This is a genomic window from Endozoicomonas sp. G2_1, from assembly GCF_017744155.1.
In the GTDB taxonomy this organism is placed as follows: domain Bacteria; phylum Pseudomonadota; class Gammaproteobacteria; order Enterobacterales; family Alteromonadaceae; genus JAGHQT01.
Genome location: NZ_JAGHQT010000001.1, coordinates 576,472 through 634,142, shown reverse-complemented (window position 1 = coordinate 634,142; position 57,671 = coordinate 576,472). Strand labels below are relative to the sequence as shown.

General features: G+C 43.0%; 48 protein-coding genes and 3 tRNA genes (2 of these 51 only partly in view). 28 read left to right on the top strand and 23 right to left on the bottom strand.

Annotated elements, in window-relative coordinates; genetic code table 11:
- Positions 1–1,577, top strand: the 3' portion of a protein-coding gene (gene parC, locus J7384_RS02875) for a DNA topoisomerase IV subunit A (protein ID WP_209111159.1). 712 nt of this gene lie to the left of the window's left edge; the window shows 1,577 of its 2,289 coding nt (coding positions 713–2,289); the start codon falls outside the window, past its left edge; it ends in the stop codon at positions 1,575–1,577.
- A gap of 132 nt (positions 1,578–1,709) precedes the next feature.
- On the opposite strand, the gene J7384_RS02870 is transcribed toward parC, so the two are convergent.
- The 3 genes from J7384_RS02870 to J7384_RS02860 form a co-directional block, all read right to left on the bottom strand.
- A complete protein-coding gene (locus tag J7384_RS02870; RefSeq protein ID WP_209111157.1) occupies positions 1,710–2,435 on the bottom strand; it encodes a YebC/PmpR family DNA-binding transcriptional regulator in 726 nt (241 codons plus the stop codon).
- 171 nt (positions 2,436–2,606) lie between these two features.
- Entirely contained in the window at positions 2,607–3,119 is a 513-nt protein-coding gene (locus tag J7384_RS02865) for a hypothetical protein (protein WP_209111155.1), read from the bottom strand.
- A 142-nt stretch (positions 3,120–3,261) separates the two neighbouring features.
- On the bottom strand, positions 3,262–4,146 hold the full coding sequence (locus J7384_RS02860; RefSeq protein ID WP_209111153.1) for a LysR family transcriptional regulator: 885 nt from the start codon (positions 4,144–4,146) through the stop codon (positions 3,262–3,264).
- A gap of 447 nt (positions 4,147–4,593) precedes the next feature.
- On the opposite strand from J7384_RS02860, the gene J7384_RS02855 reads away from it, so the two are divergent.
- Complete coding sequence (locus J7384_RS02855; protein ID WP_209111151.1) at positions 4,594–5,307, top strand: hypothetical protein; 714 nt, start codon at positions 4,594–4,596, stop codon at positions 5,305–5,307.
- Here the strand turns inward: J7384_RS02855 and J7384_RS02850 are convergent.
- Complete coding sequence (locus J7384_RS02850; protein WP_209111150.1) at positions 5,304–7,220, bottom strand: methyl-accepting chemotaxis protein; 1,917 nt, start codon at positions 7,218–7,220, stop codon at positions 5,304–5,306. The two genes, J7384_RS02855 and J7384_RS02850, sit on opposite strands and share 4 nt — an antisense overlap.
- A 335-nt stretch (positions 7,221–7,555) precedes the next feature.
- Here J7384_RS02850 and J7384_RS02845 point away from each other — a divergent pair, with 335 nt between their 5' ends.
- Together J7384_RS02845 and J7384_RS02840 are read left to right on the top strand one after the other, a co-directional pair.
- Positions 7,556–9,556 (top strand): methyl-accepting chemotaxis protein, encoded by a 2,001-nt coding sequence (locus J7384_RS02845; protein WP_209111148.1) that lies wholly within the window; start codon positions 7,556–7,558, stop codon positions 9,554–9,556.
- Positions 9,557–9,834: 278 nt separating this feature from the next.
- Positions 9,835–10,698: a THxN family PEP-CTERM protein gene (locus J7384_RS02840; RefSeq protein ID WP_209111146.1), complete on the top strand. Its 864-nt coding sequence runs from the start codon at positions 9,835–9,837 to the stop codon at positions 10,696–10,698.
- 60 nt (positions 10,699–10,758) lie between these two features.
- Here J7384_RS02840 and J7384_RS02835 read toward each other — a convergent pair whose 3' ends face one another.
- Positions 10,759–12,441, bottom strand: a complete 1,683-nt coding sequence (locus tag J7384_RS02835) for a methyl-accepting chemotaxis protein (protein WP_209111144.1) — start codon at positions 12,439–12,441, stop codon at positions 10,759–10,761.
- A 169-nt stretch (positions 12,442–12,610) separates the two neighbouring features.
- Complete coding sequence (locus J7384_RS02830; protein WP_209111138.1) at positions 12,611–13,045, bottom strand: MarR family transcriptional regulator; 435 nt, start codon at positions 13,043–13,045, stop codon at positions 12,611–12,613.
- Positions 13,046–13,198: 153 nt separating this feature from the next.
- Between J7384_RS02830 and J7384_RS02825 the strand changes: the two genes are divergently transcribed.
- Positions 13,199–13,627: an organic hydroperoxide resistance protein gene (locus J7384_RS02825; RefSeq protein ID WP_209111136.1), complete on the top strand. Its 429-nt coding sequence runs from the start codon at positions 13,199–13,201 to the stop codon at positions 13,625–13,627.
- A gap of 169 nt (positions 13,628–13,796) precedes the next feature.
- On the opposite strand, the gene J7384_RS02820 is transcribed toward J7384_RS02825, so the two are convergent.
- The 4 genes from J7384_RS02820 to mutY all read right to left on the bottom strand — a co-directional run bounded on the left by J7384_RS02820 (position 13,797) and on the right by mutY (position 15,561).
- Positions 13,797–13,872, bottom strand: a tRNA-Thr gene (locus J7384_RS02820).
- Positions 13,873–13,947: 75 nt separating this feature from the next.
- Positions 13,948–14,023 (bottom strand) — tRNA-Phe (locus tag J7384_RS02815).
- A 172-nt stretch (positions 14,024–14,195) separates the two neighbouring features.
- A complete protein-coding gene (locus J7384_RS02810) occupies positions 14,196–14,468 on the bottom strand; it encodes an oxidative damage protection protein (protein ID WP_209111134.1) in 273 nt (90 codons plus the stop codon).
- A 10-nt stretch (positions 14,469–14,478) separates the two neighbouring features.
- Positions 14,479–15,561: an A/G-specific adenine glycosylase gene (gene mutY, locus J7384_RS02805; protein WP_209111132.1), complete on the bottom strand. Its 1,083-nt coding sequence runs from the start codon at positions 15,559–15,561 to the stop codon at positions 14,479–14,481.
- A 298-nt stretch (positions 15,562–15,859) separates the two neighbouring features.
- Here mutY and J7384_RS02800 point away from each other — a divergent pair, with 298 nt between their 5' ends.
- On the top strand, positions 15,860–16,201 hold the full coding sequence (locus J7384_RS02800; protein WP_209111126.1) for a YggL family protein: 342 nt from the start codon (positions 15,860–15,862) through the stop codon (positions 16,199–16,201).
- A gap of 119 nt (positions 16,202–16,320) precedes the next feature.
- Positions 16,321–17,046 carry a tRNA (guanosine(46)-N7)-methyltransferase TrmB gene (gene trmB / locus J7384_RS02795; RefSeq protein WP_209111124.1) on the top strand — a complete coding sequence of 242 codons (726 nt, stop codon included), beginning with the start codon at positions 16,321–16,323 and terminating at the stop codon, positions 17,044–17,046.
- Between the two features lie 220 nt (positions 17,047–17,266).
- On the opposite strand, the gene J7384_RS02790 is transcribed toward trmB, so the two are convergent.
- Positions 17,267–17,662, bottom strand: coding sequence for a hypothetical protein (locus J7384_RS02790; RefSeq protein WP_209111122.1), 396 nt, complete (start codon positions 17,660–17,662; stop codon positions 17,267–17,269).
- A gap of 161 nt (positions 17,663–17,823) precedes the next feature.
- Between J7384_RS02790 and J7384_RS02785 the strand changes: the two genes are divergently transcribed.
- Positions 17,824–18,150: a hypothetical protein gene (locus tag J7384_RS02785; RefSeq protein WP_209111120.1), complete on the top strand. Its 327-nt coding sequence runs from the start codon at positions 17,824–17,826 to the stop codon at positions 18,148–18,150.
- 37 nt (positions 18,151–18,187) lie between these two features.
- On the opposite strand, the gene J7384_RS02780 is transcribed toward J7384_RS02785, so the two are convergent.
- Together J7384_RS02780 and J7384_RS02775 are read right to left on the bottom strand one after the other, a co-directional pair.
- Positions 18,188–18,667 carry a methylated-DNA--[protein]-cysteine S-methyltransferase gene (locus J7384_RS02780; RefSeq protein WP_209111118.1) on the bottom strand — a complete coding sequence of 160 codons (480 nt, stop codon included), beginning with the start codon at positions 18,665–18,667 and terminating at the stop codon, positions 18,188–18,190.
- 303 nt (positions 18,668–18,970) lie between these two features.
- On the bottom strand, positions 18,971–20,590 hold the full coding sequence (locus J7384_RS02775) for an AlkA N-terminal domain-containing protein (RefSeq protein ID WP_348523833.1): 1,620 nt from the start codon (positions 20,588–20,590) through the stop codon (positions 18,971–18,973).
- Positions 20,591–20,823: 233 nt separating this feature from the next.
- On the opposite strand from J7384_RS02775, the gene J7384_RS02770 reads away from it, so the two are divergent.
- From J7384_RS02770 to J7384_RS02745, 6 genes are all read left to right on the top strand, one after another.
- A complete protein-coding gene (locus tag J7384_RS02770) occupies positions 20,824–22,377 on the top strand; it encodes an ATP-binding protein (protein WP_209111109.1) in 1,554 nt (517 codons plus the stop codon).
- A 20-nt stretch (positions 22,378–22,397) separates the two neighbouring features.
- Positions 22,398–23,057, top strand: coding sequence for a GntR family transcriptional regulator (locus tag J7384_RS02765; RefSeq protein ID WP_209111107.1), 660 nt, complete (start codon positions 22,398–22,400; stop codon positions 23,055–23,057).
- Between the two features lie 143 nt (positions 23,058–23,200).
- On the top strand, positions 23,201–24,757 hold the full coding sequence (locus J7384_RS02760; protein ID WP_209111105.1) for a SulP family inorganic anion transporter: 1,557 nt from the start codon (positions 23,201–23,203) through the stop codon (positions 24,755–24,757).
- A 174-nt stretch (positions 24,758–24,931) separates the two neighbouring features.
- Complete coding sequence (locus tag J7384_RS19500) at positions 24,932–25,474, top strand: DUF1289 domain-containing protein (RefSeq protein WP_280636292.1); 543 nt, start codon at positions 24,932–24,934, stop codon at positions 25,472–25,474.
- Between the two features lie 134 nt (positions 25,475–25,608).
- The gene (locus tag J7384_RS02750; protein WP_209111103.1) at positions 25,609–26,103 is read left to right on the top strand and encodes a (2Fe-2S)-binding protein; all 495 of its coding nucleotides are present in this window, start codon (positions 25,609–25,611) and stop codon (positions 26,101–26,103) included.
- Positions 26,103–28,301: a molybdopterin cofactor-binding domain-containing protein gene (locus tag J7384_RS02745; RefSeq protein WP_209111101.1), complete on the top strand. Its 2,199-nt coding sequence runs from the start codon at positions 26,103–26,105 to the stop codon at positions 28,299–28,301. The genes J7384_RS02750 and J7384_RS02745 overlap by 1 nt, the downstream gene beginning before the upstream one ends.
- A gap of 104 nt (positions 28,302–28,405) precedes the next feature.
- Here the strand turns inward: J7384_RS02745 and J7384_RS02740 are convergent, their stop codons facing one another.
- Complete coding sequence (locus tag J7384_RS02740) at positions 28,406–28,966, bottom strand: YceI family protein (RefSeq protein ID WP_209111095.1); 561 nt, start codon at positions 28,964–28,966, stop codon at positions 28,406–28,408.
- A gap of 20 nt (positions 28,967–28,986) precedes the next feature.
- Complete coding sequence (locus J7384_RS02735; protein WP_209111093.1) at positions 28,987–29,526, bottom strand: cytochrome b; 540 nt, start codon at positions 29,524–29,526, stop codon at positions 28,987–28,989.
- A gap of 470 nt (positions 29,527–29,996) precedes the next feature.
- Here J7384_RS02735 and J7384_RS02730 point away from each other — a divergent pair.
- A tRNA-Phe gene (locus J7384_RS02730) sits at positions 29,997–30,072 on the top strand.
- A 71-nt stretch (positions 30,073–30,143) separates the two neighbouring features.
- Here J7384_RS02730 and J7384_RS02725 read toward each other — a convergent pair.
- Together J7384_RS02725 and J7384_RS02720 are read right to left on the bottom strand one after the other, a co-directional pair.
- Positions 30,144–31,202, bottom strand: a complete 1,059-nt coding sequence (locus J7384_RS02725; protein ID WP_209111091.1) for a phospholipase A — start codon at positions 31,200–31,202, stop codon at positions 30,144–30,146.
- 74 nt (positions 31,203–31,276) lie between these two features.
- Positions 31,277–31,825 carry a hypothetical protein gene (locus J7384_RS02720; RefSeq protein WP_209111089.1) on the bottom strand — a complete coding sequence of 183 codons (549 nt, stop codon included), beginning with the start codon at positions 31,823–31,825 and terminating at the stop codon, positions 31,277–31,279.
- A 244-nt stretch (positions 31,826–32,069) separates the two neighbouring features.
- Here J7384_RS02720 and J7384_RS02715 point away from each other — a divergent pair, with 244 nt between their 5' ends.
- Genes J7384_RS02715 through J7384_RS02705 form a run of 3 tightly spaced genes read left to right on the top strand, consistent with a single transcriptional unit; the run spans position 32,070 to position 36,846 of the window.
- Entirely contained in the window at positions 32,070–34,460 is a 2,391-nt protein-coding gene (locus tag J7384_RS02715; RefSeq protein ID WP_209111087.1) for a TonB-dependent receptor, read from the top strand.
- An 18-nt stretch (positions 34,461–34,478) separates the two neighbouring features.
- On the top strand, positions 34,479–35,762 hold the full coding sequence (locus J7384_RS02710; RefSeq protein ID WP_209111085.1) for an alkaline phosphatase family protein: 1,284 nt from the start codon (positions 34,479–34,481) through the stop codon (positions 35,760–35,762).
- Between the two features lies 1 nt (position 35,763).
- Positions 35,764–36,846 (top strand): alkaline phosphatase D family protein, encoded by a 1,083-nt coding sequence (locus tag J7384_RS02705; RefSeq protein WP_247741572.1) that lies wholly within the window; start codon positions 35,764–35,766, stop codon positions 36,844–36,846.
- A 102-nt stretch (positions 36,847–36,948) separates the two neighbouring features.
- Here the strand turns inward: J7384_RS02705 and J7384_RS02700 are convergent, their stop codons facing one another.
- A complete protein-coding gene (locus J7384_RS02700; RefSeq protein WP_209111083.1) occupies positions 36,949–37,611 on the bottom strand; it encodes a DUF642 domain-containing protein in 663 nt (220 codons plus the stop codon).
- A gap of 388 nt (positions 37,612–37,999) precedes the next feature.
- Between J7384_RS02700 and J7384_RS02695 the strand changes: the two genes are divergently transcribed.
- Positions 38,000–42,286: a LamG domain-containing protein gene (locus J7384_RS02695; protein ID WP_209111082.1), complete on the top strand. Its 4,287-nt coding sequence runs from the start codon at positions 38,000–38,002 to the stop codon at positions 42,284–42,286.
- A gap of 184 nt (positions 42,287–42,470) precedes the next feature.
- Positions 42,471–43,592 carry a methyl-accepting chemotaxis protein gene (locus J7384_RS02690; protein WP_209111080.1) on the top strand — a complete coding sequence of 374 codons (1,122 nt, stop codon included), beginning with the start codon at positions 42,471–42,473 and terminating at the stop codon, positions 43,590–43,592.
- A 68-nt stretch (positions 43,593–43,660) separates the two neighbouring features.
- Here J7384_RS02690 and J7384_RS02685 read toward each other — a convergent pair whose 3' ends face one another.
- Positions 43,661–45,184, bottom strand: coding sequence for a PAS domain-containing methyl-accepting chemotaxis protein (locus tag J7384_RS02685; protein ID WP_209111078.1), 1,524 nt, complete (start codon positions 45,182–45,184; stop codon positions 43,661–43,663).
- Positions 45,185–45,444: 260 nt separating this feature from the next.
- Positions 45,445–45,663: an EF-hand domain-containing protein gene (locus tag J7384_RS02680; protein ID WP_209111298.1), complete on the bottom strand. Its 219-nt coding sequence runs from the start codon at positions 45,661–45,663 to the stop codon at positions 45,445–45,447.
- Between the two features lie 451 nt (positions 45,664–46,114).
- Here J7384_RS02680 and glyA point away from each other — a divergent pair, with 451 nt between their 5' ends.
- The 6 genes from glyA to J7384_RS02650 all read left to right on the top strand — a co-directional run bounded on the left by glyA (position 46,115) and on the right by J7384_RS02650 (position 53,413).
- A complete protein-coding gene (glyA, locus tag J7384_RS02675; protein WP_209111072.1) occupies positions 46,115–47,371 on the top strand; it encodes a serine hydroxymethyltransferase in 1,257 nt (418 codons plus the stop codon).
- Between the two features lie 163 nt (positions 47,372–47,534).
- Positions 47,535–47,996, top strand: a complete 462-nt coding sequence (nrdR, locus tag J7384_RS02670; protein WP_209111070.1) for a transcriptional regulator NrdR — start codon at positions 47,535–47,537, stop codon at positions 47,994–47,996.
- 91 nt (positions 47,997–48,087) lie between these two features.
- The gene (gene ribD, locus J7384_RS02665; protein WP_209111060.1) at positions 48,088–49,236 is read left to right on the top strand and encodes a bifunctional diaminohydroxyphosphoribosylaminopyrimidine deaminase/5-amino-6-(5-phosphoribosylamino)uracil reductase RibD; all 1,149 of its coding nucleotides are present in this window, start codon (positions 48,088–48,090) and stop codon (positions 49,234–49,236) included.
- Positions 49,237–49,336: 100 nt separating this feature from the next.
- Positions 49,337–50,005 (top strand): riboflavin synthase, encoded by a 669-nt coding sequence (locus tag J7384_RS02660; RefSeq protein WP_209111058.1) that lies wholly within the window; start codon positions 49,337–49,339, stop codon positions 50,003–50,005.
- Positions 50,006–50,068: 63 nt separating this feature from the next.
- Complete coding sequence (gene ribBA / locus J7384_RS02655) at positions 50,069–51,178, top strand: bifunctional 3,4-dihydroxy-2-butanone-4-phosphate synthase/GTP cyclohydrolase II (RefSeq protein WP_209111056.1); 1,110 nt, start codon at positions 50,069–50,071, stop codon at positions 51,176–51,178.
- A 204-nt stretch (positions 51,179–51,382) separates the two neighbouring features.
- Complete coding sequence (locus J7384_RS02650) at positions 51,383–53,413, top strand: methyl-accepting chemotaxis protein (protein WP_209111049.1); 2,031 nt, start codon at positions 51,383–51,385, stop codon at positions 53,411–53,413.
- 89 nt (positions 53,414–53,502) lie between these two features.
- Here the strand turns inward: J7384_RS02650 and dxs are convergent, their stop codons facing one another.
- The 3 genes from dxs to xseB are packed head-to-tail and all read right to left on the bottom strand — an operon-like array spanning position 53,503 to position 56,580.
- Positions 53,503–55,377 (bottom strand): 1-deoxy-D-xylulose-5-phosphate synthase, encoded by a 1,875-nt coding sequence (dxs, locus tag J7384_RS02645; protein WP_209111047.1) that lies wholly within the window; start codon positions 55,375–55,377, stop codon positions 53,503–53,505.
- A 24-nt stretch (positions 55,378–55,401) separates the two neighbouring features.
- Entirely contained in the window at positions 55,402–56,292 is an 891-nt protein-coding gene (gene ispA, locus J7384_RS02640) for a (2E,6E)-farnesyl diphosphate synthase (RefSeq protein ID WP_209111045.1), read from the bottom strand.
- 21 nt (positions 56,293–56,313) lie between these two features.
- Positions 56,314–56,580 (bottom strand): exodeoxyribonuclease VII small subunit, encoded by a 267-nt coding sequence (gene xseB / locus J7384_RS02635; RefSeq protein ID WP_209111043.1) that lies wholly within the window; start codon positions 56,578–56,580, stop codon positions 56,314–56,316.
- Between the two features lie 199 nt (positions 56,581–56,779).
- Here xseB and pomA point away from each other — a divergent pair, with 199 nt between their 5' ends.
- Positions 56,780–57,544: a flagellar motor protein PomA gene (gene pomA / locus J7384_RS02630; protein ID WP_209111041.1), complete on the top strand. Its 765-nt coding sequence runs from the start codon at positions 56,780–56,782 to the stop codon at positions 57,542–57,544.
- A gap of 21 nt (positions 57,545–57,565) precedes the next feature.
- A protein-coding gene (locus J7384_RS02625) for a flagellar motor protein MotB (protein ID WP_209111039.1) crosses the window boundary here: on the top strand, positions 57,566–57,671 show its 5' end (the start). It continues 833 nt past the right edge of the window; 106 of the gene's 939 nt are visible here — the first part of the coding sequence; its start codon is at positions 57,566–57,568; its stop codon lies beyond the right edge, outside the window.

The following is a 57,671-nucleotide window of genomic DNA, read 5'->3' as shown; positions in this document are numbered from 1 at the left end:
TTTATCAAACCGGCCGGGGTAGTATAAAAATGCGTGCGGTTTACGAGCAAGAGCACGGTGAAATCGTAATTACTGCTCTGCCACACCAAGCGTCTGGCGCAAAAATTCTCGAGCAAATTGCCAGTCAAATGCAGGCGAAAAAGCTCCCTATGGTGGTCGATTTACGCGATGAATCTGACCACGAAAACCCAATACGCATTGTCGTCGTGCCAAGGTCAAATCGCGTTGATGTCGAACAGTTAATGCAGCATTTATTTGCGACCACAGATCTAGAGAAGAACTTCCGGGTTAATCTCAACATGATTGGCCTTGATAATCGCCCAGCGGTTAAAAATCTCAAAGACATTTTAAGCGAGTGGCTGGTATTCCGCCGAGCAACCGTGACTCGCCGTTTACAGTACCGACTCGACAAGGTACTGGCTCGACTGCACATTTTAGACGGTTTGCTAATTGCCTATTTAAATATCGACGAAGTTATTGAAATTATTCGCAACTACGACGATCCAAAAGCGGAGTTAATGTCAAGGTTTTCACTGTCTGAGCGACAAGCGGAAGCGATTTTGGAGATCAAACTTCGCCAACTTGCCAAACTTGAAGAAATCAAAATTCGCGGCGAACAAGACGAGCTCAACAAAGAGCGCGAAACACTTGAGAAAACGCTGAATTCAAAAGCGCGCATGAATACGCTTTTGAAAAAAGAGATATTGGCAGCAGCTGAGCAATACGGTGACGATCGCCGATCCAAACTGGTTGAACGCGGTGAAGCCAAAGCATTGTCAGAGAAAGACTTAGTACCAAGCGAAGCGGTGACAGTAGTTGTCTCTGAAAAAGGTTGGGCGCGTTGTGCCAAAGGCCACGATATTGATCCACAAGCGATGAACTACAAGGCTGGCGACAGTTATTTGTGTTCGGCAAAAGGTCGCAGTAATCGACCTGTGGTCTTGATTGATTCATCAGGTCGAGCCTTTGCCACCGACGCGCACAGCTTGCCAACCGCCCGCAGTCAAGGGGAGCCTCTGACAGGTCGATTCAATCTCGTTGCCGGCGAAACCTTTGAGCAAGCACTAATGGCAGATGACGAAACCAAGTACTTGCTAAGCTCTGATGCTGGCTATGGCTTTGTTGGTAACTTTGCCGATATGGTCAGCCGCAATAAAAATGGTAAAGCACTACTGAGCTTGCCAGCTAATGCCAAAGTGATGTCGCCGATTGCGGTAAACGATTTAGCTAAGGACTTAGTATTATCGATAACCACAGAAGGGCGAATGCTGGTCTTTCCTTTGCAAGACTTGCCTGTGCTGAGCAAAGGTAAGGGCAATAAGATGATCAATATTCCTGCCGCTCGTGCCAAAGCCCGTGAAGAATACGTTAAGTTGATTGCGGTGATTTCAGGCCAAGACGCTGTTACCTTGCATGCAGGTAAACGCAAATTAACCTTAAAAGCGAGTGATATCGAACACTATCGAGGTGAACGTGGCCGACGTGGCAACAAGCTACCTAGAGGCTTACAACGCGTTGACCGAATTGAAGTTGAACAGGCTGAATCAGTAGTAGCCGAGCAAACTGATAAAGAGTAAGCGCATTTTACTCAATAAAAAACGCCACTTAAGATTAAGTGGCGTTTTTGTTTTAGCCTTTTATATCGGTGGTATAGTAGAAACTATGTCATACCGAGACTAGTTTAATTTTACCTGGACGTTTGATGTGTTTTATCTAAGAACGTCAGCGTTGTGGTAAACGTTTTGAACGTCTTCGCAGTCTTCCAACATGGCGATAAACTTGTCGAAGTTTGCTACGTCATCTTCACCGCTTACTTCAGTGTAAGTTTGTGGTACCCAGGTAATTTCTTCTACTTCTAAATCAAACTCAGGCATGCTGTTGGCAAATTCGGTTTTAATTTTGAAGAACTCAGTATGTGGCGCGTACACGGTAATAATGCCGTCTTCTAGTTCAACGTCAGTTACGTCAATGTCAGCCATCATCAGGTTTTCTAATACGGTTTCATCGTCTTCACCTTTAAAAGCGAATACTGCTTGGTGATCAAACATGTGTGAAACAGTACCCGTTGAACCAATTTTTGAGTTGGTTTTGGTAAAACATTGACGGACATCTTTGATGGTGCGGTTACCGTTGTCGGTTAAACAGTCGATGATTACCATACAGTTGCCCGGGCCAAAGCCTTCGTAACGCGCTTCTGCGTAATCTTCACCACCGGTACCTTTAGCTTTATCAATCGCTTTATCGATAACGTGAGTAGGCACTTGATCTTTTTTCGCTTTGTCGATGAGGCTGCGCAGCGCTAAGTTACCGTCTGGATCAACACCACCACTTTTAGCAACTGCGTATATTGCTTTGCCGTATTTTGAATAAACTTTGGTTTTTTGGCCGGCGGTTTTGGCCATTGATTCTTTTCGGTTTTGGAAAGCTCTGCCCATAGGAAAATCTCTTTTATTTAATTCGTACTTGAATATGTAAAACGGCTAGATTTTAACGTTAATGGCGGAGCTTGACTAGTGGCAATTTGCTGAGTGAACAGAAAGGGGATGGCCACTCTATTTTTGCCGTTGACCAAGCTAAAAATAGAGTGAGGAGTGCCAACTTTATTATTATTCAGCAACGGATAAATTATCAGTTTCAGTTGTACTTAGTTCACTGTGTTCACGAACCAATTTAGAGAGGTTTTTGTTGATGATTTTGTTGTGCTCAAACGAAAGTGCACTATTAAAGTCGTTATAAGCGCCTTGGTGATCGCTAGCTAATACTTTAGCAATCGCTAAGTTGTTGTATGTATAGGCGATTAGCTCATCGCGTGCCTCAACGTGCTTAGATAACTCAATGGCCTCGCTACAAGTTTGTTTAGCAGCATCAAGGGCTTTGACCTTAATATTTACCGCGCATAAGCTCATATACTGTTCAAACAATTTGTTAGGCTCAGCGCTTAAAGTATCAAGCTGTTTTACATTTGCTTGAAGTTGGCCTGATTTAATCAGTTTACTACCTGCTGAGCCTTCAATAACGGCAATGGTAAATTTGTCTGTAGGTGCTGCGATTGCGGTTCCTGATGTAATTAACAAAAATGTCGCGATTAGTTTTTTTGTTAATGTCGATGTCGTTGGCATAAGTGTCTCCTAAAGTAATTCAGTTGGTAATTAAGTTTCTGGACTTACTTTATTCGTCAGGGCTATTTGCGACAAACGATAAAAAAGCAGCCGATAAGTGAATTTTTGTCACTTGTCGGCTACCAGAGGAGATGTGCTTTGGTTATCTCAAGTCGGAGAACTTATTGTTGACCCAGTTGGCAAACTTTGTCAGTTCGTCGGCACCGTCGATATTTTGGTGTTGAATGAGGTAATAGCGGTCCTTGGTGATGAGTTCGTCGTCAAATAGTTTGACTAGCAGCTCTTCGCTAAACCAAGCTTTACTTATCGGCATTGGCACTAACGCAATGCCCATGCCTTGCTGAGCGGCTCTGGCAACGCCAAACATACTATCGAATTGAATTATTTGTTTGGGGTCAAAATTTGGTACGTCACATTGGTCAGCCCACTTGTGCCAAGACCAAGGGCGCGATTGGTGCAAGATTAACGGTACCGATTTCAAGGCGTCGTAACCACTACTTGCCCACTTTTTGTAGATACGTTTATTACATGCAGGGATGTATCTGACCGGAAATAATTCATGAACGATGGAGTTATTGGGCTTACCACTGGCCAACACAATCGACAAATCTGGATTGGTGGTGGTTTGATTACTACTTTTTACGGTATCGAGTTGCAAGTTGATATCAGGGTTAAGTTCAGCCCATTCGCTCAGTTGCGGCACGAATATTTCACTGGCAAAGAACTCCGGCAGGCTGACTGTGATGGTTTTGTTTTGTTGGCTATTAGTAAAGTCGGCAATGGTGTTTTCAAGCTCTGTGACAATAGGGTAAACAGCTTGGTAAAAGTTCTTGCCCGCCGTCGTTAGCTCAATTGCTCGGGTATTGCGTTTGAATAAGGCGGTGCCGAGTTGTTGTTCAAGTTGTTTGATTTGATGACTAACGGCAGAAGGGGTTAAAAAGAGCTGGCTAGCAGCGTGTTTAAAACTTAAGCATTTTGCTGCAATGCAGAACGAGCGCAGGCCTCGGATAGGTGTTTGAATTGCCATAATTAAATCGAATAAAAATACTGGTGACTATTGAGTTATCTCAGCAATTGCCAAACCAAGTTTTAGGTTGGTTTTAAGATATTGTTTTTTATTGTTTTTGTTTTATTTGGTCAGTTGCTTACTACGAGAGAAGTGCTTGGTAATTTAACACTTGCACCTATTTGGTGCGTTTGGCTAAGGTGTGGTTTTGTGCAAAGCCAACAATTAGCGGGCAAAAAAAAGGGCACTAAAAGTTAGTGCCCAGACAACAATAAAGAGTCGAGATACAATTCAAAATCGGGGGAGATTTCGAAAACAAAACCAGGATATCGTTAACTGCCCTAGTCGACAAACGAGAAGAAATCAGCCGATAGGTGAATTTAATTAACGCATCGTTTAAACATCACCAAACTATGGTCTAAAAACTGCTATGTCACAGCAAGTGTCAATTATTTGTAAGTGACTGAAGTGGTTAACAGTATTAATGGGTACGGCAACTTCTCAGCCAGTAATACCGGCGTTAGTTCGAAAGTGCAAAATATCATCGATGAGCACAATGAAAACAAAGTGAAAAAAGAAGGCAAAGCACCGGAGATAAAAAACAGCAATGTATTTTTATCGTCTCGTGCTCAGCGAATTAGCCTGCTAAATATTGAATTTTTTCGCGGCGGTAGCTTAACCAATACCGATGTTAACAAGTTGGTAGAGCGCGTCTATGAGTTTGGCTTGATATCAAAAGAAGACTATTCGAGGTTGTCGGGCAAGTCACTTGACCAGCAGCCGTCAGCTAAAACCGAAACCACTAAACTAGTCGACTTTATCGATGATTTTAGTGCTCGTCTGAAAAAATCAGAAAAAGACGATAAAGGTAAAGATAACGACAAGCAAGACAAGGCGGGCAGCAAAACAGTTGAAAAGTTAACTGAGGCTTTGCAGCAAGCAAAAGTTATTTTGGCGGATGTTGAGCAAGCTAAAAAGCAAGACAACTTTAAAAATTTGATTAATCAATCAATTACTACACTCAGAGAAGTGATTGACAGCAGTGCGTTTAACAAAATCCCTATTGATGATCGTGCCAGCTTAACCAATCTTGGACGCTCGCTAGAAGTGATAGACAAACTATCACCTCAGCGTTTGACCAATGCAAAAGTTAACCGTTATTTAGACATATCGCTCAGCTAACTTCCTTTAAACTGAATGACTAAGTGCTCTAAGTTTTCGGCCAACTGATTGAGATTGTCGGCATTATCAGCGATCGCTTGAACATTGCGCATGTTGATTTGAGCACTGGCGCTGATATCCGACATACTAGTATTAATTTCACCAATCGTTAGTGCTTGCTCTTCAGTTGCCGTTGCGACTAGTCGGTTAGAGTCTGAAATTTGGTTAGTCAGCGTTTCACTTGTTGTCAGAATTTGTTCTGCTTTACTGATAGAGGCTGTCGTTTCTTGTGACTGAGCAATAATTTGAGCGATTTCATCACTAGCGGCCGCCGATGTTGATTTTAGCGTTGTCATTATCGCTTGAATTTCTGTTGTTGATTGCGCTGTTTGGCTGGCCAATGAGCGAACTTCGTCAGCAACAACTGAGAAGCCTCTTCCGTGTTCACCAGCTCTAGCTGCTTCAATTGCCGCGTTTAGTGCGAGTAAGTTAGTTTGATCAGAAATCGATTGAATAACCCCTAATGCTGTTGCAATGGTTTCACTGTTCGTTGCTAGTGAACTGATTACTTGAGAGACGTCGTCTATTTTTGTCACTAAGTGCTCAACATCGACTTGTGCAGTATGAATAACTTGGCTAATTGAACTGCCGTTATCTTTTATATTTAGCGCAATATCTGACGCTTGAATAGCATTTTGGGCAACGTCAGACACAGTTTCACTGATTTGACTAAGCGCGTTAGAAATATGGTGAGTGCTTTCGTCGTTGTGTTCTGAGCTAACCATGGTTTCATCGGCTTTAGTGCGCAACTGTTCAGCGGTTCGACGCAGTGTTAACGTTGTCTGCACCACCTGTTTAAAGATATCTTCAAGCTTATCAATAAACTGATTGTAGCCATGAGCAACACTAATTAACTCTTTTTGGCCGGTTTCCGGAATGCGGTACGATATGTCCGCGTTACCTTGCCCGAGCTGTTGGAATAAATCGGCTAGTGAGTTGATTGGTTTGGTAATAGATTGAGCAATAAATAATGCGACAACTACTGCGATCAGCGTGACAACTAACGACCAAATAATCATATTAGTAGTGGTTTTATTGAGAGATGCAAAGACTTCTCTCTCAGGCACTTGAGCAATAACATACCAATTGGCACTGTTGATGTAGCTGGCAGCAACAAACATTTCGGTTTGTTCAACGCTAGCTTTTGCTAAGCTAAATTGTTGCTTAGTGAGTAGATTGTTGGCGACGCTATTAGCATAAATATCGTTAATCGAACGACCAATCAACGCTTTGTTTTTATGTAGTTGAATCACACCTTGTTGATCAACCAAATAGACAAAGCCGGATTGTTCAAGCTTAAAACTGTTAAGTAAGTTAACGATGTCTTCAAATGATTTAGCAGTACCAGCCAAGCCATTACCTTGGGGTTGCTGGTAGTTAACAAACAAATCTATTTTGTCGGAATTGGGGTAGGCGTAAATGCTGACCGAGCTTTGTTTACCGCTGTCGCGATAAGCATAAAACCAGCCGTCGATATCGTTGTTTTGCAATTGACGCAAGTAACCATCTTGATTCCAATAGTGCCCTGACTGACGATCTGCAAACGATGTTGCGCTCAGGCCATAACGTTGAGCTGTAGTGCGTAACTTTTCTACTAATATGGTTTCACCTTGTTGAGATCTACCATTGGCAAACCATTGAAGGATAAACGGGTCATAGGCAATTTGCTGAGCTATGGTGCTCATCTCGGTGATTTCTTTGTCTATTCTCAAATTGATTTGTTTAACGGTGTTTGGCAACTCTTGGTTAAGCATGCGATCTTGGATAATTGTGCGGGCACTCCATTGGCCGATAACTCCTAGCAGGCTTGCAGTGAGTAAAACAAATAGAATTAAGGCGAGAGTAACTTTTTGCTTAATAGATAGGTTTGGCATCTTTGTTTGATCGTCATCCGATTGAAGCGCAATTATAAGCGCAATGGTTTGTGCTGGCTAGTAACTGGTGGATCACCTGTTATTTTAAACTTTTATGACAATTGCACGATAGAGGGTTAAAGCCAATGTAACGGGGTTGCAATTGTATTTTTAGCAAGATAATTTGTTTACAGCTACTGTCAAATTTTGACCAAAAATATTTGTGATCTAATAAATCTAAGCACGCGTTTATTTAAAAACGCCGTTAGTTTATTTGCGATATATGTATTTAAGCTAATCACTTGATAGAGGGAAACTATTTACCGAGATGAAACTTAACAATTAAGGTTGTATGTATGCTGAAGAAAACAATAATAAAAACGGTTTCCAGTCATTTAACTCTTCTTGTCCTCCTCCCGTGTTTTTTGCTTTTTGGTATTGTTATTTATGATGTCAACGATGCTTTTGACAAAAAAGTTAACGCCCAACAATCAGGTGCTAACGTCGAGTTGAGTCATGCAATTTTAACACTTGTTCATCAAGTACAAAAAGAACGCGGTATGACCGCAGGATTTATCGGCTCAAATGGTAATAAGTTTGCGTCTGAATTAATCAGTCAGCGACAACAAGTTGATCAAGCATTGGCGGCATTGCGACAAAGTAGCCAGCAAATTAGCTTATCTGAACAAATGTCACGACAGCTCTCACAGTTTTTAGTGGAGTTTAGTGATTTAACACAAGTGCGAGCGCGCGTTGACGGGATGCAAATAGCCTTGCCGCAAGCGTTGAGCTTCTATACTGGTATTAACGAGTTTGGCCTACACACGGTAATGAGTGCGTCGAAGTTAAGCGTTAACGATATGATCACAAAGCAGTTATCAGCACTGTATAATTTTTCTAGTGTTAAAGAGTCTGCTGGTATCGAGCGGGCTGTTTTAGCCAATGTTATTGCCGCCGATGTATTTAATACCGCGCTTAGAACTAAGCATACCGAATTATTGACCAAGCAAGCTGTATACCTAGATGAAGCCCTCACCATTGCTCCAGCGAGTGTTAAAACAATTTTCGAGCAAGTAGCCACTAGTAGCATTATTGATGAAGTGCAAATGTACCGTGACAATGTTGCCAGTAAAGAACAAAACTTTGGTTTAGATGCTAGCAGTTGGTTTGCCACAGCAACTAAGCGTATTGACTTGCTTAAACAAGCTGAAGAACGCGTGTTAGCAAAATCAACGGAAACCGCCAACGAAATTATTGGCCAAACTAACCTATTGCTGGTCATTGAACTATTGGTTTTACTTGTTGGTATTGTCACTACGATTGCCGTTTATACAGCCATTAAAATCAGGCAGAGACAATCGGCAAAAATAGGTGAGGGCATTCGCATAGCGATTGATGAGAGCAACCTCGGTCATGAAATCGACATTGTTAGCGCAGACGATCTGGGCGTGGCCGCGCAGGATATTAATGCCCTTACAAGAAAGTTTGAGATGGACCTGATTGAATTTTCAGAAAACTCTAAGCGCATTACTGCATCTACACATGAAACTACCGTTGCCATTGAACAAAATCAACATAATTTGTTGCAACAGAAGAAAGGCGTTGAGACGATTGCGGCAGCGACAGAGTCGATGACGGTTAATGTTAAAGATATTGCACAAGCAATGAATGAAAATTCACAATCAGTGACTTCTGTTGCTGAAGAAACTCGACACGGTAAGCAAGTGGTAACTGATGCCGTTGATGTAATTAAAGCTGCGGCGAATGATATGGAACAGTCGGCCGCAACTGTCGCCCAGTTGAACGATGGTGTTGCTGGTATTACTTCAATGGTCGATATGATCAAAAGTATTGCCGAGCAAACTAACTTATTGGCATTAAATGCAGCCATTGAAGCAGCACGCGCTGGTGAACAAGGGCGAGGTTTTGCGGTTGTTGCCGATGAAGTGCGCAGCTTGGCAAGTCGAACTCAGCAATCGACAGAGGATATTGCCTCGCTAATCGAGAAGCTTCAACGAGATTCACAACAAGCGTTTTCGGTGATTGAGCACGGTAGAAACAACGCGATTGAAGCATCGACGCAAGCTGAAGCGATTCAACAAACACTCGATAGAATTGTCGAGCAAATTGATACGATTAAAGCAGGCTCAGATACTGTTTCTCAGAGCACTATGCAGCAATCAGAAGTGATTGAAGAGGTTAATCACAGTGTTAACAACATATACACACAAGCAACGGAAAACGTTGCCGGTTCAGAACAAATAGCAATGGCGGCATCTCATATTGCTGAGTCGGCTAATGATATGGATACCAGTATCGATAAATATAAATTTGCCACATTTAACACTGCAATGTGAACCCTAGAATAAAGCTTACTCGATGGCTAGAACTTTGCAGCGATAAATATAGTCAGTTTTTTTTACAACTACTACTTAGTGAAATAAGGTATTAAATATTAATCACACTAAATCATTGACTTAGATTTCTGGAACATAATTTGCTCATTTGTCGAACAGTAGCGTAATGCTTCTATTGAGAAATTAACATCGAGCTGTGTTACTTAAACTGGTCTGCTGTAACAAGATTAGCAAGGTAGCTCTTAACTATCACGGTATGTGATTTAGGTAGGCACACAATGAAAAGTAAATTATCACTATGTAAAAAAGCGCTAATTGCTGCAGTGATGATGGGAACGTCAGCAGTAGCAAATGCAACTTTAGTAACTGAGTGGAGTTTTAACCTAGTTTCAGAGTTTGGTACGGGGGATAACGGGCCAACTTTTACTGGCGGTGGCGGTGCTCAAAATATTCAAACTGACGAAATATCATGGGGCGGCGGTGGCGGCTTCTTGCCTGGTTCGCCAACAATTAATCGCAGTGCGTTAACAATCGGCAACTCAGATGCGTTAACTGGTGGTAACCCTGCCACAGGTACTGTAATGACAAATACGGGCTTTGGCGTTGGTACTAACTTTACCCACTGGAATAACCCAATAGCAGCCGGCTTTGCAACGTTAACAGGCGGTCAACTATTTAATACGTTGACTTTGACACCAAGTATGCCATTTGTTGGACCAAATTTACCTCCAGTATCAGCAAATTTTGGCTTTAGTTTCTTTGAAACGCCAAACGCTGGTACGTGTCTAGCTGGCGACCCTAACACAGGAAATTGTGGTGACTTGTGGGGCGTAGTAAATGCTTCAGACTTACAAGTGTTTTTCAGTTTTATGGGTGAAAACTATATCGCAAATATCTTAACGGTTGGGTTAGACGACCAAGGTGATCCTATTGCGAGTCCTATTGCAACATTGAGTGATGCGCAGTGTGGTGGCTTGGGTCTAGATAGTGGTTGTCAGGGCTTCTTAACAGCAGAGAGTCAACCAACTACGGTTCAGTTTGGTTTTACTGTGACAGCAGTACCAGAGCCACATGTACTTGCACTATTTGGTTTAACTGCATTGGGTATTGCAGTATCTCGACGCAGAAAATTCAACAAATAATCTAGTTGAGTAGCTAAGTCGATAGAAAAGCCAAGAGTGAACTCTTGGCTTTTTTTGTTTTTACACTTTAAATTGATCGATAATCGTGTCTAGCTCTTTCGCTTTTTGATCCAAGAGTTTTGAGGTTTGGTCATTTTCGGTAGCAATAGTTGCTAGAGTTGCCGTTTGATCTGAAATATGGACAATTCTTTGGCTAATATCACTGCCCACTAAACTTTGTTGTTCAGCGGCTGTTGCAATATGGGTGTTCATATCGTTGATGGTGCGAATCGATACAGCAATCTCTTGCAAAGAATCTGAAGCGTGGGCGAAGCCCGACTCGGTGACTTGGCTGCGCTCCTTACTTTGGTTCATCACTTGTGACGCAGACTCTGAGCCTTTTTGCAGTTTTGAGATCATTTCTTGAATTTGCTCAGTGCTGAGTTGAGTCTTAGAGGCTAAGTTTCGCACTTCATCAGCAACAACTGAAAAACCGCGGCCTTGCTCACCGGCTCTTGCTGCCTCTATCGCGGCGTTTAATGCCAAGAGGTTAGTTTGTTCGGCAATGGTTTCGATAACGTCGAGTACTCCGGTAATTTCGCTGACGTTGCTACCCACTTGGCTAACTACATCATCTGCCTGTTCAATTTCCATTTTGAGTGATTTCATATCTTGGCAGCTTTTATCTATCAATTGTGTGATTTCATTGCTACTGCTATCTGCTTGATTTGCGGCATCTGCCGCACTTTCTGCATTACTTGAAACAGCCTTAGAGCTCTCTGACATTTGCGTAGTTGCTGCGGCGATTTGTTCAACTTCACTACTTTGCTGTTGGCAAATAGCACTCAACTGATCCGACTTACTAAGCAGCAAGCTAGTTGATTGCTTAACTTCATTAGATACTTGTTTTAGCGTGGTAATGATGGTGCTGAGTGAATCGAGTAGTACGTTTACATTAGTGGCAAGTTGGCCCATTTCGAATTTGTCTGGTACTTCAATACGCTTGGTTAAATCGCCATTGCCCATAGACAAGGCTTTGATCGAGCTTGATACTTGGTTTAGCGGTACCAAAATTGAGCGGTTGGTGATAACCGCAACTACCGCTAATAAAGCCAATAAAATAAGCGCAGTAACAAGTAGCGAGGTCAGTAAGTTAGTTTTTGCTGAGTTTAAGTGCTGCTCTAAAATACCGACTTGTTCATCAATTTGATAGATGTAGACCCCGGTGCCAATCATCATGTCCCATCGCTCTAAGTAGATAGCGTAAGAGAGCTTGTCTAATGGCGTCGTTTCACCCAGCTTTGGAAAAGCATAGCTAACGTACTGGTTACCTGTGCCAAGGCCATTACTTTTTGCTGCTTTTAATAAATCTTGAATAAGGTAAACACCATTGGCATCTTGCAGTTGAAAATAGTTGGTGCCAACACCTGCTGGGTTATTGCCGTTGAATATTCTTGTCCCTTGGCCGTCGTAACCAAAAATATAACCGGTTTCGCCAAAGCGAATGGCGCTGAGCTGCTCAATTGCCAACGCTTTACTGCCCCCAGCTTGATACAAAGCTTCAATAGCTGAATATGCCGCTTGCACCATATTTTTAACTTCTTCTTTCTCTTGATTGAGAAAAATTTCTTGAGCACTGTTGACCTGAGTTTTGCTCAAAGACTTCACCTGATTGAGGATAACAAGTGAAATAATCAGCGAAAAAATTAACAGGGGAATGAGAGATACAACGAGTAACTTGTGTTTAATGGACAATTTAATCATGTCTACGCTCTGCTGCATGTTAGGTAGATTTACCAATTATTATAGACAGTAATGACAATGCCACTATTAGACTTTGTGCTATATCAAAGAATTAAAACAAACTCCGTAAGTTCGTGTGTATTTTATTAAGAGTAGATCAGAGATGGTTTGGTGATACTCATTAAGGCTTCTAGTTTTGCCCGAAGCAAGCGCTAAGTTTATCTAGGAATTGAATGTGCTCTCTGAGCTCTTCTACGCCAACACCATCAAATCGGCAAAGCATTTGCGCTGGAATTTCTTCTGCTTGCGCTTGCAACTTTGAACCCGTATCTGTCAAACAGACATGCTTTACTCGTTTATCTTGCTCATCTTTTGTGATTGATATAACGCTTTTTGTGACGAGTTTCTTCAAGATTAAGGTCATTGCACCTGGATCAATGCCTGTTTTGCTTATCAGTGAAGCAATTGTCACATTGTCTTCTTCCCACAATGCCATCAACACAAGATATTGAGGGTAAGTAATATCGAGTTTTTCTAACAACGGCCTGTAAGCTCTCGTAAATGCATTAGAAAGCAAATAAAAGCGATGACAAAGTTGATTCTCTAATTTGAGCGAATCTGACATGACAAAATCTATTGATGAATTTTCCCGTATTCTGCACGTAACAATCGTTGCCATCAATTACTAAATTAAAAATTTTGCATGCAAATTATTTGATTTGATCTGGATTTTAAAATATATTTTGTATGCAAACTATATTTTTTTCTGGAGGATTTCATGCATACATTACAACAAACAATTTATACCGGTGTAGCAACGGCTAATGGTGGCCGAGAGGGTAGTGCGCACTCTGATGACAACAAGTTAAATCTAAAACTATCAACACCAGCTGAACTCGGCGGTGCAGGTGGCGAGGGCACTAACCCTGAGCAGTTATTTGCGGCGGGTTATTCTGCGTGTTTTATTGGCGCGCTCAAGCATGTTGCTGCCGTGGAAAAAGTATCGTTAGGCGAGAATATTGCTGTAACTGGCGAAGTGGCAATAGGCCCGATTGAAGTTGGTTTTGCGATCGCAGTTAAACTAACGGTTGCGCTTAGTGACGTTGAAAAAACGCTAGCGCAAAGCTTAGTGGAAAAAGCACATCAAGTTTGCCCATACTCAAATGCGACTCGCGGCAACATTGAAGTATCGATTGAGCTTGCATAATAATTTGATAGTGTTTTGATGGCTTAGCTCATTTACGATAGTTAAGTCGTGGGTCAAAAGTTTATAAGCCCAGTACGTGTTGGGCTTATCCTCTAAAGAGGACAAACTGCGTAAATCATTTTTGCTGTCAATACAAAAAAGCCTCAACCGAAGTTGAGGCTTGAATGAATGGTGCCGACTGCCGGAGTCGAACTGGCGACCTACTGATTACAAGTCAGTTGCTCTACCAACTGAGCTAAGTCGGCACACAAAACTGTGTGCAGTAGTAAATACTACTTTGGCACCAACTAATCGAAAATTATCAATTAGTTAAAATCTGATGGTGCCCAGAGGCGGAATCGAACCACCGACACGGGGATTTTCAATCCCCTGCTCTACCGACTGAGCTATCTGGGCAATTTGCAAATCATTGATTAAATCGAATGTTTTTGCTTGTCTTTAGCTGTTGCCTTAAGACGGGGCGTATTAAACTGTTTTTCGTTTTCGAGGTCAACACTTTTTTTATAATTTATTTTTGTTTGCTGTTTTTTTCACCCGCTCGTTGTGTTTTAAGACAATTGTTGGCGAATTATTGAGAAGGTGGCACATATCCTTCGATTTCTGGCTCTTTACCTTCAAACAAATAGTCAACCATCGCTTTCTCTAAAAACGCACGATCGTCAGGGTTCATCATGTTCATTTTCTTTTCATTAATTAACATGGTTTGTTTTTTTTGCCAGTTGCCCCAGGCTTCTTGAGAAATATTGTCAAAAATACGTTTGCCAATATCACCCGGGTACAATTGAAACTGCAAACCTTCGGCTTCTTTTTGTAAATGCTGGCAAAAAACAGTGCGACTCATAGTGATACTCTTATCTCGGGTTATAAATTAGTTGCTTGATCAGTTTTTCTGTCGAGGCTGCGAGGCCAACTGATGCTTGTTGTTGCAAATCATACCATTGTTGATTGGTATTTTGTTGAATTTCTGACGCAGGTAAGTGTTCGCAATCAATGACAATCGGAGATATGTCTAAGTGAAAGTGGCTAAAAGTATGGCGAAAACCTTCGAGCTTTTTCTGCTCAATGGCCTGTAAGCCCAATTGCTTTAATTTTTTTGTAATTTCTACTTCGTCAGTGATTTCATAAAAACACCACAAACCACCCCAAATACCTGAGGGCGGACGCTTTTCCATTAGCACGCGATCAGCGACTCTAGGTATCAGCATAATCGTTTGTTTTTCAGGGATTTTTTTCTTGGGCTTTTTTTGTGGGAATAAATGTTGTTGGTCACTGGCATTGGCGAGACAACTTTCAGTCAACGGGCAACTTGTGCAACTGGGCTTGGTTCGCGTACAAACCATAGCGCCCAAGTCCATCATTGCTTGGTTAAAAGAAGCGACATCTTGTTTAGGTGTTAATACTTCGGTAATTGGCCACAGTTTTTTTTCATAACTGGCTTGCCCATTGTGACCCGTCACGGTATAGCAGCGCGCCAGTACGCGTTTTACGTTGCCGTCTAAAATGGGGTAGTGCTTATTCAAAGCTAAACTCAAAATAGCGCCTGCAGTTGAACGGCCAATGCCGGGCAGGGCAACCACTTGCTCTAGCGTTTGTGGAAATTCACCTTGATATTGCTCAGCGACAATTTTAGCGGTTTTGTGGAGGTTGCGCGCTCGGGCATAGTAGCCTAGGCCGGTCCAATGATGTAGTACGTTGTCTTCGTCAGCTTCTGCTAAATCAGCAATGGTTGGGAAGCTGGTCATAAACCTTTCGTAATAGGGAATGACGGTTGCTACTTGGGTTTGTTGGAGCATAATTTCAGAAACCCAAACGCGATAAGGTGTCTTATTTTTCTGCCACGGCAAATGTTTACGGCCTTGCTGATGAAACCAATTGAGGACTTTTTGGCTGAATTGCTGGGCGGATTTCTTAGAAATAGAGATATGTTCTGTCATGATCGGCAGTGTAACCGAAAGCATTTTTTTATCAAATAATGCTTTGATTTTTTATATAATTGAAAATTGTCCATTACTTAACTTTAGGTTGGGATAAAAAATAGTGAACAACAATAAAGTTAAACGCTTTATATGTTTTTATATCTTCTAGTGAGAAATTTTTGCTGAAATCAAGGCGAATTTGCGCGTCAATAGCTAGTCTATTGCAAGTAAATTCAACGCTGGTAGCAGTAAAAATAGCCAGTAGAAGCACATTAGTTATCCCAAGCTACAGTTACTTACTTTAAGTGAAATAAAAATGATCAAATTAGATGCTAAGAATCGCAAAACTCGTTTGCGCAAAAAATTGCGTGTAGCTGAATTTCAAGAGTTGGGTTTTGACGTTGCATGGCAATTGCCCAAAGAGATGAATGACAATGACGTTGACGAGTTTCTCACTAAGTTCTTCGTTGAAGTTATTGAGCCGAACGGCTTAGGTTTTGGCGGTGAAGGTGATTTACTTTGGCACGGCTTAATTTGTACGCAAAAGCTTGGCAAATGTACCGAGCAAGATCGTCAAACAGTGGAATCTTGGTTGAAAGACAATGGCGCGACTGCCGTTTCTGTTAGCGACTTGTACGATGTGTGGTGGGCTGAGTAAATATTCTCCCCGATTATTTTAAACCAAATAGCTTGAACACGCGTATTTAGCTCGTTGTTTAAGCGCTGGTTTGATATACTCCTGCGCTTGATTTTTAAGGTTGGCAAAAGTTAGACGAGATGACAAAAAGAACACATAAAACTGTTGAGCAAGCCGAGCAAGAAGGCAAATACATTCGCAAGGTACGCAGCTTTGTAAAACGCGAGGGGCGTTTAACTAAAGGCCAGGCACGCGCGTTAGACGATCATTGGCAAACAATGGGATTAGATCATGAAAATGGTATGATCGACCCTGCAACACTATTTGCTAAGGCACAGCCGTTAGTACTGGAAATAGGTTTCGGCATGGGCACCTCATTAGTTGAAATGGCGAAAAATGGCGACCATGAAAACTACATTGGTGTTGAAGTACATCGCCCGGGTGTTGGCGCGTGTATCGCGTTGGCGCAAGAATCAGGTGTTGAAAACCTAAAAGTTTATCAGCACGATGCCATTGAAGTACTGGCAGACTGTATTCCCGATGGCAGTTTAGCCAAAGTTCAGTTGTTTTTCCCTGATCCATGGCACAAGAAAAAGCATCACAAACGACGTATCGTTCAACCAGAGTTTGTCGAAACCATTCGCCAAAAACTGCAAATTGGTGGTGTGTTTCATATGGCAACGGATTGGGAGAATTATGCAGAGTGTATGCTTGAAGACATGAACAGTGCACCAGGCTTTGTAAACTTGTCAGAGTCAGATGATTATGTTCCACGTCCAGACTCTCGCCCACTAACTAAGTTTGAGCAGCGTGGTCACCGTCTTGGTCACGGCGTTTGGGATTTACAATTTAAACGCATTGACTAACGTTAAATAGATAGTTTTTGCTGCTGATAAGCAGCACAAATGCTAAAACGGCTTGAGTTACTATACTCAGGCCGTTTTTTTATCGTTAAATATAATTGTCGCTTGCACACAGTTGTAAGTGGACTTATTTACTTATCTAGCATTTGTTCAACGCTTGCTAAATACTTTTTTCGTTATCCTTACCTTGTGCGCTGTCAGCTTGGCCAGAATGTTCTTGAACTTACAGCTCTTGATCCGACAGTTCTTGATCCGACCACAAGGGCAGCTTAAATTCGGCTTTAAACTGATGTTGTACGTGGTACAAATGTTGGCATGGACGAATGTTACCCGTTTGTTCTAGCCATGACTGGTCAATGACCTTTTGAGCGAAAGCTAATTGGACGATCCTCACTGGGTATTGACTCCAATAAGCTATGCTCGCTTCGATATGGCTGTCAGTATTTGGGTAGATCTCGCAGCGCTGTTGTTCAAGTTGTGCTCGTAAGTGAGCAATAACTTTAGGCTTAAGTTCTTCATTGACTTGCTTTTTGAATCGTGTAAAGCGTTTTGCTTGGAACAATTGCCAACTAAACCAGAGAAGAATGACAATGGCTAAGGTAGCGAAAAAAACAGTCATATATCTTGCGCATGAGCTAACGGAATGGCGCCATATTATTGAATTGGCCAGAGCAATGCTACTAGTTAAGGAAACTATCGTTAAAGTTTTTTAGCCAGTTGTCGATAAATTGTTCAATTGAGCCTTTGTAAGCTTATAATTTTGGTTAACGCGGAGTAGCAATGGATATTTACAATGAACTTGTTGCAGATACTCGCTGGGTTAAGTTTGAACAAGCGATGAAAGACAAACGTCAGCGCCAACAGCAGCAGCAAGCCGAGCAAGAAGCTCAGCAACAAGATTTGCCAGAACAAACAGCAGAGCACAGCGTCGCCCGTGGTTCATTTGTTGCGCCGCAAAATCAAGCGAGTAATGAAGATATTTTCGTTGAACGCCGCTCAGGTATCGACCGCAGGCAACAGCGCAATAGTCGCGGCCGTTTTATTGACTCACGCTTAACTAATGATCGTCGCCAAAGCCAAATTGAGCGCATAGTCGTACAGATTTAACTTTTAACATGGCCCGACCGAGAATTTCCTGTGCGCATTAAACCTTAAAGTGCGCTCCCTCGAGCATGAGCAGCTTGGCTTTTAGCCCGATACCTCCCGCATAACCCGACAGTTTGCCGTTACTGGCTATTACACGATGACAAGGAATAATAATCGCAATTGGGTTGGCACCATTGGCAGTACCGACCGCGCGCACGGCACTTGGCTTGCCAATATTACTGGCAAGTTGCTGGTAACTGCGGGTAGCTCCATGTGGTATCGCCATTAGTTCACGCCAAACAGCTTGTTGAAACGCTGTACCGCGTGGTGCTAGTTTGAGATCAAAATCATTTCTTGTGCCGGCAAAGTACTGGTCGAGCTGCGCAATAGCTTCTGTAAAGCAGTGTGTCGACTGTTGCCAGTCAGCTTGAATAGCTAATGGCGCTTTACCGTCGACAAAGGCCAAAGCAGTTAAGCCATTTTCATCTCCTGCCATCGCAATTTCCCCCATTGGGGATAAGTAGTAACAATAGAACATTGATTGAATCTCTTTGGTTATTTTTAAAAAGTATAATTAGGGCGTGTTGATCGTTCGAAATTGAATTTTGTTCTATCTAAACGCTTTCTGATCGCGGCGCTCGGGCTGTAGCATAGTCGTTCTATGTAAAAACCGAGCAACAATGAGCAGGAAGCGTTTAGATGAACCCGCAGGGCAGCGCCCGTTTGGCTTTGCTACCGCGTTGTCGCAGGATTTATGTAGAACAACTACACTACATCTGCTCCGCCTTGTATAAAAACCAAACAGGCTGCTGCAAAAACAATTCTGAAAGTTCAACACGCCCTATAGGCTTTGCCACAAGTACAAAGTTGCGTATGCTCGCCACGGTTGCCAAGCTTGAGCTTGGCTTAATATGGCTTTATTAGTTGGCTTTTTACCCTTGATGGTTAGCGCCTTAATTACGCCTAAGTCAGCACTGGGGAAGGCATCTGGGTAGCTCAAACCGCGCATTGCGATATAATTTATCGTCCATGGGCCAATGCCTTTGAGTGCTGACAATTTTTCATTGAGTTCAGATAACGGTGTGGTTTGCGATAACAATTGCTGGTTGTCTTGATAAAACCGACACCAAGTTTGTAAGGTTGTTACTCTTGTCTGAGTTAAACCGATATTACTAAAATCAACCACTGAATATGATTTGTCGGTCGACGAAACACTTTTTACTGATGAAGGCTGTTTTAGTACTGAAGACTGTTTTTGTGCTGAGGGCTCTTTGACAGCTAAAGGCTCTTTTTCTTCTGAGGGCTCTTGTACTTCCGTGAGTTTTGCATTTATTAAAAGTTCACTAATTGTTGGAAATAAGTGAGTCAGGCCAAATGGGTTTTCTGGGGCAGTTTGGCCATAACGCTGAGCTATTCTTTCAGCTAATGTGGTTGCAGCATTTACCGATACTTGTTGCCCTAAAATAGCACGCACTGAAAATTCAAAAATATCCCAACTACCGGGTAGTCTTAACCCCGGCACTTGTTTGATCACTTTTGCCAGCAATGGAGTTTGGCCTAAGGTACTGTGAATATGACGCATGTCGGCATCGAGATCGAACATTACTCGCACGCGTCGAATAATGTCGGGCACGGTAAGTGGCTTTAGCAATGTCTGTTGATCAGCTGATATTTCTAATAATAGCTTGTCTTGGCCCACTATCTGGCTAACCTTAAACCAGCCACGGGCCTCGTTTAAATCGAATACTCGTGCGTAATACTGCTCGGTTATTTGCTCTACTGAAGGTAACGCACGTAACTTGAAAAACGATAACATTAATGGCCAGTCAAACGGCGGCCGATAACTAAGCTCTATTGCAATCGTATTAAGTGCTGGTGTTTGATTTATTTTTAATTGCTTAGGTGGTTGATGATACGTTTGCTTGATAACCTCATTAAATCGCCGAACGCTGTGAAAGCCGGAGATATAGCAGATTTGGGTAATAGATAAATTTGAACTACGCAGCAATTTTAACGCGGTTAACACGCGATGTTTTTGCCAGTATTGATTAGGACTAACGCCAAAGGCTGAAATGAACTGGCGACGGTATTGACGTTCACTCAAGTTGTGATGTGCTGCAGCTAGTTGTATTTGTCCTTGTGCATTTGCCAAGGCTTCAAATAGCGAATGTTGATGATTTTGTAATCTTTGTTCTGGGGCAAGTTCAGGAAAGCAACGCTTGCATGGCGCAAAACCTTGTTCCAATGCTTCAACGGCTGTTTTTAAGTAACGAACATTTTCTTCGTTGGGTGGTTTAGCCGGGCAAATAGGCCGACAAAAAATACCAGTTGTGATCACTGCGGTAAAAAACTGGCCATCAAATCGAGCATCTTTGCTCATTCGCGCTTTGTGACAGGTAGCGCGAACGAGTGGTTGAGCTTGGCTATCGATTGCTGAGTTGGAAGTTGAGCTATTAGTCACAGTATTTTTAGTTCGCGTTTTAAATTGTCGATGTCGTTTAATAGTAGAAGATATCGCGGTAGTGGACTAGCGAAAATCGGACGCGGAATTTCAAATAATGACCGTCTCGTCATGTTAATAGGTCTATCTAATTTAAGAATTTTTTATTGAATAGTTGACTTTAATATAGGTGCAGCATTTAATGGGGCATTCTGGATCTTCTACGCTGTGCGGACGGACGTTAATTAAAACATATGGCTGGTGTGTTCTCATTTAATAACAAATTAGCGCGTCGAGTATTGATTTACATTATTTTGTGTAGCTCAGTGGTCTCGGTGATCGCGGTAGCAACGCGCTTGTACGTTGATTTTACCGACAAAGTAGCACAGCTTGAACAGCGCTTCGACAATATCGAAACCTCTTACATTGAGTCGATCTCAACCAGTTTGTGGGATTTCAACGAGGCATTGGTGCAGCAGCAAATTCAAGGGATTGTTAACTTACCCGATATTGAATTTGCTCGGGTCACAACCGAGTTTGGCAACAGTTACCAAGTGGGTGACAGCGCGGTAATCGCGGAAAAAGTTCGCAATTACCCAATTGTTTACGGCGAGAATGAAATTGGTTTGCTCACCGTTTACGCTAGCTATAACGATATTTATCAGCAACTCAAACAGCGCGGCGGCTTTATCGTTGTCACAGAAATCGTAAAAACCTTTTTGGTTGCCTTGTGTATTATTGTTGTTGTCCACTGGCTCATTACTCGCCATATCTATCGCATTACCAATTACTCACAACGCCTATCGAGTGAAACACTCACCGAAGAGTTAGTACTCGACGGCAGACCAGTACAAAAAGATGAACTTGATCAATTAGTTGATGCCATTAACGCGATGCGCTTAGCACTTAAAAATGACATTGTTAAGCTAGAAGAAGCCGAAAACGCGTTAATTCAACTCAATGGTGATTTAGAAATCAAAGTTTATCAACGCACGGCTGAGCTTGAAGATAGCAACAAGCAGTTACAGCGCTCGTTAGATGATTTAACCCTCGCCAAAGATCAGTTAGTGCAGTCAGAAAAAATGGCTTCGCTTGGCCAATTGGTGGCGGGTGTCGCCCATGAGGTCAATACGCCATTGGGCATTTGCGTGACCTCAATTACCGCACTAAAAGAAAAAGTCGACCATTTAACTCATTTAGTCGACAGTGAAAAACTAACCAAAAAAGAGCTTACCAATACCTTATCCCTGTTGGTTGAATATGAGCAAATTATTGAACGCAGCTTAAACAAAGCAGTTGAGTTAATTCGCGGCTTTAAGTCGGTGGCAGTTGAACAACACACCGACCCAGAACTAGAAATCAATTTGGCTCGTCACGTTTACGATGTTGTAAATACCGTTAAAACCTTGTTTAAGCGCAAAAACTATCAGCTCGACATTGAGGTTGATGAAGATCTCAACTTGGTGACTTTCCCAAGTGCTTGGAACCAAATATTGACCAATTTCTTGATGAACTCCCATATTCATGGCTTTGATGGCAGAGAAGGCGGCAATATTAAAATTGCCTTTAGCCAACAAGAACATCATTTGGTACTTGATTACCAAGACGACGGCAAAGGGATTAGCGCTGAGATTAAAAAGCATATCTTTGATCCCTTTGTTACCACAAAACGCGGGCAAGGTGGTTCAGGACTTGGCTTAAATATCGTTTTCAACTTAGTCAGCAGTAAGCTTGGCGGCACGATAAAATGCCTTGATGTTGAGCACGGCTGTGCCTTTAAAGTCATTGTACCGCTTGCCAAGTCTTAATTGGCTCTGGAACTCGTGTTGTGACGGTTGAACACAGAACCCTGACAGAGTTTGTTGTTGATAGCATTCGTGAAAAAATCCTCACTGGTGAGATAAAGGCCGGGCAACCATTGCGCCAAACCGCACTTGCTCGCGCCCACAACGTTAGCCGTATTCCGGTGCGCGAAGCGTTACTGCAATTAGAGTCTGAAGGTTTAGTGACCTTTGAAGCACATAAAGGAGCGACCGCGACTAAACTCGACGCTCACCAAGTGGATGAGCTATTTGAGCTAAGGGCGTTGTTAGAGTCGAAGTTGCTCGCCGCTTCAATTCCTCACATGACCGAAGCGAGCTTTAAGCAAGCTGAGTTATTACTGGGGCAATTAGACAATGCGCTGGGTAAGGAAAACGCCGCTAATACTTGGAGTGAGCTCAATTACAATTATCACAATTGCTTGTATTCAGGTGCTAATTTGCCGCAAACACAAGATTTGGTTAATCGCTTAAATCGCAGTGCTGATCGCTATATTCGCATTCATTTGTTATGGGCTGGCGGCATTTCAAAAGCTGATTCTGAACACACACAATTACTCAACTTGTGTAAAGCTAGGCGTGTTGCCGATGCCGTGGACGTGCTAAAGCGTCATATTCTTAATAGCCGCGATCAAATTAAATTGTTCTTACTTGGCCGTCAGTCTTAATTTATTGCTATTTTTCATTGTCTTATCTCATTTCTAGCGTTTTTCACTAGCAGTGCTCAATTGACTTTTTTGTTGAATATCTGTACTATCGCGCGCTGCTTTTCCCTCTCGCCCGTTGTGGGCATACGATACGTGAGACACTAATGTTTGAATTACATGCGAGTAAAGTCGCAAGCCTGAAAAACGATGTTTTATCGGGTTTAACTGTGGCCTTGGCCTTGGTACCAGAAGCGGTTGCTTTCGCTTTTGTTGCTGGTGTTGAGCCATTAGTCGGTTTATACGCCGCCTTTATGGTTGGTTTAATTACTGCTGCCTTTGGTGGTCGCCCAGGTATGATTTCTGGTGCAACGGGCGCAATGGCGGTGGTGATGGTCAGTTTAGTTGCGCTGCACGGGGTGCAATACTTATTTGCTACCGTCGTGTTAACCGGGATACTACAAATACTGGCGGGTATTTTTAAACTTGGTAAATTTATCCGGCTGGTGCCACACCCGGTCATGTTAGGTTTTGTTAATGGCTTGGCCATTGTTATTTTCCTAGCCCAACTAGGCCAATTTAAAGTTACAAACGACGCTGGTGAGCTGGTTTGGATGCAGGGCAATCAACTGTTTACCATGTTGGGGTTAATCGCCTTAACAATGGCAATTATTCACTTTTTACCTAAATTAACTAAAGCGGTACCATCGTCATTGGTCGCGATTGTTGTCGTTACAGTACTGGTACAGAGCTTAGGTCTAGATGCGCGCACGGTTGTTGATTTTGTTCGCGATATGACCAACGACCCGGCCGCATCGATTGCTGGTGGCTTACCTCAGTTTGCTATCCCTGCCGTACCGTTTAACTTAGAAACACTGAAAATTATTTTCCCATTTGCCATAGTCTTAGCGGCGATTGGTTTAATTGAGTCGTTGTTAACACTGACCTTGATTGATGAGTTAACCGGTACTCGCGGCCGAGGTAATAAAGAGTGTATCGCGCAAGGTGCCGCTAATACAGTTAACGGTTTCTTTGGTGGTATGGGTGGTTGTGCCATGATTGGTCAATCGATGATCAACGTAAATTCTGGTGGTCGCGGTCGCTTATCGGGTATCACGGCAGCGGTTGCATTACTAGGCTTTATCCTATTCGCCTCTGGCTTGATTGAACAAATTCCATTAGCGGCGCTTGTTGGTGTGATGTTTATTGTTGTCATCGGCACTTTTGAATGGTCGAGCTTCCGCATTATGCGCAAAGTACCAAAAGCTGATGCCTTTGTTATCGCCTTAGTATCAGGTGTTACGGTTGCGACTGACCTTGCGGTTGCAGTTGTTGTTGGCGTGATTGTTTCTGCGTTAGTATTTGCATGGGAACACGCCAAGCACGTTGTCGTTAGTCGCTCAACAGATGCAAATGGCTCAACGGTTTACGATGTCAGCGGCCCATTGTTTTTCGGTTCAGTATCACACTTTTTAGAGCAGTTTGATATGGACAATGACAGCGATGATGTCATCGTTGAATTTAGAAATTCTCGCGTTGCAGATCACTCGGCGATTGAAGCCATTGATACTTTGGCTGAGCGTTATTTAACTCGCGGTAAAACCTTGCATTTAAAACACTTGAGCAATGAATGCCGTCAGTTGTTATCAAAAGCGGGTGACTTAGTTGAAGTGAATGTGATTGAAGATCCTGATTATCACATTGCAACGGATAAGCTAGGTTAATAAAAGTAGCGCAAATTTTTTGGCGTTAACGCTGAATGATAAAGGGCATTAGTCAGGTTATACTGAATAATGCCTTTTTTTATGGCGCTATAAATTGTAGTTGCCAACAAATGTTAGTAACGTAGAGAAAATTATCACGACCTAGAATAAAACGATTCGAGTAAGCGTATTGCGATGCAGTTAGAGTTTTTTGATGTACCAAGCCCTTGTGTTGGCATTTGTCAGTCAGACGATAAAGGTTATTGTTTGGGCTGTATGCGTACGCGTGAAGAGCGTCAAACTTGGCTACAGTATTCTAGCGATGATAAACAGAAAGTTATTAAACGCTGTCAGCAGCGTTTTCGCCGTAAAAAAGGGCTGATAAAAACCAAAGTTGAATCAGTTGAAACTGCACACCAGCAAGGCTCGTTATTTGAGTCAAAGTTTGAACCAAAGCTAGAGCCAAAGTTTGAACCAAAGCTAGAGCCAAAGTTTGAACCAAAGCTAGAGCCAAAGTTTGAACCAAACCAAGCTCCAGAACACCCTAAAAACATCAGTAATAGCCCAAATAAAAGCCAAGAAAACAATACAATAAATAGTGCGAAATCGAATACAACTGACGCTTCGAATAATCATTCAGACCGCCAACTAACAACCGATGCTGCGAGCAGTCAAAGTGTTTCACAACCTTCCCTCGACAATAATCAGACATTAGACTTTAGCGATTTTGAACTCTAATTAGTTCACACGACCGAACTCATTCTATTAGTCAGTTTACTTGCCACTGTATTACTCTATACTTGAACTATTATTCAAACGGGTGTTTGAACGCTAGTTGTTTATAACGACCTGCTCTTGTCTGGAAAATAAATATGATTAAGTTTTGGCTTAACCAACAACCAGTTGAACTCGATGTTAGCCCTGATGCGCCATTGTTGTGGGTAGTGCGGGAAATGCTGCAATTAACTGGTAGTAAATTTGGTTGTGGTATGGGGCTTTGCGGAGCTTGCACCATGCACTTAGATGGCGCTGCGGTTAGAACCTGTGTTTTGCCGGTTAGCGCCGCACAAGGTCGACAAGTGACCACGATTGAAGGGTTGTCGTCGGGGCAACAGTTACACCCAGTACAGCAGGCATGGCTCGACGAGAATGTACCGCAATGCGGTTACTGTCAGCCGGGGCAAATTATGTCGGCGACCGCTTTATTGGCAAATAATACAAAGCCAAACGATCAAGAAATTGACGCGGCAATGCAGGGGAATATTTGTCGATGCGGCACTTATCCTCGAATCAAACGAGCGATTAAACGCGCTGCCAGCAGCCAGCAAACCGTGTCTTTTTATGATCCTGAGCAGGAGCAAAGCTAATGGCAAGGTCAAGACGCGATTTTTTGAAAATTACCGCAAGTACTGCTTCGTGTTTTGTGATGTCAGTTCCTCTTGCTAGTTGTGCGGCGAGTAACCCAGCATTAGCAAACATTGGCGATGAACATTATGTTCACGATGGCTTTGTTCAAGTGACCAGTCAAAGCGAGATTCACTTTATTTTGCCGCGCGACGAAATGGGGCAAGGTGTCCATCACGGTTTAGCCACTTTGATTGCAGAAGAACTCGATATCAAGGTTGACAAAATTAAGGTTTATTTTGCCCCGGTTCACAAAACCTATAACAACTTGAGCTACGGCGCGCAGGGTACTTGGGGCAGTAGTAGTATTCGAGATCACTATTTACCACTGCGCCAAGCTGCGGCTGACACCCGAGCGACATTATTAAAAGCGGCAGCGCAGCAACTGGCAATCGCCCCGCAGCAGCTAACGTGTCGAGATGGTTTTATTTGGCACGGTACTAAGGCGTATCCTCTGGGCGATTTTGTTGCCACCGCGGCTAAGATTGAATCAGTAAAAGGTGCTCCTTTAGTTACTGATAGCCAATTTAAATATATTGGTAAAGACAGTCAGCGCAACGATGCCTTAGCTAAAGTTACTGGTACAGCGCGTTTTAGCATTGATGCGAAATTGACAAAGGCCAAACGAGCAGTAGTTATTCACGCGCCAGTGATCAATGGCAAGGTAAAAGATTTCGATGCAACCCGTGCAAAGCAGCAAGCAGGTATTGTTGATATTTTTGCAATTTCTTCGGGTATCGCAGTCGTTGCCGAGCATTTATGGCAGGCAAAAAAAGCTGCGGCTTTGGTTGTGACTAATTGGCAAACCAGTGAACTAGCAGCGTTTAATTCAGCCGAACTACCCGATATTCTAGCCAGTAAAATTGCCACCGAATCAGGCATTAAAGCCCATAAGTCAGGGCGAGGCCGTAAAGCGTTGGCAACGGCCAGCAAACGTCACAGTGCCACTTACTATGCGCCGTATTTAGCACATGCAACCATGGAACCGATGAATTGCAGCGCCGAAGTTACCGCCTCTGGTTGCCAAGTTTGGGTTGGCAGCCAATCACCCGAGTTCGCGCGCAACGGTGTCGCTCAGTTACTCGATATCGATCGCGAGCGAGTTCAGTTTCACAACCACTTTATTGGCGGTGGCTTTGGTCGTCGAGTCGGTATTGATTTTATTTTAGAAGCGGTTGAAATTGCCAAACAAGTTGAAGGGCCAGTGCAGTTAGTTTGGTCTCGTGAAGACGATATTCGCAACGACTACTATCGACCGCCGTCGATGGTAAAATTTGAGGCTGGTGTCGACGAAAACGGTCAGCTCAGTTGTTATAGCGTTAAACGCTCAGGTCCTAATATTTTTCCATATCAGCTAAAAGAAGCTGTCCCGGCAATGTTACCTGAGCTGTTTCCATCTGGTGTTTCAAGCTGGTTAGCAGGGGTTGGTGGTAAAGTTGTTAACGATTGGTACGCAGAAAGCTCAAGTGTTGAAGGACTTTTTGAAGACTACCAAGTGGCGCACAAAGAGGTTAGGCAAATTACCTATGACCCCGGTGTTCGCAATGGTTATTGGCGAGCAGTTGGCCACTCCCACAGCGGCTTTTTTAAAGAGAGCTTTATCGATGAAATTGCTCAGCTAACCGAGCGAGATCCCTTTGATTTTCGCCTTGCCCATTTAGCCGAAGAGCGTTTGCAAAACACCTTAAAACTGGCCACCCAAAAAGCTGGCTGGGGGCAAAAGCTACCCGCTGGTCACGTTCACGGTGTTGCGGTACACAAATCGCTTAAAACGTATGTTGCTCAAGTGGTTGAGTTATCTGTTGAGCAAGGGCAAATTCGCATTCACAAAGTTACCTGTGCCGTTGATTGCGGTATCGTCGTGAATCCAAATATTGTTAAAGCACAAATGGAAGGTGGCATATTGTTTGGTATTACTGCCGCTTTATACGGCAGTATAGATATTGTTGAAGGGCGTGTTAGTCAATCAAATTTTCACGATTATCAAATGCTGAGAATTAACCAAAGTCCTGATATTGATGTCCATTTAGTGGAGTCGAAAGTAGCGCCAACCGGTGTTGGTGAGCCGGGATTACCACCGATTGCTGCTGCGATTGGCAATGCTGTATTTGCGGCAACGGGTCAACGTTTGCGGCAGTTGCCATTTAACTTGTCAGCTTAACTTTAGCGAATGCTGGGGTTATCCAGTGATAGGGGATTGATGAACCAACAGCGCTTTACAGAGCGCTGTTGGCAAATTTTGGCGGGTAAAGTGCTGTTGACAAATTACTTGCGAACGCCTTCTACGTGTAAATCAAACAAGACTTCACCAAAGTCCATTTTGTAGCCAAAGTCAGCCATCTTGATTGAGGTTGTGCCAGAAAAGCCAGCGCGATAGCCGCCCCATGGATCTTTACCTTCGCCAATTTTGACTGCGTCGATAACGATCTCTTTGGTCATACCTTGCAAAGTTAAATCACCAGTGACTTTAAGTTTGCCATTACCCATATCTTGTACTTTTTTACTGACAAATTTCGCTGTTGAAAATTTATCTACATGTAAAAAGTCGTCATTGCGCAAATGCTTGTCGCGCTCAGCGTGGTTTGAATCAACACTAGTAGTATCAATATTGATATTGATTTTGCTGGCGGCAATATTGTTGTCATCGTAGCTGAAATTACCGTCAAAATTGTTAAAGCGGCCTGTTAACCAGCTATAGCCTAAGTGTTTCACTTTAAAGTTAATTGATGCATGTGCACCTTTGGTGTCAACTACGTAGTCAGCAGCCATAGATGGCATGCTCAAAACCGATGTCGCTAGCGCAGCCGCGCATAGTAATTTTTTCATGGAAATTCCTTAAGTTGTCGTTATTTAATCATTCTCATTAGGGTGTTGTCTTTGTCGACAACGTGATGTTTTATCGCGGCAATTGCGTGTAGTGTTGCAATTGCCAAAATGCTATAAGCACCGTATTCGTGAATAGCGCCAGCAATATCGGCCTGATTGGCAAATAACTCGCCGAAAGATGGCACACTAAACCAGTTAAATACCTCAATTGCCCTTTCATCGGCGGTTGAAATCAAATATCCGGTGATCATAATGATGAGCATTAACGCGTAGAGTAACCAGTGCACAAATGCTGAAAGCGTTTTAACTAGTTTTGAGTGATTGGCTATTGGCTCAGGGCTAGTTGTTAAGATGCGCCAAGCAAGACGTAATACCGTGGCGAGTAACAGCAATATACCAACGCTTTTGTGCCAATGAGGTGCGGTTTTATACCACTGGCTGTAATAAGTTAAGTCAACCATCCAGTAGCCAGCTGCAAACAAGCCGATGATGGTGATGGCTGATAACCAATGCAAACTTTTACTGATGATGCCGTAATTTTGTTTTGAATCTTTCCACATAGTGTTACTTTGTTAAATGTTAGCGGCGTTATTTATTTGCTAGTGTAATCTTATTTTATAGAATTTAAATCGCATAATTTAGCTATAAAAATTCGATATTATCGAATCGTTATTGCTTTTATGATAATGATTGTTATTTTTATCATTAAATATTCAATATAAAAAGTATTGTAAGATTCCTTGAGAGAATTATTTGTATCATTATGTGAATATGATTTGGTTGATGTTTGTACGCTTTTGTGTTGCTTTTTGTTCAATTGAGTTAAAGCGTTTGATAATCTTAATAATTCGTTAAAAAAGGGGTTGTCAGTGTAAAGAAAGCACTATATGATACGCGCTCTTTCAAGTTAAACCATTTAACTTGTTAGTTGTAAAATTATCGCTAGATAAGCCCGATTGTTCTGTTGATAGAGCTTTTGGGAATTTTATTGAAAATCCCTAGATTACAGATTTTTAATACACTCAGATAAGCCCAGATAGCTCAGTCGGTAGAGCAGGGGATTGAAAATCCCCGTGTCGGTGGTTCGATTCCGCCTCTGGGCACCACTTCGTGCTCCCCCTCAACGCATCAAACTTAGATTACTTCATACATCCTTGTATTGGCTGCATAGGTTCGTTTACAAAATATTATTGAGTGCTACACCGATACCGATACGGGTTTGTTTGTGGTTGTAGTCAATTAAGCTCTCGCCGTAGCCGTTGAACGCTGTTGCATAGCCAATAAACTTACCCCAAAGTGGAAAAGTAAAGCCGAGTTCAATTGCGCCATGGTGGCGGGCGAAATTTTCTCGCGCTTTAACACTTAGCTCATATTCGTCCCATTTATAAGCAGCAAATAACTCGAAGTGGCCCATGAAATCGAGGATGTCTGGGTTGTCATCACCTTTGGGGTCGCCGACAAAACGCTTTTCGTCTTCTGGCAAACGCCACCAGGGTTTAAAGGATAAGGCGAAGTTGTCCTTTTCAAACAAGAAGCTGGCGTACACTCGGTTCCAACTGCGCGATAAGGCTTGGCTTCGACCATTGGATTCGTGCTCTAAACCAACCGTAAAGCCTGTATTTCCCTCGAGAGGATGCCAATTCAACGGTGCTAGATAAAATACTTCAGGCTTGTAGTTGGTTTCTCTAAACGGCTTTGAAATATTGTCTGAGTATATTTGCCACCAGGCTTTTAACGTGAAAGCGAAGTAAAACTTATCACCCGGAATAAAAATATTGTCGGTTAATGGCACCTTAATGCTGAGCTGAAACTTACTCTCGACATCTTCAAAGTTGTCTTGAAACTCAGGAAAGCTCTGGTAGGCATTGGTATTGATATCGTTGGTTGTTAACGCCGGTAAAATGTAATTCATTAGGTGTGGGGTGAGCACAAATAATTCATTTTCAGTTTTGCTTTCGCTAGATATGCGTTTTGAGATCAGTCCTTGTCGCGTTTTTGTCAGGTTATTTGAAGCAACAGTTGTTTTTGCAACCTGTTCAATTACTTTCGATTCATTACTATCGTCTTGTTGATTACACTGTGCGTTCAGCTCGGCAACCGTTTGAGTTTGGTCTGCCTGTTTGATGGCGTCGAGTAAACAAGAATCTAGCGCCGATAACTGAGCCCCGTTCACAGAAAAACAAGTGGCACTAATACCAGCAATTATTGGCAAAAATGTGAAAGTTGTTTTGAGCACGCAATTCGCTCCTGCTGTTTGCAATATCTCCCCGTATTATATGTTATCTGTACTTCTTACGTATTGCTTTAATATTAATTTTTATCGATTTGAGTTCTTAGTTCATTGAGCGCACTCACTGAAAACCCACGGTCGTAAAAATAAACAATATTGTTGTCACGGTTGAGTAATACTACTCGAGCGTTGTTAGGGTTTTGGTTGCCCGTTAAGCGCTGAATTTTATCACCGTCCTGATAAATAGTGATGACACCTTGCCACAACTCTTTAGGAATACCTTTGCGCATGCCGTTGTTAATGGTTGTCTCGAACATACGTGGCAACATACCTTTAATAGTGGGAAGCTCAAATACTGGTGTTGTCACTTCAGTCATATCCAGAGCAATAAGCCATCGATCAATATCGAACTGACTGTCTTGAACATAGCCGATAAGTAATATGGTGGTTTGGTTATTGAAATGTTGTGGTAATACGACCTTTTGCTTGGTCAGTGTTTCACCATTTACTTGTGGGAATGTCTGTCCAACAAGCGTTTGGTTCGGGTATTGGCTGCTGCAAGCACTCAGTACAAGCAGTGTGACGATCAAAGTGATAACTTGGGTTATGGTTACTCTAAGCTTTGTCATTAACATCCCATTCGTTTTGTATTCTACTATTTATGTTTAACAGTTACGTTAGCTTTTAGCATAGCGATTTGTTTTACTGAGTTTTTGTTGAAAATATCTACGATATTAATATTACTGTGATTCTTCTTTCACAGTGACGTCATGTTATCTTCAACGTTCGTTAATTTAGGTGTAACTGAACTGTCACAATGCACTCCTACAATGCGCGGCAGTAAAACTTATAAATAAATCATTGGGATAAAACATGAAAACTCCATCACCTAAAAGTGCGATTGCATTGGCAGTGTTATCTGCTTTATCAATGCAAGCTTTTGCTGAAGACGACAAAGTTAAAACCGAAGATCAAATCATTGAAGAAATTACCGTTGTCGGTAAAAGTGTTTCATACGCAAATAACGAAACACCAGAAGAAATGTTTAAGCAGCAAACGGCGATGACGAGTGCTTTAGCTGTTATTGATAATCTGCCTGGCGTATTGATCAATGAAGGTGATACCTTTGGCGCTGACGATTGGTCAACTACTGTGTCTGTTCGCGGCTTTCAATTGAGCTTAGATGAGCAACAAATTGGTATTACCATTGATGGCATTGCCAATGGTAACTCTAACTACGGCGGCGGCGCAAAAGCCAATCGTTACATCGATACTGAAAACTTGGGCACGGTACAGGTGTCGCAAGGTACAGCCGATATTGCTTCGCGTTCACATGAAGCGCTAGGTGGTACACTTAATTTCACCACTACAGATCCAGAATCAGAAGAAAAAGCAACAGTCAGCCTAACGCTTGCTGAATTTGATGGTCAAAAATTCTTTGCTCGTTACGATACGGGTGAAATTTTTAAAGACACTTATGCCTGGTTCAGTCTTTCAAGCACTGAAAGCAGTGATTTTATTCAACAAGCTGCCGAAAATACTCGCGACCATTATGCTGCTAAAGTAATTAGCATTATTGATGATATCGAGTTTACTGGTTACTTTTCTTACGATGATACTCATGAAGACAATTATCAACGTGTTAGCCTTGCTCAATTTAATGCAAACCCAGAATGGGACCGACTAACTGAAGATTGGGCCGGTATTCCATTTGTCGACCAAACGTATCGCCGTGGTTGGTCTACCTTACGCGAAAATATTTTTGCTTACCTAAAAGCAGAATATGTGGGTGGGACTTATGAAGTGTCAGGTAACGTTTATTATCACGACAACTCAGGACGCGGTGACTGGGTTCCTCCTTATGTGGTAGATGTTACAGATGATGGCGCTAACCAACCTCACTCTGAACTTGTTTCTGGGAATACTGTTTTTGGCGGTACACCACTAGGTCAAATCGGTTATGTCACTCGTGACGGTGTTGGTTTAACACCAGTATCTTTGAGCTGTTCATCTTTAACTGCCCCATACGGCGGTACCCGTAATGACGATCCAAGTACGCCTAACGTAAATGAAGCGAGTAACTTACACTTAGATCCAAACTGTTTCCCAGCTGGCTCGGTGCCTGTTGGTTCATATCGTCATACTCATTATGGTAAAGAGCGTTTTGGCTTTAATGCAGATTTTGCGTTGTACACTGACTTTAATGATATGACTAACACCCTACGCGGTGGTATTTGGTATGAAGATTACGAGCGTGACGAGTATCGTGATTGGCACAAAATCATCGATTCACGTACAAGCTTTGAGTTTGACAACACACCTTACTGGGTGCAATACGATCGCAGCTTTACTGTAGACACCAAAATGTTCTACTTAGAAGACGAACTCGATATGGGCTGGGGTAAAGTTCGCTTAGGTGCTAAGAAGTTCTTAGTAGATTTAGATCGCACAGATAATCTCAATTCTAGTGCGCAGGTGCTAAACGTTGACTCTGATTCAGATGTTTTGTTCTCTGGTGGTGTTGTATTTAACACGGGTGTTGAAGGGTTAGAATTTTTTGCTGGTTATGCAGAAAACTTTGCAGCTATCAAAGATTCTGTACTAGAACGCGACGCTTCACAGTTGACTAATATTGAGCCTGAAACAGCAGACAATATTGATGTTGGTTTGCGTTATAGCTCTGATGCAATTGAAGCAAGTGTGACTTACTACGACATTAGTTTTGAAAATCGTCTTGTATTTATTGCCCCGGATTCACCTGATGCGGGTATCGACTTCCTAGTTGGAACAAATGGTTCTTTTATCAACGCAGGTGGTATTGAGTCAACAGGTGTAGAAGCTGCGCTAACATGGTACATCTCAGATGAATTGACTTTGTATAGTTCATTCACATCAAACGACTCTGAATACGCTGATGGGCCATCAGCATTCCCTACAGGCAATACCGTTTTCGGTTCAGCTGAAGACTTAGCTGTATTGTCACTTGATTGGCAACGAGATAGCAAATTTGCTGGTGTTTCTAGCAAGTGGGTTGGTGAGCGTTGGTTGGATGCAGCGAATACTCAACGTTTAGATGACTACATTGTTACTGACGTTTACGCTGGTGTTAGTGTTGAAAGCCCATTCGAAGGTCTACAATCACTAGAAATTCGCTTTACTATCAACAACCTTACTGACGAAAGTTATTTAGGTGGTGTTGCTGGTCAAGCGGCATGGATTGGTGCTCCGCGCACTGCAGCATTGAATATTAAGGCTGCTTTCTAAGCTTTAGTATTCCCTTTCATGACTCATAAAATCCGGTTGCTGTATGGCGACCGGATTTTATGTACAGGATGTATGGTATGGCGCGGTTACACGGAGGTAAAAGAGCGCATGCCCAAGACCTATCAAGTTGTGCTGTTTCAAGGATGTAAAAGCGCACATATTCCGAGAAATCTGATGCGTATTTTTTTAGTCTTTTGCCTGTTGCTATTTACCAGCATTAGTAAGGCAGAAAGAAACTTAATTGTAGTTACCCTCGATGGTCTGAGGTGGCAAGAGGTCTTTCGAGGCGCCGACGAAAACCTGATTGCTCATCAAGATTTTGTTAAAAAACCTGAAGCGTTAAAACAGGCTTTTTGGCATCAAGAACACAAGCAGCGACGTCAACGGTTAATGCCATTCTTTTGGCAAACCATTGTAGAGCAAGGCACCGTGATTGGTAATCGTGACATAGGCTCTAAGATGTCGGTCGCCAACCCTTGGTACTTTTCATATCCCGGATACAGTGAAATTTTTACCGGCGTTGTTGATGAAAGTATCGATAGCAATAGAAAAATTCCAAACCCTCAAATTTCTTTTTTGGAATGGTTAAACAAGCAAGATAAATTTGAAGGGAAATTGGCTGCTTTTGGCAGTTGGGACGTTTTTCCTTATATTTTTAACGTTGAGCGCAGCAAACTTTATGTAAATGCGGGCTTTGACAGTGCTGGCGGCTATCCGTTGTCAGCAGAAGTCAAACTGTTGAATGAGCTGCAAAAAGAAATTCCAAGCCCGTGGCACAGTGTTCGACTTGATGCCTTTACCCACAGATTCGCTAAAGACTATTTGTTGACGGTAAAACCTAAAGTGATGGCAATTGCCTACGGTGAGACTGATGACTTTGCCCATGACGGTGCCTACGATCAGTATTTACACGCAGCTAAACGAACCGACCAGTTTATTGCTGACTTGTGGCGCACCATACAAACAACACCTGGTTATAAAAATAACACTAATGTCTTGATTGTTACCGATCACGGTCGTGGTAGTTATCCAGAAGATTGGCAACATCACGCCTCGAAAAGATCGCTAGCCGGTTATATGAAAGGGTTGAGCCATTTCCCCGAGGGAATTATTGGTTCAGAGCATATTTGGTTTGCCGCCATCGGTCCTGATATTCCCGCGCGTGGTGTGGTGAAGACCAAGGTTGAGGTAAAACAATCGCAAGTTGCCGCGACTGCGATGAAACTTCTGGGTTATCAACCTCAAACGTTTAACCCCGATATTGCGCCGGCAATCGCCGAATTGTTTAATCAGGAGAATTAATATGATGTTGAGTAAATTAGTTGGTCAGTTGGCGCTGCCGCTTGCCTTGTTAAGTGCTAGCGCGGTCGCAGACAGTCTAAAGTTTAATGCGCTCACTGAAGCACCGAGTAAAATTCTGTTTGGCTCTTGTAGCCATCAGGACAAAGCAATGCCGATACTCGATGCGATTAATCAGCAACAACCTGATTTATTTGTTTTTCTTGGTGACAATGTCTATGGCGATACCGAAAATATGGCTGATTTAGCGGCTAAGTATCAGCGCTTGGGCAACAAAGAGGGTTTTAAAAAACTAAGAGCTCAAACACCAGTGATTGCGATTTGGGATGACCATGATTACGGAGAAAATGACGCTGGCGCTGAATATCCAGAAAAGGAAGCCTCTCGACAAATCATGCTCGACTTCTGGCAAGAGCCACAAGCGTCAAAAAGGCGAATGCGTGCCGATGGTATTTATACTTCGTATATGTATGGTCAAGGGCAACAAAGTCTACAAGTGATTATGCCTGATTTACGCTGGAACCGACCTGCTCTCAATGCGGTCAGTGAAGCTGAATACTATCAGAGTAAAGCACCGAAAAAAATGGGGCCTTATTTACCTGCTCAAGGCAAAAACCTTAGTATGCTTGGCGAAGCCCAGTGGCACTGGCTTGAAGCGGAACTCAAAAAGCCTGCTCGAATTAAAATTATCGCTTCTAGCTTGCAGTTGTTACCGGAGTTTACTGGCTGGGAATCATGGGCGAATTTTCCCTACGATCGCAATCGTTTAATAAATTTTATCAAACGTGAAAAGATCAATGGCGTTGTTATTATCAGTGGTGACACACACTGGGGAGAGATATCGAAACTCAGTGATAGCTTAGATTATCCGCTGTGGGAAGTGACGAGTTCGGGATTAACGGAAGAGTGGAAAGATGTCAGCCCTAATCAGCATCGGGTTAGTGGTTATACTCACAAAGCCAATTACGGTGAGTTACTGATTGATTGGCAGCAAGTTGATCCTAGACTAACGTTTGGTTTAAAAAACGCAAAAGGTGAAGTTGTGATGCAAGAGAAATTTCGCCTGTCCAGTATTAGTCCTTATTGAGCTGAAGCCAACCAAGATCTTAGTTGTATAAGTACGAAAACGCCCGCTAGACACTATATCTAGCGGGCGTTTTTATGCAGTAATTGGCTTTTTTTGAGTCTTTTAAGCTTTGTTGCGTTTTGCGTTACGTACAACAAGTGCAATCAGTGGCAAAGCGAAAAACAATAAAGTATTTGGTGTTGGCACTTGGGTTGCGCTCAAACGAGCAAACGATTGAGCTTGAATGTTAACATCGTCGAGTAAATTACCAACTGAGCGTCTTGTTCCGCGCGTCGCTGTAAACAATAGTTGTGTTTCATTACTAGCGGCTTGGAATCGCAAGCTTGCTTGTGACCATTGACCAACAATGTGATCATCGAAATTAGCATTCAAAATACCGCTGTTAGTGGTGTTATCAATTAAATCAACCATAAACACTTCATTCACACTTGCTCTAGCGCGGTAAGCAAACGTAAGGTGATACCACTGACCAGCCAAGGTCGTAAAGTTTTGGTATAAGGTTGCGTTAGTGGTCGAGTTTAGTTCTAGTAAGTTTTGACCATCATCAGGTCTAACACCTAAAAACGGGCTACGCCATAATTCGATGCGGTTTGGGCTTTGCCAACCAAGTACATCGTCTTCGTTAAATAGACGCCAAGTATTGTCAGCAAATGTATTGCCTTCAAAACTACCGTTAACGATTAGGTTTGCGTGGGCACTATTCGCCAATAAAGAAAGGGTTACAATCAAAAATAACTGATTAATCGTTTGTTTAAAGTACTTCATAAATCACCTACTACTACGTATTTACAACTTTTATACCGAGGTTTTTATCTCTTTCATCTAAGGTTTAGCAATATTTATACCCATGTTTTATCTTATTGAATTTAATGTTTTTTTAATTGCTTGCAACTATTACTAACTAAAAAACGTAAAATTATTAGACAGCTGTACAATGAATGAAATGTTTGTATAAATATTGTTCAGTTGTTGTAAGCTTATCACAGTTTCATTGGTCTGGCTTAGTTAAGTTTGTACTTTTTGGTTTAACATTAATACTTTAAGCCAACAAATGTGTGATATCTTTGTTGAGCAAAAGTGGTTTGAGCATTAACGTTGTAGGATAAATTATATGCGTGTATTTAGATTTATTGTTCCTTTGCTGGTAGGGATAATGCTATTACTCACACAGAATGCTTGGGCCGCTCAATGCTCCGCGGTGTTTCCAGATGTGCTCTCTACGCATGGTAACGGCGTCGGTAACAGTCAAATAAATTTTGGTTTTAATGCCAGGCTTCTCAATAATCCCGACACCGTACTAAACACTCGTCAAGTAAACACTAACGCAGGTTCAACTGTTTCTTCCTGTCAAGGAACTAATTGCACTGCGTCCGGTACTTCAGGTGAAACTGCCTCGTTTAATTTTAGACGTGGTAATGGCAATGTTAGCTTCACTCCTAGCTCAGGCTCTACGATTACTTTTGGTACGACTGCCGTTAACAATTACAACCGTGTCGGAGAGGCAAGCAATGTTGCATTTAACTTTAGTGACAATCACGATGTTTACTTTTTCGAAAGACTGGCACTTGGTTTTAACAGCACGCTTAACCTAAGTGCGGGGAAAACCTACTACATTCGCGATTTATCAGTGGCATCAAATGTCACGATTAATGTTGTTGGGAGTGGAACCGCTCAGCTTTTTATTGATAGCAATACGACTTTTGGCTCGTCAGCGATAATTAACTCAAATGGGTTTAATAGCATCGGTGATGTTAGCAAGCTCGTTGTCCACATTGATGGTAACTTCAGCTTAAATAGCCAGTCGACATTTTCAGGCGCCTTATACGCAGAAAATATTACTTTAGTCTCTGCAAGCCATCTTTTTGGTGTCGCGTCAGGTCGAGTCATTAATCTAAATGCCAATTCAACCGCAACTTACGATAATACAGTGTTTAATGCAGATTTTGGCGAGGTTTGTGAATTGCCGCCACCAGAGCCTTTTGCAAGTTATCGAATGGATGAGTTCTCGTGGGCCGGTAGCAGCGGGGAAGTGGTGGATCAAACCGGTAATTTTAATGCGACAGCGGTTAACGGCGCCAATACCGCGAATGTAACACCTGCACTTTCAGGTAGCCCTGGTACTTGTCACTACGGTGACTTTGACGGCAGTAATGACTATGTGGCTTTGCCTAGCAATTTTGAAAATTTGCAAGGCGATTTTACGATTGCAGCATGGGTTTTTCCAACAGCAAGAGATCGAGGTAATCGTATCTTTGCTGACGATGAGAATAACACTCGAGGTTATGCGTTTAGCTTAGGAGATCCCGGACCTGGCAGATTGAGGTTCTACTCTCGTGGTGTTAATCCTGTTTCCGTAGATACAACCAGTGCCGTTCCGTTAAATCAGTGGAGTTTTGTCACTGCCGTTCACAATAGCGTTAACAAAACGCGACAAATTTATATTAATGGTGTTGCGCAAAGAGTAACTGGAGGCAGCACGGTTAATACCTACACAGGTAACTGGGGTGTCGATACTGGTTTAGCCTCTATTGGCGGCGAAACCAATCGAGGTGAGACCGGCAATAGGTTTGATGGCTTACTCGACGAAGTTCAGGTATACAAAAGCGCTTTAACGCAACGGCAGATAGCAGAGCTTTTTGCTCAACGACACGATTGTCTTCGTCCTGGCCCATTAGCTCACTATCAGTTTGAACAAGATGCTTGGTCGGGAAATAATTCGATACTTGATACTAGCGGCAACAATAATCACGGTTCTCCACTAGGTAATATTTCACCGTTAATTCCATCGCCAGTTATTCCTGTTGCGGGCGGTTCATGTCAAGCGATGGATGTGCCAAGAAACACCAATAATGGCCAAAGTGCTTTAAATACTAACCTTGACTTAGATAGTCAGGTGGGTAACCGTGGCACGATATCTTTTTGGTATAAGTCTGACAATGCGTGGCGACGTGGTGGCAGAAAAACTTTGTTTGACGCGTCGATTGGCAATGGCAGAAACAATGGAAGAGATGCGGTATTTTTTCTCGAAATTAGAAGTGGGAGAAATAGTGGCCGCGTAAGGTTTATTACTGAAGACATCAATGACCGAAACTTTGAATTTAGTAGCCAGCAACGGTTTAATTTTGCCGCTAATACATGGGTACATATCGCCTTGAGTTGGGATTTGGTTAACCGAGATGTGCAATTGTTTATCAACGGCAATGCGCAAAATATGAATCGCAGTATTCAGAGCCGATTTGTTAGCCAAATAGGTAACTTAACCAGCTTGCGCATCGGTGATAATAGTTCATCTAACAATGGTTTTGGCAGTTTGGCAAATTCTGCCGATGGCCAGTTTGATGATGTTCGAGTTTATAACTTTGTGCAAAACAGTGCTCAAGTTCAGGCGGATAGAGAGGATGTCAGTCCTTGTATTCAGCCAAGTGTCAATCACTACCGGATAAATCACCCTGGTGCCGGGGTCACTTGTGAACCGCTGGCGATGCAAATCAGAGCGTGTGCCAATGCTGACTGTAGTAATCAAGTTACCACCAGTAGCAGTATTAGTCTGTTACCTACTGGTTTTTCTGGTACTAATGTTAGTAACAACACCGTCAGTTTATCAGGCAGCGCTGAGCAGATAAATTTATCAGTAGCAGCGGCTGGACGCGTCACGTTGTCAAGAAATAGTGCGCTCCCTGATGCACCGTTGCGTTGTTTTATTGGCGATAGCGATAGCACCAACGAGAGTTGCGAAGTTAGCTTTGCTGATACCGCACTATTACTCGATGTTGGTAGTCAACAAGTTGCTGAGAGTACTTTTACTGGCGTGCGACTGCGCGCGGTTGAGCGCAATAGTAATACCGGTGCTTGTGGTGCAGCGCTTTCAGGTCAACAAAATGTAAACGTTAGTTATAGCTGCTCAAACCCAGGCCAATGCCGCACCTCATTAAACGTCGGCAGTACCGTGATTAATGGTGTTCGCCAGACTGGCAATACAACTGCCGTTATTCCAATGACTTTCAATAACAATGGTGAGGCAAGTGTTCCAAGTATCAGTTTTGCTGATGCTGGACGTATTGCTATCTCTGCATCGGTTAATGCTAATAATGTTAATTTAACTTCCAGTACCGTAGGTGTTGACGTTATTCCTGATAGGCTAGTGATTAGCGCGCCTAATTTTGCTGCTGCGCCCGTTGCCGGACAGAGCTTTGAACTGCGCTTGGCAGCATTGGGAGCCAATGGTCGAGAACTACCAAATTACTTGCCTGCAAATATAGAAACACAAGAGAGCTTGGTTCAGCCTGTTGGCGGTAGGGCCGGAGATGTTAGTGCTTATGGCACGCCACTTTCTTTGACGTCTAACGGTGTTTATGAAGATAACGCCGCGACATATAGTGAGACTGGTACTGTTGAACTAGTGATTGTTGACAGCAACTACCTTGGCTCTCATAGGTTAACCAGTAATGCGTTAACACTGAGTAACTTTGTACCATCTTATTATAATGTTGTTGCTACGACGCCAAATTTTGTCAATGCTAACAATGGCTTTACGTATGTTGGCCAACCGTTTAGGTTCAGCTTGGCAAACTCGCTCAGTTTTACCATTGAAGCATTAAATGAAAGTGGTGAGATAACACGTAATTATGACGACGGTAACTGGGGTTGGAATAAATCGGCTTTGATACCTAATAGTTTTGGTTTTACGGAACGAAGTGGTTATCGTCCAGATAATTTAGTTGTATTTCCTACTCCGTCTGAAACCGTGACTGATAACGGTAACCTAGACGGAGATCTTGTTGTTACGCTGGCTGATTTACAGGTTTATCATCAAAAATCAACTACGCCGGTAAGACCCTTTAATGTCGATATCGATCTGGCAATTAGCGCAAATTACTTTACTGACAGTGATCTCTGTTACAAGAACAATGCTTCGGACGTAAGCTGTCTTGGTTTGTCGATCAATGATCTTGTCGGTGCCAATATGCGCTATGGTCGCTTGCAACTGATATCTAATCAAAGTGATGAAAACCAGGCACTGTTCTTACCGTTGCAGGTAGAGTATTTCGATAGTTCAGGCAATTACGTGCTAAATACTGATGACAGTCGAACACTGATCAGCGTCGCTAACAGCGATATTGATGTTAGCTCTACGTCAAGTAATGCTTTAGTGAATGCGATTAACTCGACATCACCACAACTAACACGACGTTTCAGCAGCGGCAGAATGATTGGTAGCAACGGTTTACCTCTGGGCAGTCCAGGTATCGCTGGTGAAGCCTTGATTCAACTGTTACTTAATGGTAACAGCCAACTTAACTTAGGTACTTGGCGCTACTTCCTCAATGTTGATCGCGATGATGATGGTGATATCGACAACAATGATCGACCGCAAGCAACAGGGACCTTTGGCCGCTTTCGTGGCAATGACCGAATTATTTTATGGCGAGAGCAACTGTAATTGTTTTTGTTCTAAGTTATTTCGATAAGTAATATCTAGCCTTGTGCTTTGTCTGGCATCTAAAGTAATAAATCGGCATAGTAACGCCGATTTATTGCGCTAGCTTTTTGACAGTTGATGTCATACAGTTTGTGCTTGTGCATCGATAGTCGATTAATGACAAATTAGCAAAGGTAATGTCACTATGGCAGCGGAACAAACCATGGAACATGTCGCTCATCAACCAATAGCGTTTGGGGCGATTTTTTTTAGGGCGTTTAAGTTTAGTATTATCATCGGTACGGTGCTGAACTTAATTAATCAATGGAATGCTATTTTCGGTCCCGAGAATTTGGCTGTTTTGCCGATGTTTCTCACTCACTTAGTGCCATTTTTTGTCTCATCCTATAGTAGTTATCTCGGTGAAATTGCTTGCCGTAAGCGTCAAGATGAGAATTACGAGCGCGTTCAAGTACTAAAAGCTCGAGAAGGGGAGTTAGCACAAACCAGTGCACAAATGCTGCAATTTACTCAAACACTTGTTGCCAATGCCACCAATGTCAACGCGGCGTCTAAAAAGCGAGTACCTTTTATCGAGAGCTTAGTTGGCATTATGGCCGATTCGATAGATCAAAGTCGCAATAGCTGTGCTGAGTTAACCGACTCACGCACTCATGTCGCTCAACTGCGTGACATGTTTGCCACAATCAATCAGCATATTTCGTCGTTGGTTCATGAAATTAGCGATAATGCACAACGAACAGATTCATTAAAGCGCGAAACTGCTGACTTTTTAAAAGATTTTAACCAAGTTGTATCGATGGCCGACACCATTAGACAACTATCTGAAAATACTAACTTGCTGGCGCTAAATGCATCGATTGAAGCCGCTCGTGCAGGCGAGTTTGGCCGAGGTTTTGCCGTAGTTGCTGAAGAAGTTAAAACGCTTGCTAATGCTTCAAAAGACAACGCCAATGAAATCGATAACGTTTGTCAGCAGCTGAAAGTTAAGCAGGGCGAAATCGAGCAAAAATTCGAAAGCTTGTCGCAATCACTGTCACAGTCAATGGATTTATCAACCAGTGGACAAAGTAATTTGTCAGGTCAAATGGACAGTGCCGTTGAAGCGGTTGAAATTATTAATACTCATTTAGACCATATTATTAGTCAAAATGAAGCTGCTTGTGACAAGTTCGGCGAAGTGGCAGAGCAGATTGATATGATGAAAGCAGATGCTGAGAAAGCCGTGCAAGGCTCAGCAAATAATATTCAAATAGGTAAAGATGTTATTGAACTGATCAACAAGGTCAGTAAAATTTTCAATTAGTTATTTTGAGCATTATTAGAAAAGCGGCGTTAGCCGCTTTTTTTATGTTTGTATAAGAACTTCTCGGGTTAGCCGAACGTTGAACTCAACCTGTTCAGTGCTTGAGCATTGTCGTTGACTGTTTGCCCTAGTTTGTGAACATTATCGACAATATCAGTATTTTTGTGAGAAATATCTTCAATCACGTGAACGTTTTGACTGATTTCGTCGGCAACTACACTTTGCTGCTCGGTGGCTGTTGCAATTTGTGAGCTAATATCACTCAGACGGCCAATTTGTTGCGTAATATTATCAATGGCAAGTAGGGCTTGTTGCGCTTCTTGTGATGAGGCCTCTGCATCGCTCTTGCTCGACAGCATAATGTTTTGCCAATTTTTAAGGCTGGTTTGCAAGTCGACTACCGAGCGTTGGATATCTTCTGCCGCTGTTTGTGTTCTATTGGCAAGGGTTCTTACTTCGTCGGCGACAACGGCGAACCCGCGGCCTTGTTCTCCCGCTCGTGCTGCTTCAATCGCAGCATTTAATGCAAGTAGATTGGTTTGGTCGGCGATGCCTTGGATTTCACTCATCACTTGAGAAATGGTTTCAACATCATCGACCAGTACTTCAGCGTTACTGGCCGCTCCTTCAATCGATTGCGCTAAATGGCTAATTTTTTGTTCGTTGTTTACTACTAAGTTATTGGCCAATTGACATTGCTTTTGGGTGTCGCTGATTTCTAGATGTGCGTCACTAACGTTGCGATTAACATCGTTGATGGTTGCGCTCATTTCGGTGATGGCGGTTGCCAATGAGGTTAATTGACTGTTTTCGCTTTGTAAGCCAGATAATGACTTTTCTGAAGACTGAGTCAAGGTATTGGCAATTTTGATTAGTGATTTACCTGAATCTTTGCTGCGTCCTAAAATGGTTCTTACTTTGGCGTCGAGCAGTTGATTGGAGTAGTCAACAATACCGTGCAAACCTTTGTCGGCAAAAACAAAGCGAGAGGGGCTGTCGACTTCCTGCTGTAATGCTCGAACAGATCTTGGTAAGTGACACAGTTCTTCAATATTAATCACGGCGATAGCAACGACAAAAGCAAGTGGTAACAAAGTGAACAATATTTGACTGCTGAGCCACCACATTAGCGCGGTCATTAGTGCTAATAAAGCGACTGATAAATAACACTTTTTAATAGATTGACTGTGCCAATCTCTGATTGACTTCCCTTGATTTAGCTGTTGATACACTTTTTCTGCGGTTTGTTTTTGCTCGGCACTCGGTAAGCAGCGAACCGATTGATAGCCAACAACTTTTTGATCTTGATAGACGGGAGTTACATATGCGTCAACCCAATAGTAATCACCATTTTTACAGCGATTTTTTACCATACCGCGCCAAGGCTTTTCAGCTTTTAGTTTCTGCCACATATCGTTAAATGCTGCCTTGGGCATATCGGGGTGGCGAACAATATTGTGAGGTTGGTCGATGAGCTCTTCGAGCTCGTAGCCAGCAATTCGGCAAAATTCTGGATTGGCGTACTGAATAGTGCCATGGGTATCGGTAATTGACACGAGTTGCTCTGACGGCGAAAAACTAACTTCCTTCATAACCCAATAATTCCTTCACTATTGTTAATTAGGGGATATCCGAATGGCGTAACGCTAATTTGATGAATACAATGGATACCATAATCAGCTTAATACAAAAGCTGGTTGATTTTCTAGCTTTTTGTGGTCGTTTTTTGTTCTTGCTTGGGGCTGAGTTAATTAAAAATGTAACTCAATGTGTAGAGGATGGAAAAGAACGCTATCAAGCGCGAAAAAGGTATGATTAAGAGAAAGCTACCACAAAAATGATAGCTTATCCTTTATAAAGCGAGTTCGATCACCATTTCGCGTAGCTCTTCTTTAGAGATACTGTTGTCGTGGTTGGTATCAAAGCGTTTAAAAATGGTTTCGCACATGCGGATGCCTTTGTCTTGCAGCAAGCAGTCGATTAACTCGACGAATTCGCTGCGGCTGATTACGCCGTCTTTGTCTTCGTCAAAGACTTCAAATAACTCATCAACCCATTGATTTAAGTCCATTAGGTATCACCTTATTTTCCAAGAAATTATAACGACAACTTTACCGCTAAATGAGGACTTTGGGAATGTTTATTTACTTTGGTGTTGAGTTGACCAAATAGTTAAGTAATGAATTTATTACACACTGCAAGTGTTTGATTTTTGTTTGTGGTGTTTTGCTTGAATTTAATTTGTTGTAAAAGTGATTTTGTTGTTTTATATTTTGTTTGGTTGGGCTTTTTTGTAGGTTGTCTGGTCATGCTGTTTAGCGTCAAGCTCGTGTAAGGGCTAACTTAACGGTATAACCTAGTACAAAAACAGAGGGGCTTTTTCGTGTACAAAATTACAACTTTCAGGCAGAATAATCGCGCTCAAATTTATATCTAAGCAAGTCGAATAAATCGGCTTATTTAGGTATAGATTTAATATGCGCAGTTGGGGTTAAAGACCCAATTACAACAGAGGAAATAATATGCTAACTCGTGATATGAATATTGCCGATTTTGACGCTGAGCTATATCAGGCAATGACTGACGAAGTAGTTCGTCAAGAAGCTCATGTTGAGCTTATCGCTTCAGAAAACTACTGTAGCCCGCGCGTGCTTGAAGCGCAAGGCTCTCAGTTAACTAACAAGTATGCTGAAGGTTATCCGGGTAAGCGTTACTACGGTGGCTGTGAGTATGTCGACAAAGCAGAAAGCTTAGCCATTGAGCGCGCTAAAGAGCTTTTCGGTGCAACCTACGCCAACGTTCAGCCACATGCCGGCTCACAAGCTAATGCGGCGGTTTTTCAAGCGTTAGTAACGCCAGGTGCAAAAGTACTAGGTATGAGCTTAGCTCACGGTGGTCACTTAACTCACGGTTCTCATGTTAACTTCTCTGGTAAATTGTACGAAGCCATTCAATACGGTTTAGACCCTGAAACTGGCGATATTGATTACGCAGAAATTGAGCGCTTAGCACAAGAACACAAGCCTGAAATGATCATTGGTGGTTTCTCTGCCTTCTCTGGTGTCGTTGACTGGGCACGCATGCGTAAAATCGCTGACAGCGTTGGTGCCTACTTTATGGTGGATATGGCACACATTGCTGGTTTAGTGGCTGCTGGTTTGTATCCAAACCCAGTTCCACATGCACACGTAGTAACTACCACAACGCATAAAACGCTTGCTGGTCCTCGCGGTGGTTTGATCGTCTCTGCTTGTGACGACGAAGATGTTTACAAGAAACTAAACAGTGCAGTATTTCCTGGCGGCCAAGGTGGCCCATTAATGCACGTAATTGCCGCAAAAGCAGTAGCGTTTAAAGAAGCGCTTCAGCCTGAATTTAAAGCGTACCAAGAAAAAGTGTTGGCTAACGCCAAAGCGATGGTTGCTGTATTGCAAGAACGCGGTTACAAAGTTGTGTCAAACGGTACTGAAAACCACTTGTTATTACTCGATTTAATCGACAAAGACATCACAGGTAAAGATGCCGATGCTGCACTAGGTCGCGCTCACATTACTGTGAACAAAAACTCAGTACCAAACGACCCGCGTTCGCCGTTTGTTACTTCAGGTTTACGTTTAGGTACGCCAGCGATTACCCGTCGCGGTTTTGGTGTTGAAGAAACTCAGCAATTAACTGGCTGGATTTGTGACATTTTAGACGACATCAGCAATGAAGAAACCATTGCTCGCGTTCGCGAACAAGTGACTGAGTTGTGTTCTCGTTTACCTGTTTACGCGTAAACACACACTCAACTCAAAGCATCAAATAAACTAGTGGTGCTAGGCGCTAGTTTATTTTGTTGATTTCCCTTAAAATGGCCGCAATTTTGCGGCCATTTTGTCTTTTTAGCATCGACTTTTTTATGTTGCTCAAAGAGGCGCTAGGCAATTTAAAGAGAACTCAATGTATTGTCCGTTTTGCTCAACCTGTGACACTAAAGTCATCGACTCGCGCTTAGTTGCCGATGGCCACCAAATAAGGCGTCGTCGAGAGTGCAGTGAATGCCACGAACGCTTCACCACTTTTGAAGCTGCTGAGTTGGTTATGCCGAGAATTATCAAGCGCGATGGTTCTCGCGAACCGTTTAATGAAGACAAGTTGCGCACAGGCTTGCTACGAGCGCTAGAAAAGAGACCGGTTAGTGTTGAACAAATGGAACTGTCAATAAACAAACTAAAATCTCAATTGCGAGCGACTGGCGAGCGAGAAGTCGACAGTGAAATGCTTGGCAACATCATTATGAACCAGCTTAAAGCACTTGATAAAGTTGCTTATGTTCGCTTTGCCTCTGTTTATCGCTCATTTGAAGATATTCGAGAATTTGGCGAAGAAATTGCCCGTTTAGGCGATGATGAACAGCCTTGAGCCTAAAAAAACTTGAGCTAAAAACAGCCTGAACCAATAGAATAAAGTGCCCTGAGCCAAACAATAGCCCTGAGAACGAGTAGTCTAGCCCATGAGTACAGAAAACAGCGGTTTTAGCCGTGATGACTATCACTACATGCAGCAAGCCATTGCGCTGGCAAAGCAGGGGCATTACACAACATCGCCCAACCCAAGAGTCGGTTGTCTGATCGTTAATAAAGGCGAAGTTGTTGGTCGTGGCTATCACGCCAAAGCTGGTCAAGGTCACGCCGAAGTCTATGCATTGAAGGCGGCAGGTGAGCAAGCTAACGGAGCAACGGCTTATGTGACCTTAGAGCCTTGCAGCCACTTTGGTCGAACTCCGCCTTGTGCACAGGCGTTAATCAACGCAGGTGTTAGTAAAGTGATTGCCGCCATGGTTGATCCTAATCCTAAAGTGGCTGGTCGAGGTTTGGCAATGTTAGCGGACGCTGGTATTGAAACGCACTCGGGCTTACTTGAAGCAGAAGCACAGCAGCTCAATCCTGGTTTTATTTATTTAATGCGCAATAAGCGGCCTTATTTACGCTGTAAATTGGCCGCCAGCTTAGATGGCAAAACTGCAATGGCAAGTGGCGAAAGTAAGTGGATTACCTCTTCGGCGGCTCGCATTGATGTACAGCGCTTGCGAGCGCAAAGCTGTGGCGTTATCACGGGCGCTGATTCTGTTTTAACCGACAATGCTAAAATGAATGTCCGTTGGTCAGAACTTGGCGAACTTAAAGCGCGTTATTCACAGCACGACTTACGTCAGCCGCTACGAGTAATTATAGACGGCAAACATCGCTTAGCCCCTGATTTAGCGATATTTGCGAGTGACGGACCAATCTTGTTGTGCGGTTCAAAAGTAGATTTAGATGAGCGCTATCAATGGCCAAGCTTTGTTGAATATTTGCAATTACCGCTCGTTGATGGCTATCTCGATTTAGCACAACTTTTGTTGGAGTTAGGTAAACGGGGCTTAAATGATCTGTTACTAGAGTCAGGTGCCCGTTTAGCTGGCGCTTTTTTTGAACAAAATTTAGTAAATGAGTTGATTTTGTATCAAGCGCCCAAACTTATTGGTTCAGAAGGTAAAAGTTTACTGGCCTTTGATCAGATAGATAAACTGGCCGATGCTAAAACGTTATCGATTACAGACTGTCGTATGGTTGGCTCAGACTTGAGGATTAGCGCGCAAGTCAATTCAAGTCACGGGTAGCGTTAGATTTTAATCATCTATTATCAGTCTTACCACTTATTAGATAAGTAATTAGACAAGTCATTAGATAAGTCAGTAGAAAAGTAACTAGAGAAAAAATATGTTTACTGGAATTGTTGAAGCCGTTGGTAAAGTTCAAGCTATTGCTGTTAACGGTCAAGGCGCGCGCGTCACCATAGCGTGCCAAGGTCTTGATATGGCAGACGTTAAGTTGGGCGACTCAATTGCAACGAATGGTGTTTGTTTAACGGTAGTAGACTATTCACAAAACAGTTTCAGTGCTGATGTTTCCACTGAAACGTTAAAACGAACAGGCTTTGCTTATTATCAAATTGGCCAACCAGTAAACTTAGAAAAAGCAATGTTGCCAACTACCCGTTTTGGTGGCCACATTGTTTCAGGTCACGTTGATGCTGTGGTAGAAATTACACGTATCGAACGTCAAGGCAACAGTTGGGATTTTCACCTAACCATGCCAACTGAGGTCGCCCCATATTTGGCCGAAAAAGGTTCTGTTACTATCGATGGCACCAGCTTAACGGTAAACAGTGTTGCCGATAGCAGTTTTCGGTTAACTATTGTGCCGCACACAACTGAGCAAACTATTATCAGCCAGTATCAAGTAGGGACGAAAGTGAATCTTGAAGTTGATGTAATTGCCCGTTACTTAGAGCGCTTGTTGTTAGCGAGAACTGGCGGCGCTGAACAATCGACTGCCAGCTCAGGAGTGACTGAGAGCTTGTTGCAAAAAGCAGGTTTTATCAAGTAATCACCGTTGAGCGAGAACGCTGAGATTACAAAAAATTAATTTAAACACTTTGATGAGGTCGTCATGAACTTACACACGCCACAAGAGATCATTGCAGATATTGCCGCAGGTAAAATGGTAATCCTGATGGATGATGAAGACAGAGAAAACGAAGGCGATTTTATTATGGCGGCCGAAAAGGTCACGCCAGAAGCGATTAACTTTATGGCAACTCATGGCCGCGGTTTGATCTGTATGCCTATGAGCAAAGATCGTTGTCAGCAATTGAAGTTGCCGTTAATGGTCGACAAAAATGACGCTCAGTTCACCACTAATTTTACCGTATCAATCGAAGCCGCTGAGGGAGTCACTACTGGGATTTCAGCAGCCGACAGAGCGACAACTGTATTGGCGGCAGTCGCAAAAGATGCCAATCAACACTCAGTTGTACAGCCAGGTCATATTTTTCCACTGATGGCACAAGACGGTGGCGTGCTTAACCGCGCAGGTCACACTGAAGCAGGTGTTGATTTAGCTCGTTTGGCGGGTTTAGAGCCGGCAGCTGTGATTGTTGAAATTTTAAATGAAGACGGCACCATGGCGCGTCGTCCTGATTTAGAAGTGATCGCGGAAAAACACGGTTTGAAAATGGGCACCATTGCCGACCTGATCGAGTATCGCAATGCCAACGAAACAACCATTGAGCGCATTAGTCAGTGTCAGTTACCAACTGCTTATGGTGATTTTGAACTGACAGTATTCAAAGATACTATCGATGGCCAAGCACACTTTGCATTAACCAAAGGTGATATTGACCCAGAGCAGCCAACATTGGTTCGTGTTCATTTGGAAAATACCTTCCGCGATTTACTATTTAGCCAGCGTGAAAGTGTTGCAAAATGGCCAATTGGCCATGCGCTTGAAAAAATAGGTAACGAAGGTGGTGTTTTGGTGCTGTTAGGTAAGCACGAATCACCACTAGAGTTGATTGCTCAAGTTGAAAAATACGCTAAACAAGATGCCGGTGAAACTGTTAAAGAAATCAAACGTCACGTCGGTTCGCGTAACGTTGGCGTTGGCTCGCAAATCTTAGCTAATTTAGGCGTTAAAAAGATGCGCTTATTGAGCTCACAAACTAAGTATCACTCATTATCGGGCTTTGGCTTAGAAGTGGTGGAGTATATTGCTGAATAGCGATAAAAGCAGATAATAACTGCTGTAAATACTCAATATTAATGTTAAAAGCGCCGGATGGCGCTTTTTTTGTGCCTTTTGTGTTTTTTTTTGATATGTTGTTATGTCACTTGTCCAACCAGTGGCAAGAATGAAGAAAAGTATAAAACTAATATAAAAAAAATAAGCTATACGTTAATAGTAGCTCAAAATTTGGGGGAAATTATGACGATTACGGTCGCACATAAGATCATATTAGGTTTTTTGGTTATTGTGATCTTATTGGTGATTGCTAGTGCTACGTCAATGAACATTCTATTTAATATCGAAGATGCTAATCATCAAGTCGATACGCTTGCGCTACCAATTCAAAAACAAAGTAATACATTACAACTCAACCTGCTTAGGGAAGCGCGTCAGGTTGCAGAAATAGAGCGGCAGTTCAACGACACGGAATTGCTCACTATCCAACAAAAAATCGCTCAACAATCGAAGCAAATTCTCGCGAGCCAACAAAAAATTGAGCAATTGCTCGGCCAACAATCGAGCAATTTTAAATTGTCGGCATTCAAACAAGATTATCGAGCCTATCAACAAGCCGTTGAAAAAATGTTGCACGCACAACAGCAACGCATTAAACAAGAACTTGAGCTCAAGCGAGTACAAGACAGTATTAATTTGCACTTGGATGAAGCGAGTGCTGTTTTAGTTGACCTATCGTATTTAGAAGACAGCCAACGGCAAGACGACATCGACAGAATCGCGAGTGTCGCTGGTTTAATCGAGGGCTATTTGATTCAACTGCTTGAACTCAATGAGACGGTGCTCGCGCTAACAACGGCTAGCGGCGTTGAACAGGCAAAAGCTGATACTGAGCAAGCAGTTGGCCAAATTGATCAGCAAATTGCCTTTTTACAACGCTTGGGAGAGGCCTACAATACAGACGGGTTAATCGACGACTTTGTTGAACAATATCAAAACTCCATAGCTTTATTACTAGAGCAAAATGGCCTGTTTGACGTAAAAGCGCAACAGCTGGCAGCGAGTCAAACGTTTAGCCAAGCGCGAACAGAGGCTGAGCAAAACCTAGAGCAGGGACTAGCAGCAATAAACACTTTATCTACTTGGGTGGATAATAATTTAACCGAATTACAATCGGTGGTGTATCAAGATGTCAGTCAGGGAAAAACGACCACAGTAGTGATACTTGTCGTCGTCTTTATTGCGGCGGTCACTATTGCTTTTGTGACTATTAAAGCCATGTTAGTGCCATTGGCTCGAATAAATAAAGCACTGGGTTACATCGCTGATGGTGATTTGTCGCGAAAGTTGTCGGTCAAGAGTCAAGATGAATACGGGGAGCTTGCCACCAACGTAAACGCTGTCGTTGATGATTTGCGTCATTTGATTGACAACATTAAGCTCAATACTACAGAGCTTGGTCAAGCGTCAACTGACGCGGCTAGCGAAATCCACGTGACTGCTGAAACCCTAGCAGCCCAGAGTCAAAGTGTTGAGCAAATGACTCAAATTACCGAGCAGCTTAGTGCAAGTGCTGAACAAGTTCTCAGCCAAGCCAGTAGCGCTGAACATAAAATGACTGATGCCTTGGGCAAAAGTCAGCAGCTGGAAACAATAGCGCAAAACACCAATGGTCATATCAATTCGCTCGCAACCAGCCTTGATAGCTCGACTGAGATTATGTCGGCACTGCATCAAGAGTCGACTAATATCGGCAGTATTTTGGAAACTATTCAAAGTATCGCTGACCAAACCAACCTGTTGGCATTAAATGCAGCGATTGAAGCGGCACGTGCTGGAGAAGCAGGTCGAGGCTTTGCTGTGGTCGCTGATGAGGTCAGGTTGCTAGCCAGTCGCACGCAAGAATCAACAGCAGAAATTCATCGTATGATCGAAGCGCTGCAACAACAAGCCAATAAAGCGGTCGCGGGAATTCGCAGTGGTAAAACTGAAGTTGATGGCTGCCTACAAGCGACGCAAGAGTTGTTGGCAACCTTAGCTTTGATTAACCAGGCGATTGCTGAAATGCACACCATGAGTACTGATATCGCTGGCGCATCGACTGAGCAAAACAGCTTAAGCGACGAGATTACCCACAATATTGGTCAGGTCCTTGAGCTCAGTCATAGCAGCAGTGACAAAGCGCAGCGCTCGTTAGCCCACGGTGACAAAATTCAAAACTTAACCGAAGCACTCAATCATTCGGTATCTGCGTTTAAACTTGATAAGTCTTAGTTAATTTTTGAGAATTTGGGCACTCAAACAAAAAAGCACAAACCTAGGTTTGTGCTTTTAGTTGTTTTGTTTACGGTAATTTGTTGGAGCTAGCTGATAAACGATTTGACTTGGGCAATAATGCCTTCGCTGTCTAAACCGAGTTCTTGGTGAATTTCAGCTTGCGTTCCGTGCTTGATAAACTGATCAGGTAAACCAATGTTGAGTACCTTCAGCGCTAGGCCTTGGCTCAAAATAAATTCGTTAACCGCTGAGCCAGCTCCACCTGCAATAGCATTATCTTCAACAGTGACAATAACCTTGTGATCTTGGGCAAGTTCTGCAATAAGTACTTCATCGAGTGGCTTAACAAAGCGCATATCTACTAAACTGGCATCGAGTTGCTCGGCGGCCTGTTGGGCTTCGCCAAGTAGAGTGCCAAAGCTCAATAATGCTATTTTATTATTGCTTGCAGTACTTTGGCGCTCAACCAAGCCTTTGCCAATTTCAATGGTTTCATTGACCTCTGGCAATTGAGCACCAGTGCCGCTGCCGCGCGGGTAACGAACCGCAGCCGGTTGGTTTAGCTTGTGACCTGTGGTTAGCATTAATTGACATTCGCGCTCATCTGACGGCGTCATAATTACCATATTTGGAATACAGCGCATAAAGCTTAAATCGAAGGCTCCTTGGTGAGTGGGGCCGTCGGCACCAACAATACCTGCGCGGTCAATGGCAAAAAGTACCGGCAAGTTTTGAATTGCGATATCGTGAATTAACTGGTCATAGCCGCGCTGCAAGAAGCTTGAGTAAATTGCGACGACAGCATTCTCACCAGCAATGGCTAAGCCTGCGGCGTAGGTTACTGCGTGTTGCTCGGCAATGGCAACGTCAAAATACTGTTTAGGAAAGCGCTGGCTAAATTCAACCATGCCAGAGCCTTCACGCATTGCAGGTGTAATCGCCATTAATTTTGGATCGACTTCTGCCGTTTTACAGAGCCAATCACCAAAAATTTGCGAGTAGGTTGGCAAACTTGGTTTGCTTTTTGGTAAACCCGTTGCCGTTGGGTCAAATTTAGGAACCGCGTGATATTTAATTGGATCTTGCTCGGCAGCTTCAAAGCCTTTGCCTTTTTTGGTGGCAATATGAAGAATTTGCGGGCCCTTTAAGTTGCGCATATTGCGAATGGTATCTACTAAGCCATTAACGTCGTGTCCATCAATTGGGCCTATGTAGTTAAAACCGAGTTCTTCAAAAAAGGTGCTTGGTACTACCATGCCCTTTAAATGTTCTTCTGCGCGGCTGGCGAGCTCTTTAATTGGCGGGATACCGCCGAGAATTTTTTTACTGCCTTCGCGAATACCAGTGTAAAAGCTGCCCGAAAGCATTTTCGCCAAGTGATTGTTAAGCGCACCAACGTTTTCTGAAATCGACATTTCGTTGTCGTTCAAAATCACCAACATGTCTTTGTGAATATCGCCAGCGTGGTTTAACGCTTCAAACGCCATGCCAGCCGTCATCGCGCCATCGCCAATTACGGCAACCACTTTGCGGTTTTTCGCTTCTTTTTCGGCAGCTACAGCTAAGCCAAGCGCAGCAGAAATTGAGGTACTTGAGTGACCAACACTCAATACGTCGTATTCGCTTTCTTCGCGCCATGGGAATGGATGCAAACCATCTTTTTGACGAATGGTATGTAGTTGATCGCGACGCCCAGTTAAAATTTTATGTGGGTAAGCTTGGTGGCCAACGTCCCAAATTAAATGGTCAAATGGCGTGTTGTAGACATAGTGTAAAGCAACAGTTAATTCAATGGTGCCGAGGCCTGAAGCAAAGTGGCCACTGCTACGACTAACCGAATTTAACAAGTACTGACGCAATTCATCGCTTGCTTGGCCCAGTTGCTCTTGTTGCAACAAGCGCAAATCGTCTGGGGTATTAATTTTTGACAGCAAAGGATAATCAGTCGGGTTAGTAGTCATAGCTTATTTGAATTGTAATAGTTATTAATGAGTTCTTTGTACGATAAATGTGGCAAATTGCGCCAAATTATCGCTATTGTAAGGCAAACGGGCCAAAGCTTGAAGCGCTTGTTTAAATAACTGGTCAGCTTTTTCTTGTGCGCCCGATAATCCGAGCAGGGCTGGGTAGGTTGATTTGTTGGCTGCCAGGTCAGAGCCCGCAGGCTTACCAAGCTCTTCTTGGTTAGAAGTAATATCAATAATGTCGTCTCGCACTTGGTAGGCTAAACCAACACAATCGGCATATTCACTTAAATTATCTTTATCATCAGCGCTTACGCTATCGCTGCATTCTGCCGCCATTAGGACGCAGGCTTTTAGCAATGCACCTGTTTTTAGTTTGTGCAGCTGTTCAAGTTCGTTGAGTTCAATAGCTTTATCGGTAGCAGCCAAATCCATTGCTTGGCCGCCACACATGCCCTGATAACCCGAGGCATTAACTAAATGTCGAATTAATGCCACGCGTTTCGTGGCAACAGCTGTGCTGAAACCGTGATTTGCGAGAATATCGAAGGCCAAGGTTTGTAAACTATCACCGGCTAAAATCGCGGTCGCTTCGTCAAATGCCTTGTGGCAGGTTGGCTGGCCGCGACGCAAATCGTCATCGTCCATGGCTGGTAAGTCGTCATGTAGCAATGAATAAGCGTGAATACATTCTAGCGCGGCAGCGATACCGTCGAGATCGTCGAGCTTTGCACCTAAGGTTTGCCCTGTTGTGTAAACCAGGTAAGGTCGCATGCGCTTGCCACCAATGAGCAAGCCATAACGCATGGCGTCAAGTAGCTTGGGGTCGTTAACCGGCAGTTGTTGTAGTGCGTTTTCGAGAAACTGGTTGATACGAGTTTGAAAACTCTCCAATTGGTTGAGCTGAGTCACGTTAGTTGGTTCCTTCTCGCGTTAACCTAGCTCGTTTGGGTCTTGCTGGGGCTGACTAAGCTCAAAGTCGACTAAGCTCTCTTGTCCATTTTGCTGCTGTAAAATGCGAATCTTTTGTTCGGCATCGGTGAGCTTTGCTTGGCTGTGTTTACTGAGCTCAAGGCCGCGTTCAAAGAGCGTCATCGACTCTTCTAGGTCGAGTTCGCCGCCTTCTAATTTTTGTACTATGGCTTCAAGTTCTTGAGCGGCTTGCTCAAAGCTTAAATTTGCTACTTTTTTATTGGCCATGGGGAGAGTGAATCTGGGATAAATAATGGCGCAAAGGTACATCAGCACGTCGCTTTGGTCAATTATTCTTAACTTTTTCGTTGCATGCAGTGTTAATGTTCGCGTATCTTTTGCCGTTAAGGTATTATCAATTTTAATAAAATTGAATTGTATTATTGATAAATATTTGCTGATTTATCAGGTGCTTTAGGAGGCTTTTGTGGATTTAGCTACGCTGATTGGCATGTTGGGTGCCATTGGTTTTATCGTGATGGCGATGGTACTCGGTGGTGACATTAGTATGTTCGTTGATACCCAGTCTATTTTGATCGTATTTTGTGGTTCGATCTTCGTTGTCTTAACCAACTACAACATGGGCCAGTTTTTTGGCATTGGTAAAATTGCCGGTAAAGCGTTTTTGTTTAAAATAGAAAAACCAGAAGAGCTCATTGAAAAATCAGTAGAAATGGCTGACGCAGCGCGTAAAGGTGGATTCTTAGCGCTTGAAGAAGCTGAAATTACCAACCAATTTATGCAAAAGGGCGTGGATATGTTGGTGGACGGTCACGACGGTGATGTTGTAAGGGCGACGCTAGAAAAAGATATTGCCCTTACCGTTGAGCGCCATGAAACCGGCGCAGGTATGTTTAAAGCACTTGCCGATGTTGCTCCAGCAATGGGGATGATTGGTACGTTGATTGGTCTGGTTGCGATGTTATCAAACATGGACGACCCGAAAGCGATTGGTCCGGCGATGGCGGTTGCACTATTAACAACACTATACGGTGCTTTCTTGGCTAACGTTATTGCGATTCCAATTGCCGCGAAATTAGAGTTGCGCAAAGAAGAAGAAAAGTTAAACAAAAAATTAGTACTCGATGCCGTGCTGGGTATTCAAGACGGGCAGAATCCGCGCGTGATTGAGGGGGTATTGAAAAACTACCTAGCAGAAAGTAAACGCGCGATAGATACGACTGAAGAATAGCTAAGCTGAGGTTGACTCGATATGTCTCAAGAAGAATGTAAATGTCCACCCCCAGGGCTACCCGCCTGGATGGGGACCTTTGCCGACCTGATGTCGTTGCTGATGTGTTTCTTCGTACTACTGCTGT

Bases quoted from the DNA above. Each gene is read 5' to 3' on its own strand.
- J7384_RS02870 (WP_209111157.1), bottom strand. From the start codon at position 2,435: ATGGGCAGAGCTTTCCAAAACCGAAAAGAATCAATGGCCAAAACCGCC.
- J7384_RS02865 (WP_209111155.1), bottom strand. From the start codon at position 3,119: ATGCCAACGACATCGACATTAACAAAAAAACTAATCGCGACATTTTTG.
- J7384_RS02860 (WP_209111153.1), bottom strand. From the start codon at position 4,146: ATGGCAATTCAAACACCTATCCGAGGCCTGCGCTCGTTCTGCATTGCA.
- J7384_RS02850 (WP_209111150.1), bottom strand. From the start codon at position 7,220: ATGCCAAACCTATCTATTAAGCAAAAAGTTACTCTCGCCTTAATTCTA.
- J7384_RS02845 (WP_209111148.1), top strand. From the start codon at position 7,556: ATGCTGAAGAAAACAATAATAAAAACGGTTTCCAGTCATTTAACTCTT.
- J7384_RS02840 (WP_209111146.1), top strand. From the start codon at position 9,835: ATGAAAAGTAAATTATCACTATGTAAAAAAGCGCTAATTGCTGCAGTG.
- J7384_RS02835 (WP_209111144.1), bottom strand. From the start codon at position 12,441: ATGATTAAATTGTCCATTAAACACAAGTTACTCGTTGTATCTCTCATT.
- J7384_RS02830 (WP_209111138.1), bottom strand. From the start codon at position 13,045: ATGTCAGATTCGCTCAAATTAGAGAATCAACTTTGTCATCGCTTTTAT.
- J7384_RS02825 (WP_209111136.1), top strand. From the start codon at position 13,199: ATGCATACATTACAACAAACAATTTATACCGGTGTAGCAACGGCTAAT.
- J7384_RS02810 (WP_209111134.1), bottom strand. From the start codon at position 14,468: ATGAGTCGCACTGTTTTTTGCCAGCATTTACAAAAAGAAGCCGAAGGT.
- mutY (WP_209111132.1), bottom strand. From the start codon at position 15,561: ATGACAGAACATATCTCTATTTCTAAGAAATCCGCCCAGCAATTCAGC.
- J7384_RS02800 (WP_209111126.1), top strand. From the start codon at position 15,860: ATGATCAAATTAGATGCTAAGAATCGCAAAACTCGTTTGCGCAAAAAA.
- trmB (WP_209111124.1), top strand. From the start codon at position 16,321: ATGACAAAAAGAACACATAAAACTGTTGAGCAAGCCGAGCAAGAAGGC.
- J7384_RS02790 (WP_209111122.1), bottom strand. From the start codon at position 17,662: ATGACTGTTTTTTTCGCTACCTTAGCCATTGTCATTCTTCTCTGGTTT.
- J7384_RS02785 (WP_209111120.1), top strand. From the start codon at position 17,824: ATGGATATTTACAATGAACTTGTTGCAGATACTCGCTGGGTTAAGTTT.
- J7384_RS02780 (WP_209111118.1), bottom strand. From the start codon at position 18,667: ATGTTCTATTGTTACTACTTATCCCCAATGGGGGAAATTGCGATGGCA.
- J7384_RS02770 (WP_209111109.1), top strand. From the start codon at position 20,824: ATGGCTGGTGTGTTCTCATTTAATAACAAATTAGCGCGTCGAGTATTG.
- J7384_RS02760 (WP_209111105.1), top strand. From the start codon at position 23,201: ATGTTTGAATTACATGCGAGTAAAGTCGCAAGCCTGAAAAACGATGTT.
- J7384_RS19500 (WP_280636292.1), top strand. From the start codon at position 24,932: ATGCAGTTAGAGTTTTTTGATGTACCAAGCCCTTGTGTTGGCATTTGT.
- J7384_RS02750 (WP_209111103.1), top strand. From the start codon at position 25,609: ATGATTAAGTTTTGGCTTAACCAACAACCAGTTGAACTCGATGTTAGC.
- J7384_RS02745 (WP_209111101.1), top strand. From the start codon at position 26,103: ATGGCAAGGTCAAGACGCGATTTTTTGAAAATTACCGCAAGTACTGCT.
- J7384_RS02740 (WP_209111095.1), bottom strand. From the start codon at position 28,966: ATGAAAAAATTACTATGCGCGGCTGCGCTAGCGACATCGGTTTTGAGC.
- J7384_RS02735 (WP_209111093.1), bottom strand. From the start codon at position 29,526: ATGTGGAAAGATTCAAAACAAAATTACGGCATCATCAGTAAAAGTTTG.
- J7384_RS02720 (WP_209111089.1), bottom strand. From the start codon at position 31,825: ATGACAAAGCTTAGAGTAACCATAACCCAAGTTATCACTTTGATCGTC.
- J7384_RS02715 (WP_209111087.1), top strand. From the start codon at position 32,070: ATGAAAACTCCATCACCTAAAAGTGCGATTGCATTGGCAGTGTTATCT.
- J7384_RS02710 (WP_209111085.1), top strand. From the start codon at position 34,479: ATGACTCATAAAATCCGGTTGCTGTATGGCGACCGGATTTTATGTACA.
- J7384_RS02705 (WP_247741572.1), top strand. From the start codon at position 35,764: ATGATGTTGAGTAAATTAGTTGGTCAGTTGGCGCTGCCGCTTGCCTTG.
- J7384_RS02700 (WP_209111083.1), bottom strand. From the start codon at position 37,611: ATGAAGTACTTTAAACAAACGATTAATCAGTTATTTTTGATTGTAACC.
- J7384_RS02695 (WP_209111082.1), top strand. From the start codon at position 38,000: ATGCTATTACTCACACAGAATGCTTGGGCCGCTCAATGCTCCGCGGTG.
- J7384_RS02690 (WP_209111080.1), top strand. From the start codon at position 42,471: ATGGCAGCGGAACAAACCATGGAACATGTCGCTCATCAACCAATAGCG.
- J7384_RS02685 (WP_209111078.1), bottom strand. From the start codon at position 45,184: ATGAAGGAAGTTAGTTTTTCGCCGTCAGAGCAACTCGTGTCAATTACC.
- J7384_RS02680 (WP_209111298.1), bottom strand. From the start codon at position 45,663: ATGGACTTAAATCAATGGGTTGATGAGTTATTTGAAGTCTTTGACGAA.
- glyA (WP_209111072.1), top strand. From the start codon at position 46,115: ATGCTAACTCGTGATATGAATATTGCCGATTTTGACGCTGAGCTATAT.
- nrdR (WP_209111070.1), top strand. From the start codon at position 47,535: ATGTATTGTCCGTTTTGCTCAACCTGTGACACTAAAGTCATCGACTCG.
- ribD (WP_209111060.1), top strand. From the start codon at position 48,088: ATGAGTACAGAAAACAGCGGTTTTAGCCGTGATGACTATCACTACATG.
- J7384_RS02660 (WP_209111058.1), top strand. From the start codon at position 49,337: ATGTTTACTGGAATTGTTGAAGCCGTTGGTAAAGTTCAAGCTATTGCT.
- ribBA (WP_209111056.1), top strand. From the start codon at position 50,069: ATGAACTTACACACGCCACAAGAGATCATTGCAGATATTGCCGCAGGT.
- J7384_RS02650 (WP_209111049.1), top strand. From the start codon at position 51,383: ATGACGATTACGGTCGCACATAAGATCATATTAGGTTTTTTGGTTATT.
- dxs (WP_209111047.1), bottom strand. From the start codon at position 55,377: ATGACTACTAACCCGACTGATTATCCTTTGCTGTCAAAAATTAATACC.
- xseB (WP_209111043.1), bottom strand. From the start codon at position 56,580: ATGGCCAATAAAAAAGTAGCAAATTTAAGCTTTGAGCAAGCCGCTCAA.